Here is a 55454-nt window from a genome sequence, read left to right on the forward strand (position 1 = left end):
CCCGGCCTCGGCGAGGGTTCGGATTCTGATCAGCTCGATCACGGCGCCGGCGTCGTATCTGCGGTAGCCGGAGTGGTCCCGCTCCGGCTCCGGCAGCAGCCCCTTGGCGTGGTAGTGCCGTACCGCGCGCACCGTCACTCCGGCATAGGACGCCAGCTCGCCGATGGTCAGCATCCGACCGGTCTCCGGGAGTCGCTCACGAGGTCGCGTGGCCGGCCGGGCCTTCCACGCCACGGATGATCTGGGCGATTTCCGGGGCATGGGTGAAGACCAGCTGATGGTCGGCGTCGAGCCATGTGGTGGTGATGTGCGGGTGCTCGCGGACAAGCCGCTCGACGCCGGCACGCCAGATCCGGTTGAACCGCGGCGCGTGCCCTTCGCCGCTCTCGCCGGCCATCGAGGTTGACATGATCATTCTGATGGGCCTGTCGATCTCTTCGTACCGGTCGAGGATCTCCGACCGGATCATGTCGATCTCGAGGTTCAGGTCGACAATCTCCCGGGCGGTGAGCGACACCTGACGCGCGGTGCCCTGCTCGGACTCCTGCCGCACCGTCAGCTCCTCCCACATGGCGCGGAACTCCGGCAGGACGGCCTCGGTGATGAACGGTTTGGACACCGGGTTCGCCCCGTCGATGAGAACAAGCTCGGCGACGGTGTCGGGATGCTCGCAGGCATAGTGCACGGCCAGGTCGGCGCCCAACGAGTAGCCCACCAGCACAGGCGCCGCAGGCAGGCCAAGGTCTCCCAGCTCCGCCATCACCGCCGCGAAATCGCCGAGGAAGGCCTCGAAGGAGTACCGGTCGGCGGCCGAGGCGAGGCCATGGCCGCGCAGGTCGAATGTCACCACGTCGTGGTCGTGCCGCAGCAGCTCGGCCAGCTCCCGCAGGTCGGCCTGTGTCGAGTTCAGCCCGGGGCACAGGACCAGCGGTCGTCCCCGGCCGCCGCGAGACACCGGGATCGTGACGCCGTCGTTGCGGATCGTGAAATTCCGCGTCGTACTGTCGCCTCCCTCGGCCCGCTCTCCACCATCGTCGTGCTCACCGTACGTCTCGCGCGGTCCGGCGACCTCGGTCGCACTGGTTTCCCTGGTCATGCCACCATGCTGAGAGATTGACCCAGCGTCAGGGTCAAGCGGCGTGACGTCCGCACTTCGTGACCGCCGGCCCCTGCTCGCGCGGGGCAGGGGCCGAGGGCAACGCGCCGGTCAACGCATCCCGATCGACCGGCACTCCGACCGGCCGATCGGGCGACGACCTGCGGCAGACCACTCCCCCAGAGTCCCGCTGCTTCCCTCGGCCCCCGGCGACGGCGACCTGCCCGTACGGCTGCCGCGGGCGGCCCGCGTCAGGCGCCGACGTAGGCCGCGAGGTGCTCGCCGGTGAGGGTGGAGCGGGCGGCGACGAGGTCGGCCGGGGTGCCCTCGAAGACGATCCGGCCTCCGTCGTGCCCCGCGCCGGGGCCGAGGTCGATGATCCAGTCGGCGTGCGCCATCACCGCCTGGTGGTGCTCGATGACGATGACCGACTTGCCGGCGTCGACCAGCCGGTCCAGCAGCCCGAGCAACTGCTCGACGTCGGCGAGGTGAAGGCCGGCGGTCGGCTCGTCGAGGACGTAGACCCCGCCCTTGTCCGCCATGTGGGTGGCCAGCTTGAGCCGCTGCCGCTCGCCGCCGGACAGCGTGGTGAGCGGCTGGCCGAGGGCGAGGTAGCCTAGCCCGACGTCGGCGAGCCGGTCGAGGATGGCGCGAGCGGCGGGCGTGCGCGCCTCGCCGGAGCCGAAGAACTCCCGGGCCTCGGTCACCGGCATCGCGAGCACCTCGCTGATGTCGCGCCCGCCGAGCTTGTGCTCCAGCACCGCTGCCTGGAACCGCTTCCCCTCGCACTCCTCGCAGGTGGTGGAGACGCCGGCCATCATCGCCAGGTCGGTGTAGATGACACCGGCGCCGTTGCAGGTGGGGCAGGCGCCCTCGGAGTTGGCGCTGAACAACGCCGGCTTCACGCCGTTGGCCTTCGCGAACGCCTTGCGAATCGGGTCGAGCAGTCCGGTGTACGTCGCCGGGTTGCTCCGCCGCGAGCCGCGGATCCCGCCCTGGTCGACCGACACCACCCCAGCGCCGCCCGGAATCGACCCGTGGATGAGCGAGCTCTTGCCGGAGCCGGCGACTCCCGTGACGACGACGAGCACTCCGAGCGGGATGTCGACGTCGACGTCGCGCAGGTTGTTCGCCGTGGCGCCGCGGATCTGCAGCGTGCCGGTGGGCGTGCGCACCGTCTCCTTCAGGGCGGCCCGGTCGTCGAAGTGGCGGCCCGTGACGGTGCCGCTGGTCCGCAGGCCCTCGACGGTGCCCTCGAAGCAGACGGCGCCGCCCGCCGTACCGGCGCCGGGGCCGAGGTCGACGACGTGGTCGGCGATCGCGATCATCTCCGGCTTGTGCTCCACGACCAGCACCGTGTTGCCCTTGTCCCGCAGCCGCAGCAGCAGGGCGTTCATCCGCTGGATGTCGTGGGGATGCAGGCCCGTTGTGGGCTCGTCGAAGACGTAGGTGATGTCGGTGAGGGAGGAGCCGAGGTGGCGGATCATCTTGACGCGCTGTGCCTCGCCGCCCGACAGCGTGCCCGACGCCCGGTCGAGCGACAGGTAGCCCAGCCCGATCTCCACGAACGAGTCGAGGAGCTGCTGCAACGTGGTGAGCAGCGGCGCGACCGACGGCTCGTCGAGGCCGCGGACCCAGCGGGCCAGGTCGCTGATCTGCATCGCGCAGGCGTCGGCGATGCTGACCCCCTTGATCGTGGACGACCGGGCGGCCTCGCTGAGCCGGGTGCCGTCGCACTCCGGGCAGGTCATGAACTTCACCGCCCGCTCCACGAACGCCCGCACGTGCGGCTGCAACGCGTCCTTGTCCTTGGACAGCATCGACTTCTGGATCCGCGGGATCAGTCCCTCGTAGGTGAGGTTGATGTTGTCGACCTTGATCTTGGTCGGCTCCTTGTAGAGCAGGTCCTGGAGCTCCTTCTTGGTGAACTCCCGGATCGGCTTGTCCGGATCGAAGAAGCCGGAGCCGCTGAAGATGCGGCCGTACCAGCCGTCGACGCTGTAGCCGGGGATCGTGAGCGCGCCCTCGTTGAGCGACTTGGAATCGTCGTACAGCTGGGACAGGTCGATGTCGGACGTCCGGCCCATGCCCTCGCAGCGCGGGCACATGCCGCCGGTGATCTTGAAATCGCGCCGCTCCTTCACGGTCTTGCCGCCGCGCTCGAGTGTGACCGCGCCCGCTCCGCTGATCGAGGCGACGTTGAAGGAGAACGCCTGGGGCGAGCCGATGTGCGGCTGCCCGAGCCGGCTGAACAGGATGCGCAACATCGCGTTGGCGTCGGTGACGGTGCCCACGGTCGAGCGGGGGTTGGGGCCCATCCGCTCCTGGTCGACGACGATCGCGGTCGTCAGCCCGTCGAGCACGTCGACCTCGGGCCGGGACAGCGTCGGCATGAAACCCTGCACGAAGGCGGAGTAGGTCTCGTTGATCAGCCGCTGCGACTCGGCGGCGATCGTGGCGAACACCAGCGAGCTCTTGCCCGAGCCGGAGACGCCGGTGAACACCGTGAGCCGGCGCTTCGGGATCTCGATGCTGACGTCCTTGAGATTGTTCTCCCGGGCACCGTACACACGGATCAGGTCGTGGGTGTCGGCGGCGTGCGGCGCGGGCGGCTGCGCGTCCGTACTCGGGGCCATGCTCATCGTGTCTCCATATCCTGCGGGCAGGCGGCGTCGCCTGGCATGATCTCACCAGCTTCGGCCGGTACGTCTGGTTCTCCGCGACGGCGCGGTCCCTGGACCGGCGTGCGGCGGCGCGGGTTCAGCGCAGCTCGTTGATGCGGAGCAGGTTGCCGGCGGGATCGCGGAAGGCGCAGTCGCGGACCCCGTACGGCTGCTCGATCGGCTCCTGCACGACCTCGGCGCCGCGGGCCTGCAGCCGATCGAAGACGCCGTCGAGGTCCCTGGTGGTAAGAACGATCATCGCGTAGGTGCCCTTGGCCATCATCTCGGCGATGGTGCGGCGCTCCTCGTCGGTGGTGCCGGGGTCGGCGGCCGGCGGGTGCAGGACGATCGACGTGCCGGGCTGGCCGGGAGGGCCGACCGTGATCCAGCGCATCCCGCCGTATCCGACGTCGCCCCGGACCTCGAAGCCGAGAGTGTCCCGGTAGAAGGCCAGGGCCGCGTCCGGGTCATCGTGCGGGAGGAAGACCGAGTGGATGGTGACGTCCATGGCGGTCACGCTAGCTGCGGCTCGGCGAGCCGCGCTTCTCGATTCCTGACCGGCCTGGTCACCTGTTTCGTCACGCATGAAGGGATGCCGGCCGTCGCGCTCCCGGCCTGTCGCCGATAGGTGCTGGGCGGCACACCGACCAGCTCGGTGAAGCGGGTGCTGAAGGTGCCCAGCGACGAGCAGCCGACCGCGAAGCAGACCTCGGTGACGCTCAGGTCGCCGCGGCGCAGCAGCGCCATCGCGCGCTCGATCCGCCGCGTCATCAGGTACCCGTACGGCGACTCCCCGTAGGCGAGCCGGAACTGCCGGCTGAGGTGCCCGGCCGACATGTTCACGCCGCGGGCGAGCGCCTCGACGTTCAGCGGCCGGTCGTACTCCCGGTCGATCCGGTCACGGACGCGGCGCAGCAGCGCGAGGTCGCGCAGATGCTGTGCCGTGGCGGTTCTGCTGGTCACCTGCATACCGTACGTGCCGCCACCGACATTTCGCGTCCGCTTCAGCGGACGACGATCACCCGGTTGTCCGCCCGGACGGCCCGGACACCGGCCGGCTGAGGCGATGAACTGTCCTCGTGATGGCTCCGGACCCGTTCATCTGCTTTTCCGTCACCGCTTCGCTGCCCCTTACCCGTTGACACGCGGCCTCACGGGAATGGAGAGTGCACGGCCGCGTGGCATGGGCGGCCGGGAGTCATGCCGACTGCGGGGGCTGGAAGGCTGGTGCGGAAAGGCACCGTGGGCATGAGGTCGGAAATCGACTACGGGGCGGTGTTCAGGGCCGGTCAGGCCCCGTCTGCGGTGCTGACCCCCGACTTCGTCATGATCGACGTGAATGACGTCTTCCTGAAGGTGAGCGGGCGCGGCCGCGAGGAGTTGCTGGGCCGCGACCTCTTCGACGTCTTCCCGCCCAATCCCGCCGCGCCGGAGGACTCCGAGCAGCAGGGAGCGCGGATGCTGCGAACCTCCCTGGAACAGGTGCTGACCACCCGCCGGCGCGATTTCGTGCCGCTCCAGAGGTACGACATCGCGATGGCGGACCGGCCCGGGATGTTCGAGGAGCGGTACTGGAGCACGGTCATCACTCCCATTCCCGGCCCGCACGGCGAGGTCCGGTGGATCGTCCTCAGCACCGAGGAGGTCACCGACTTCGTCCTCGCGTTGCGGCGCTCCGGCGTCGGCGGCGAGCACGAGGGAAGGACGGACTGCCTGGCCCTGCAGTTGCAGACCCTCAACGACCAGCTCAGGCAGGCGCACCGGGAGCAGCGCGAGACGACCTCGGCTCTGCGCGAGGCCATCGAACGGCAGCGGCGACTGGTCTACGACGCCTCCCACGATCTTCGCAATCCACTCACGGGCCTGCTGACGGAACTGGAGGTCGCGCTGTCCGACCCCGGCTGCGACCTGCAGCGGATGTTGCGCAAACTGCTGCGCGACGCGGAACGGCTCAACGACATCGTGGCGGACCTGCTCGATCTTGCCCGGTTGGACACCGAGACCCATGAGAACCACCGCCTGATCGACCTCGCCGAGTTCGTCACGGACGAACTCGACCGCCGCACCCCGGGCACCTGCGTCCTCACCCGCCTCGACCCGCAGGTGCGCGTGCGCGCGTCGGAGATCCGCCTGGCCCGTCTGCTGAGCAACCTGATGACCAACGCCGAGCGGTACACGAACACCACGATCGAAGTCGTCGTCGTCGCCGACCCGCCCGACGCCGTCCTGGAGGTCGTCGACGACGGCCCCGGCATCCCGCCGGAGGACCGCGAACGCGTCTTCGAGCGCCGTTACCGGCGGGAGGAGGCCCGCCTGCGGGATCCGGGCGGGTCCGGGCTCGGCCTGTCCATCGCCCGGGAGATCGCCCAGGAGCACGGCGGCCGGCTGTACGTCGCCGAACACCACGGCGGGGCCCGTCTCGTCCTGCGCCTGCCCCTCGCCACCGAGCGACGCCCCTGAAGGAAGGTGTGCGCGATCAGCTCGGTGCGTGATGATGGCCGGACGCTTCGGCCGTACCGCGTCCGGGCGCGCCCCCGTCTCCGCCGGCCGCTCGTCCGGTGAGGGACTCGAGTTCGGCGACGGCTCGGTCGGTGGCCGTCTCGGCGGCGATCTCGGCCGCCAGTCGTCGCGCCTCCCGCCGGAAAGAGGGCTCGCTTAGGACGCGGTCGACCGCCCGGGCGATCGTGCGGGGTGAGGCGTTCTTGCTCACGGTGATCCCGGCCCCGGCGAGTTCGACATGCCGTGCCACCTCGCCCTGGTCCCGTCCGAGCGGCAAGCAGACCAGGGGGACTCCGGCGGCCAGGGACTTGACGGCCGTACCGTGGCCGGCGTGCGTGACCGTCACCGCGGCGTGGCGCAGCGCGATGGTGTGCGGGGCGGCCGCGGCGACCAGGACGTTGCCGGGCGCCCGGACCGTCGCGGGGTCCACGGCAGGGCCGGTGGTCAGCAGCCCGCGCACCGGCAGCGTGCCGAGGGCTTCGGCGATGCGCTCGAGTTGCGTGCGCTGGTTCATGAACGACGAGCTCAGACTGGCCAGAACCAGCGGCGCGTCACCGTCCGGCAGCTCGCACTCCCCGGCCCAGGCCGGGTCGTCGAGCCGTGGGCCGACGTGCCGCAGGCGGGCGGGAAATCGCCTGCCGGGATAGTCGAGCGCACGCGGGGACAGCACGAGCACAAGGTCGGCACGGTCGAACGCGTCGATCACCGAGTCCACCGGCGGCAGGCCGTGCGCGGTGCGGGCGGCGTTCAACGCCGGCAATCCCTTCCCCCACGGTTTGAGGACCAGCTGTGTCAGCACCCGATCACGCAGGCGCCCCAGCGCGCCCGCAGCGGGAGCGAGGCCCGGACCGGGCGGCGGCGCACCCGGAGTGGGAAGCGGGTAAAGGGTCGTCACCAGCGAGGCCACGGGGATCCCGGCGGCCTCGCCGCCGATGAGCGCGCCGAGCAGCATGTGCTCGGCGACCAGCACGTCGGCCGGGCGGGCGCGCAACTCGGCCAGCGTGTCCCGCGCGTAGTCGGCCGCGGGACCGCAGACGATGCGATCTCTCAGCCGCGCGAACGCGCCGAGCGGCGTGCGGGCCTCGAAGTCCCTGATGACGTCCTTGGCCGGATCGGTGACGTCGCCCTGGGGCGCCGTGGTCCAGGCGATCGGCTCCAGGCCGGCGGCGTCGATCTCCTCGTGCAGTGACCTGTCGGCCAGCACGCGAACGCTGTGGCCGCGTTCGCGCAGCGCGCGGGCGACCGACAGGACGGGCGGCACGGCTCCGCCGCCGGCCCAGGTGGCGAACAGGAAGTTCTCAGGCATCGTGGCTCTTCCGGGGGTCTATGGAGGTCAGCAGGTCGCGCATGGCTCGTTCGGCGTCCTCGCGCGACAGGCCGAGGTCGCGCCGCCACAGCTTCCACAGGTAGACGTCCGTGGCGGCGTAGTGCAGGTTCAGCGCGTGCTCACGGGCGGGGCCCTGAGCCGGGAGGCGGTCGGCGAAGACCTGTTCCAGCCACGCCCGATGCCGGACGCGGGCGTCCGCGGCCGCCCGCGCGATCGCCGGGACACGGTCCATCTGCGCGGTCCAGAGCACGTTGGCGTCGCCGTGCCGCTCGTAGTCCTCGAAGAGGACGGCCACGATCGCCGCCACATCACCGGCCGGCACCTCACGGGTGAGCGCCGCCTGCGACGCCACCCTCTCGGCGACGGCGTCGGCCAGCCCGTCCTTGCCGCCGAAGTGGTTGACGATCGTCTGCACCGAGACACCCGCCTCGTCGGCGACGTGCTGCAGCGTGACGTCGTCGTACCAGCGCCGCCTCCACAGCGCGGCCGCCGCCTCCACCACGCGCGTACGTGTGACCTCCGCGGCCGCGGCCCGGGCACCCATGCGGTACGGACGCCTGGTCTCGCTTTCCATGGAGTAGTTCTTATATTCAATTGACGGCCGGATCAAGTGAAATCTGCTCGCACTCCGCCCGGCCGAGGACCCCCGGATGCGTGAGGACCTGATCCCTGAAACCGAGGCCCGGTGCGACAGCCGTGGTGCTCACGCGACGTGCCGGGTCCGCAGGAGCCTGCCCGGCACTGGCTCTCAGCTGGTGGCGCCCCAGGTGAGAGAGATGCCGGTGGCCGCGCGTTCGGTGCGGATCTCCATCATGCTGCCGAGGATGGTGGCATGGTCGGACACCACGGGCGTGGCGTCGAGGGTGTAGGTGATGCGGCTGCTGACGAGCACCGGGCTGCCCTGCGGCTCGTGGAGGTGGCGGGCGGCGGCGGGGTCGAGCAGACCGGGCCGGACCACCTCGGACGCCCGGGCGACCGTCACTCCCGCGTCGGCGAGGGCCGTGTAGAGGGAGACGGCGGTGAAATCGCGGTCGCGGATCTGGTCGGCCACCGGCCGGCGGACCCAGGACACCTGGTGTACGGCGGGGCGTCCCGCGAACTCGCGGACCCGCTCCAGCCGCAGGGCGGTGTCGCCGGGACGCAGCCGCAGCTCCGCGACGATCCGGGCGGGGGCCCGGCGCACCGCCCGCCCGGCCACCGCGGTGCGCACCTCGTGGCCCTGTTTACGCAGGTCGTCTACCAGGCTGCGGAGCGAGTCGAGCTGGTACGCCAGATGGGGCGGGGCGACGAACGTGCCCCGCCCGGGCTGCTGCACGATCAGCCTCTCGTCGCTGAGCTGCCGCAACGCCTGGCGCAGCGTCATGAGGGTCACCCCGTAGGAGGCGCTCAGCTCCCGTTGCGGCGGCAGGGCCTCACCGGGGGCGTAGTGTCCCGACCGGATCTTCGCGGCGAGGTCGGCGGCGATGGCGCGGTATCTCGCCTCGTGCCCGGCGTCGGGGGTCATCGTGGTCGGTCACACTCCTGGTCGAGGGCCTGCCGCAGGGGCGCGAGGAAGGCCCGCAGGTCGTCCGGCCCGGCCCCGTCGAGCACCCGCCGCATGACCGCGGCGCCCACCACGACGCCGTCGGCGTGCCGGCGGGCTTCGCGTGCCTGGTCCGGGGTGGAAATGCCAAATCCTAGCAAGACCGGCCGGTCCGAGACGCGCCTGATCCGCTCGGCGAGCTCCGCCGCCGAAGCGGCGAGGGCGGCCCGCTCACCGGTCGTGCCCATCACCGACACCGCGTAGACGAATCCGCGACTGCGGCACGCGATCTCCCCCAGCCGCGGCTGCGGCGTCGCCGGCGACGCCAGCAGGACCAGCTCGATCCCGGCGGCGGCGGCCACGTCCGTCAGCTCGTCCGCCTCGTGCACCGGCAGGTCGGGCACGATCAGGCCGTCCACGCCGGCCCGGCGCAACGCGGCGCAGAACGCCTCGGGACCGTCGTGCAGCACGAGGTTGTAGTAGGTGCTGGCGACGAGTGGCACGCCCAGGTCCAGCACGCCGGACAGGTCGGCGAGGATCCGGCGGGTGCTCGCCCCCCGGGCCAGTGCCGTGTCGCTCGCCTGCTGGATGGTGACGCCGTCCAGCGTGGGGTCGGAGAAGGGCAGGCCGACCTCGATCGCGTCCGCCCCGGCGGCGGCGAACGCCCGCAGGTAGTCCGTCCAGCCGGGCGTGATGCCCCCGGTGACGTACGGCATGAGCAGGCCGCGGCCGGTGTCCCGGCGGGCACGCAGGTGGCGTTCGACCGCGCCGGCGGCCAGGGTGGGGTCCGTCACAGCAGCTCCTTCAAAGTCGAGACGTCCTTGTCTCCCCGGCCGGACAGCGTCATCAGCACCGTCGATCCCGCGGGCAGCTCGCCGTCGCCCGCCGCGCGGATCACCCAGGCCAGGGCGTGCGCCGATTCGAGCGCCGGGAGGATGCCTTCGGTGCGCGCCAGCCGTACCGCCGCACCGGCCGCCTCCTCGTCGGTCACCGTGACGTAGCGGGCCCGGCCCAGGTCGCGCAGGTGGGCGTGCTCCGGGCCGACTCCCGGGTAGTCGAGGCCGGCGGCGATGGAGTGCGCCTGGACGATCTGCCCGTCGTCGTCCTGCAGGAACAGCGAGCGGCAGCCGTGCATGACGCCGAGCCGGCCACGGGCCGCCCCGGCGCCGCCCTCCGCCTCGACCCCGACCAGGCGCGCCCGGGTGTCGGCGAATCCGGCGAACGTGCCGGCCGCGTTGGAGCCGCCGCCGACGCACGCGACCACGTAGTCCGGCACGCCGGTCCGCAGCTCGGCAGCGCACTGCCCGCGGGCCTCGTCGCCGATGATCCGCTGGAACTCCCTGACCATCCACGGGTACGGATCAGGCCCGACGACCGAGCCGATGCAGTAGTGGGAGTCGCCGGTCACGCCCACCCAGTGCCGCATGGCCTCGCTGGTCGCGTCCTTGAGAGTACGGCTGCCCGTGGTGACCGGGACCACCTCGGCGCCCAGCATGCGCATCCGGAAGACGTTCAGGGCCTGCCGCTCGATGTCGCGCTCGCCCATGAACACCGTGGCCTCCAGCCCGAGCAGCGCGGCGGCGGTCGCGGTGGCCACCCCGTGCTGACCCGCTCCCGTCTCGGCGATCAGTCTCCGCCGTCCCATCCGGGTGGCCAGCAGAGCCTGGCCCAGCACGTTGTTGATCTTGTGGGATCCGGTGTGGGTGAGATCCTCGCGCTTGAGGTACAGCCGTACGCCCAGCGCCTCCGACAGCCGGTGCGCCGGTGTGAGCGGGGTCGGCCGCCCGGCGTGCACGGCGAGCAGCCGCGCCAGGGCGCCGCGGAACCCCGGATCCGCCCAGGCCTCCCGGAACGCCTCGTCCACCTCGCGGCACGCCTCCACCAGAGACTCCGGGGCGTACCGTCCGCCGTACTCGCCGAATCGGCCCCGCGCTCGGGGCTCGCCCATCGTCCCGTCCGGCGGGGCCGGCTCGCGCAACGGCAGCACGTCTCGCATGCCACTCTCCCATCGTTCTATAACTCTTGAGTGAGTTCTATAACAATGAGTCTGGCACGGACGATGGGGACGCGCCACCTCCGTTCACCCAGTCCTCGTTGCGCTGGTTCGGTTGGTCGCCGCGCCGCGAGTGCGTCCGGCAGCGCGGGCCGCCACGGTTGCCGGGAGAGTTCGGCGCCGACCCCGGGGCGTGCGCCGAACAGGCCCTGCGCGACGCCACGCAGAGCTTCGCGGTCAGCAAGGGCCGCCCGTAGTTTCCAGCCCAAAAACAACGCTAAGCAGTTGATCTAGGGTGTGGACGGCGTCAGCCACGCCGGGGTGGAGCGGTGTCGAGGAGTTCGGTGACCTAGGCGAGGGCGACGGCGCCGGGTTTGACGTAGCGCATGGCGGTGCGTGGGTTGCGCCACCGACCCTTGGCCATGATCAGTTGTAGGCCGGCGTTGGCGTCGCCGAGGTGGGTGGCCGCGCTGTGGCGTAGCTGGTGCAGGTCCCAGCCGGGCGAGGTGTCGGTGCGGGTGTAGTGGTCGAGCAGGGCGCGGGCCCGGTCGTAGCCGAGACGGGCGCGGCCGGTGTGCGGGCAGATGTCTTTGGCCGGAGGCCGGCGGGCGGGGCCGGGGCGGCGTTCGGACAGGAAGACCGGGCCGGCGGTGCGGCTGCGCAGGAGCCGGGGCAGCAGGTGCGCGGTACCGGATGCCCAGTAGACGTACTCGATGTCCCCGCCCTTGGAGACCACGCGGGCGCGGCGGGCGTCGAGTTCCAGGTCGGCGATGTCGAGGGCGAGGATCTCGGCGGCGCGGGCGGTGGTCTGCGCTGGTTCCAGGTCGACGCCGCGGACTGGCCCCACAGCGCGGTGAGCGTATCGGCGAGCTCGTCGCCGGTGACGTCGCCGAGGTACCGGTCGGCGCCGACGTGGTCGGCGAGACGGTCCAGTGCGCTGCCGTCAAGATCGCTGCGGGTGGCGCCGCTGGTCGTGATCGCCGCGCGATCGTCCATGCACCGGATAATAGGCCGTTATCCGGTGAAGATGGGATCACCGCGGCCAGGCCGCCACCGCCGGTCCGACGCCCGGCCGTCATCTCGACGCGGTAACCCTTCGTGATGAACGGGCGTTGCCAGGCGGCCAAGATTCGCCCGCTCATAGCCGATGTGCGGAAGTTGGCATAAGGAAGTGGTCGATGGCCCTGCCTGAGCTGTCTGGCCGTGAGGGGGTCGGCCGCGGGGGTCGGCTGGCTTGCCCGCCCACGCCCTGGCCGCTGCCCGATTCGTGGCAACGGGCTCGCCGCCTCATCCGTGCGGTGGCGCGGCTTGGCTGGGGCCGTCAATCCGGGTGCCGGCGGGGGCCAGGCTTTGCCGGTGTCAGCTGGTGAGGCCGGCATCGTGGGCGAGTAGGGCGATCTGGGTACGGTTGTTGAGATTGAGTTTGGTGAGTATGCGGGAGATGTGGGCTTTCACGGTAGCCACGCTCATGAACAGTTCGTTGGCGATCTCGGCGTTGGACTTGCCGTGCCCGACGGCGATAGCGACCTCGCGTTCGCGTTCGCTGAGCTGATCCAGCGCGGTGGTGGCGTGCTGTTGCCTGGCGGCGGCGCCGGTGTCGCTGAGGTGGGCGATGAGCTGTCGGGTCACGGTCGGCGACAGGATGGGTTCGCCGGCTGCGACCCGCGTGATCGCGCGCAGGATCTCGGCGGGTGGGGTGTGTTTGAGCAGGAAGCCGCTGGCCCCGGCGCGTAGCGCGCGGAGGACGTGCTCGTCGGCGTCGAAGGTGGTCAGGATGATGACCTCGGGTGGGTTGGGTCGGGCGCGCAGCTGTTCGGTGGCGGCGAGGCCGTCGAGGGTGGGCATGCGGATGTCCATCAGGACCACGTCCGGGGCGTAGGCGTCGACGGCGTCGGCTACTTCGCTTCCGTCGCCGGCCTCGCCCACCACGGTCAGGTCGGGTGAGCCGCCGATGACCATCGCCAGGCCGGCCCGCACGAGCGGGTCGTCGACGACGACGAGGACCCGCACCGCTGCGTTCACGTTGGGCTCCTTCTCTCTGCCCAGCCGGGCCACGGACCGACGCTGGCCGCGATCAGAGGGTAGGCCACGGTAGCCAGGCCCAGAGCCGGAACTCACCGGCCGGGGTGGGTCCGTGTTCGAGGCGTCCGCCGGCGAGGGCGGCCCGTTCGGTGAGCCCGATGAGGCCGATGCCGGCGCCGGGAATTGCGGTACCACCGCCGGTGCCCATCGGGCACGGGTTGCGGATCTCGACGATTACGCCGTCGCCCGGGGTTGCCCGGACGGTGACGGCCACCTCGGCGTCGGGGGCGTACTTGCGGGCGTTGGTCAGCCCTTCCTGCACGATCCGGTACGCGCTGCGCCCCACACCAGCCGGCACGGCGGCAAGCGCATCGGTCTGGCAGTCGAGCCGCACCGTCATCCCGGCGCGCCGCGACTGGTCGACGAGGTCGGGGAGGTCGGCCAGGGTGGGCTGCGGCCGTTCCGGCGTCTCGTCGGACCGGTCGACACCGGCGCGGAGGACGCCGATCACCTCCCGAAGGTCCTCCAGCGCCTGGTAGGCACTGTCGCGGACCACCCCGGCGGCGCGGGCGACCTCGTCGGGCGCGGCGTCGGGGCGTAGCTCCAGCGCCCCGGCGTGCAGGCTCAGCAGGGACAGGCGGTGGGCGAGCACGTCGTGCATCTCCCGGGCGATCCGGTTGCGTTCGCCCTGGCGGGCCTCGGCGACCCGCAGCTCCTGTTCGGCCTCGACCCGCCGGGCCCGTTCGCGCAGCGACTGGCGCCGGGCCCGCACGAACATGCCCCAGGCGAGCACCGCGAGCGCGAAGACGACGCCCAGCACGATCTGCGACCAGGGTCCGACCGGGACGTCCGGGCGGATCAGCAGCGTGAGGAACGGCACGAGCGCGTACCCGGCCGCGATCCCGGCGACCACTGCGAAGCGCCGGTGGACCGCGACGGTGAACAGCGCGACGAGCGCCGCGCCCGCGGCGGACGTCGCGTAGACGCTGACCAGACCGACGGCCACGGCGAGGCCGACCGGCCAGCGCCGGCGCAGCCACACCGCCAGACTGCACAGGCTGCCGAGGACGAGGTCGACGGTGAGCGGGACCGGCGCGATGTGCTGCGCGCGGCTGTCGGCCAGGGTCTGCACCACGACGCCGACGGCCAGCAGGAAACAGGTGGCGTCGACGACCCGGCCGCGGACCGTGCGCCCGGCCGGGCGTACTGGATCGTGGTCAGCATCGCTGATCACGCCCGCCGGTAGCGGGCTCCGATCCTGCGGGTCCGCCGGGGCCATCATGATCAAAGCGTACGGCCGGGTCGGGCCCCACGGCATCCGACCAAAGTCGAACCCGAGGTGTAGACCTTCGGCCCGCCGCCATCGACCTCGGCTCGTAGCGGCGCATGCGGCCGCTCTAGCAATCTGTTCCATATAACCGGAACGGACGGCCCAACAAAACCTCCGAAACGGCATTCCGACCATTCCTGCGCCAACGAATGGCGCGGAAAGGAAGTGAGAAACGATGAGCGACATCCGAACGAACACCCCGAGCATGCTCGACAACCCGCCGATCCCCGTGCAGGCCAAGCTCGCGGCAGCATGGACCAGCTTCATGTTCCTCTACATCTACGTCGACTACTTCCACCTCTACAAGCCTGGCGCCATCGACGAAATCCGGGGTGGCGTCGTCTTTGAGTTCGACATCAGCGGGACGTTGTTGACCATTTTCACCGCGTCCGTGGCGATCCCGGCCCTGATGGTGATGCTCTCCATGACGCTGCCCGCCCGGGTGAACCGCGCCACGAACCTCGTCGTTGCATTGCTCTACATCCCCTTCTCGGTGTTCAACGCGGTAGGGGAGTCCTGGGACTGGGCCTCCTTCTACGGCCTCTCCATCGGAATCGAGGTGCTGCTCCTGGCCTTCATCCTGCGGTACGCGTGGAAATTCCGTCCGGAAATCGCACGCCCCGAATCCTCCCGCGAATCGGTGTCGGCGCGCTGAACCGATCCGCCTGCCTCGGCGCCCACCGAGGAGGGAGACCCCTCAAATGAGTAAAGGAGAACCCCGATGTACGTCGCGCAAACGAGACGCGCGCTACGGAGCGTTACCAGTGGCCGTCGCGAAGGAGCCGCTACCGGCCGGCGGTGATGGCCTCCGACGGCAGCCGGAGCGGTCGGTAGCCGTCGGCGTCGAGTTGGGCGAGTTCGCCGTCGATGTCGACGGAGTGGGTGCCGTAGAAGTGCACATTCTCGTGGTGGGTGGGCCAAATGTGGGCGAGGACCTCGTCGTCGATGTCGTGGCCGTCGCGACGCAGCGCGGCCACGCCGAGGCCGTGGTACTCGGTCGACCAGCACACGATCGCGTTCGTCGCCACGGTGAGACACCACATCTGCTCGGTCTGCTGCTCGTGGTGGCGATGGCGGATGGCGCCCTCGCCGGCGTAGGCGAGGCTGCGGCGCAGGGCGTGCAGGTTCTCGCCCTTGTTGAGCTGGCGGGCGATCCTGCGCCGGTAGGTCTCGTCGGCGAGGTACCGGGCGGCGTAGACGGTGCGCCGCAGCGCCCAGTACTCCTTGATCGCGCTGGTGAAGGCGTTCGGCTGGCGTTTCGACGAGCACAGCTTGCCCACGACCAGGGCGGCAGTGGCGTGCCCGCCCTGCACGGACGCGGCCACCCGCAGCAGGTCGTCCCATCTCTCGGTGATCAGGTCGGTGTTGAGCCGGCGGGTCAGCAGCGCACCCGCCCGCGGGTAGCGGGCAAGGAACTCCTGCCGGGGTCCGGTCCGGTACAAGGTGATCTTCCCGAGGTCGCGGATGCGGGGCGAAAGCTGCTTGCCGACCAGGTCGAACAGGGCGAAGTTGGCCAGGGTCGCGCCGTGGGTGTCGGTGGCGTGCTCGTCGATGGGCAGGTCGGTGGCGTTGCCGAGGATGCCGTCGAGCACGTAGTGCGACTCCGGCGCGGTCGCCACGATGACCTTCGTGTCGAAGGTGGAGTGCTGGTCGGAGACGTGGGTGTAGGTGGAGATGCCCTGCCCGCGGGCGAAGTACCGCGACAGGTGCCGGGCCGTGATCGACTTACCCTTGACCGGGAACCGTTGACCGTCCGAACTGGACAGTGTGCCTGGCCCGAACGCCTGCGTGAGCGGCAGCCGGTGGTGGTAGTTGACGATCGCCGCGTTTGCCGCCTCCAGGGTCTCCGGGCGGAAGTACCACTCGGCGGTCCAGGCCAGCACGTCGTAGGGCACGCCGAACGACTCGGCCATCGCGCCCAGGCCCATGTTGGTGGCCTCGGCGATGACCACGTACAGCAGGTTGCGTTTGAGCTCGGCCACCGGGTCACCTTCCCGCCGGCGTGCACCAGGTGGTCGGTGAACCCGGTCCGGGCGTCGATCTCGACCAACACCGACGCCAGGGGCACCCGGGGTAGCATCACGGCCAGCTCGTCGCGCAACGTCTCGGCCTCGCCCGGTACGTCCTCTGCGGTCAGCGGCGGGATGACCAGCTCGCCGGCGTCGGTGAGCCGAACCTCGCCGGTGGTGCCCTTCACGAGCAGCCCCTCCAGGTCGCCGAGGGCGGTGCGCAGCTCGTCGTCGGCCAGGGCCAGGGCCTCACCCGCGACGGCCGGCTTGCCGACCAGACGGCAGAACTCGACCCGCTGCGCCGCCCACGCCCCGGCCGTGAGCAGGAACGACGCCGGGTCGGCGTAGCGGCGCGAGCCGGGCACGAACACGTCACCGGAACGCAGCCCGTCGCGCAGCGCGACCAGCACGCACAGCTCCCAGTAGTGCCGGTACGCGATGATGTCGCCGGCCTCGGCCGCCGCGACCAGATAGCCGGCCCACTTCGTCGGCACGAACCCCACCGGCGCGCCGGCCGGCACCTTGCGCGTACCGGTCGCGTAAAGCTCGGCCAGCATCGACACCGCCCGCAGCAGCTCGTCGGTACCCAGCCCGCCCGAAAACCGCACCGCCGCCAGCACCGCAGGCGCGAACTGACGCAGGTACGACATCGACGCGTCCATCAACGCCAAATGCCCGTGGTCGCGGGGCCTCGTCCGCCAGCCGTCGCCTGATGCGCTCGAACGCCTCCAGCGCGTCCCCGCGCCGCCCCGCCGCGGACAGCGCCCGCACCAGCAAACCGCTCGGTGCGCGCCGCCCACGCCGCCCGCATCCGCTCCATCCCGATCCGGCTGCGCAGCAGCGGCCCGACCTGCTCGTCGCCGACGACCGGGTCGAGCACGACCGACAGGATCTCATCGAGCAACTGCTGACGGTTCTCCCCACCCCGGGCCCGCTCGGCCAGGGCCTCGGTCAGCTTCTGCTTGGCCGCCGACTCCCGCCCGGACACGGCCTGGTCGAACAGCAGCAGCACCTCGTCGAGCACGTCGACGGCGGACTGGGCCAGCAACGTGAGCAGGATCGGGTACCGGCGCTCCGGCTCGCGCCGCGCCAGCGCCTGCGGGGTCAGCCGCCGGCCCACGCCCGCGAGGAACCGGCGCCGCTCGCCCGGCAGCATCGACAGGCCCAGGGTGTGCGCGTCCAGCCGCCGCAGATACGTCAGCTTCTCCAGCTCGGCCTTGACCGCCGCCGGCGTCGACGACGTCGCCCCAATCCCCAACCACGCCAGGGCGCTACGCCCGAGCAGCGCATCGGGCACCAGCAGCAGGTCCAGCTCGGCCCGGTGCCGGTCGGTGAGCAGGTGCGCCACCCGCATCCACGTCTCCTCCCGCGCCCGCGCCCGCGCGGCCGCCACCCGCTTGAGAATCAGCACTACCCCGGGCCGGGCCACCCGCGACGAGGCCAGGTACTCGCAGGCCAGCCGGAACAGCAGCTTCGGCGAGTCGTGCTCCATCGCCAGGGCGAACAGGAACTCGTCGAGTCCCTTCCACTCCATGGCGTCAATCGCCCGCCAGCCGAGGTACGCCGCGACCCCCTGCAAGTGGTCGGTGCGGGTCTGCTCGCGCTCGCCATAGCCGCGCAGCTCACCCATGGGCACGCCGAGCCGCTGCGACAGCCGGCCCACCGCGGCCGCCGGCGCGGCCGTCACCTCGTCGGGCACAAACCCCAGCCACGGCAGCGTGCACAGCTGCACCGCCGCGCCGAGCACGTTGCGCCCGGTCCGGAACTTGCGCAGGAACGCCACGTCAGCGTCGGACACCGTGAAGTGCCTGATCAACTCAACTCGATTGATCTCAGGGAAGCCCCGAAGCTGCGCCAACTTGTCCTCTGAGAACACGTCCCGAGTCGCCACGAACCCACCACCCCAGCCCCAGGTCACAGCGCCGGGCCGGCTCCTCACCGAACCCGACCCAGCGCCACACGGATTGTCGCGGCGCTGGGCGAGGACTGCATTTCGGCGGAGAGCAGGACTCTAGATCAACTGCTTAGCGTCGTTTTTGGTCCGGAAACTACATGCGGCCCAGCAAGGCGCCGACCTGGCCGTACAGCCCACCGGAGGCCGGCTCTCGCATGGCGAGGGCCGGACCTCACCGGTGATCAGATCGAAGCCTCGCCGGTCAGCGAGGGCACGGCGCAGGGGCGGAGGACCATGAGCGAGTCCTCCAAGGCCGCGACCATGGCGAAGGGGAACCGGTCGAGTTCGAGACAGAGCGCGACGTCATCGGGATGGGCTCCCTCACGCACGCCCTGCGCCAACTCGGCGGCGGCGCGTGACTCGCCGGCGCGGCTGAGGAACTCGGACGCATCCGCCCCGGCCCCCGCGGCTATCTGGGCGATGTACTGAGCGCAGGCCAGATCTTCGTCGGCGCGCCCGTCCTCCCCGGTGATCACGAACGTGACACTGCCGCACCCGCGCGTCCGCAGGAGCCGAGCCGTCGCCTCCGCCACCACGAAGCCGGCGCACAGTACGAGCGGCGCATCCTTCACAGCGAGGGCGCCCACCGTCCCTGCCGTGGTCTTCTGCACAACCGTCCGTCCGCCAAGGTCAACAGACCGCAGCAGGCCCGGCGAGTTGACGATGTCGAACCCGGCCGCCGGCGGACCGTCTTTGAGCGCCACCCAATCCGGGTGGCGAGCCTTGAGCGCCAGGGCCTCGTCCAGCGACCCAGCAAGAACGATCCTTTCCGCTCCGCGGGCGAAGGCCCAGGCAGCCACTGTGAAGGCACGCATGACGTCGACCACGACCGCCGCGGACGGGGCTTCCACCAGCTCAGCGATGCCACGGAAACGAACGTCCATCCCGTCATGATCCCGCATGCCCTGCCGCGCCCGTTCCAGCGTCAGCTCCGCCTGGACGCGCTCCCGCTCTCCCGCCGCGTATGTGCGAGACGACCACTGTTCAGGCGAGATCAGCCGGCGGGCTTGCCGAACCAGCGGGAGAGGTGGTCGTCCAGGTCCTGCTGATCGTCGCCGATCCAGGCGATGTGGCCGTCGGGGCGTAGCAGGACGCACGGAACATCCAGTGCCGCAGTGGGATCCGCGAGGTAGTCCACCCGGTCCGACCAGCGGTCGGCGGTCAGGCGTTCGGTGCGGTCCAGCAGCAGGCCGCGGCCGCGATGCAGCAGAGCGTAGAGGTGCCCCTGTTTCACGTCGATGTCGCGCAGGCGGCGGCCGAGCAGGTCGGGGCCTTCGCCGAAGTCGTAGCGGATGCCGGTCGCGGTGATCTTTTCGATCAGGTAGCGGTTCACCTCGTCGAAGTCCATCAGTTCGGTGAGCAGCCTGCGTACGGCCCGCGGGCCCGGTTCGGCGGACAGCAGTTCCATCTGGGCGCGGGTGTTGTCCAGCACGTCCTCGGCGACCGGATGACGTTCGGCCTGGTAGGTGTCCAGCAGTGTTTCCGGGGCCCAGCCGCGGATCTGTCCGGCCAGTTTCCAGCCGAGGTTGAACGCGTCCTGAACGCCCAGGTTGAGGCCCTGTCCGCCGATGGGCGGATGGATGTGCGCCGCATCGCCGGCCAGCAGCACCCGCCCGGCCTGATAACGTTCGGCCAGCCGGGTGGCATCCCCGAAGCGGGACAACCAGCGCGGGGAGTGCACGCCGAAATCGGTTCCGGCGATCGCCCGCAACTGTTGTTTGAAATCTTCGAGGGTCGGCGGTTCCGCGCGGTCGCCGACTCCCGCGGCGGGGACCACGACGCTGTAGACCCCTGCGCCGAAGGGCCGGAGCCAGAACCGCTGATGGGTCTCGCGGGTCTCGGTCACCTTGGCGGCGATCTCCTCCTGCGACACGCCCACTTCCATCTCGCCCATCAGCGTCTCGGTCTGTGAGGGCACGCCGGGAAAGCCGACGCCGAGCAGTTTGCGGACCGTACTGCGCCCGCCGTCACAGCCGACGAGATAGCGCGAACGCAGCTGTTCCCCGTCGGCCAGCTCGACGGTCACCCCCTCGTCGTCCTGCTCGAAACCGGCGACCGCGCAACCGCGCCGGACCTGCGCACCCAGTTCGAGCGCATGCTCTTCGAGCAGGCGCTCGATGACCGGCTGCGGGATGCCCAGCAGATAGGCGTACGGGGAATCCAGGCCCTTGGGGGCGGGTTTGGGGATGGCGGCGAAGAAACCGGCCGCCGGACGCTGTCGTCCATGCCGGAGAACGCGCTCCAGCAGTCCGCGCATCGCCATCAGCTCGAGACTGCGGATGTGCAGACCGACTATGCGGACGAACGACTTCGGCTCGGTGTCCTTCTCCAGGACGAGCACCCGCACGTCGTGCAGCCGCAGTTCGGCGGCCAGCATCGCACCGGTCGGCCCGCACCCGGCGATGATCACGTCGAACATGAGGGGCGCGCGATCGGCGCCGGAGGCCGGCGACCGGGGTCCGGGGACGTCCCCCACGGTGGAGTCGCGCTCAACCATGTCGTTCGACGACGGCTCGGCGGTGAACTGAGAGTCCATAGGTGTTGCCTTTCGGGAGTGCCTTGTTGGCGAGGCGCTCCTGGCGACACCTACGTCAATCGCCCGGCCGTGACGGGAAGGGGGAGCACCCACATCGATACAGCGTTCATGGGTCTCACCTCCTCGGGCGGTGTCACGGGCACCTGCAAACTACAAGCCCGGGCATCATCCCGTCGAGTCCTTTCCCAGCCACGTGATCGCTCCCGCCCGGGCGGTGGAGTTGACGATGCGCCGTCACGTCGCCGGCGGCGGCTCGGCGGCCTCCCGGCGCAGCCGCAGCTCGGCCGCGACCGCGCGTTCGCGCAGCTGGGCCGCCTCGGCCCGGGCCACGTCGAGCTGGGCACGCAGGTCGGCCAGTCGCGCCCGTTCCAGCGTCAGCTCCGCCTGGACGCGCTCCCGCTCCCCCGCCGCGGCCCTGGCGTCCTGCCCGGCCCGGGCCGCCTCCGCGTCCGCCGCACCGGCGCGTGCCTCGGACTGCGCCGCCTCCGCGCGCAGCCGGGCGGCCTCCGCGACGGCCTGCTCGCGGGCCGCCTCGGCCGCCTGGGCCCGGGCCAGCCCCCGGTCACGCTCGTCGTTGGCCTGCGCCACGGCCCGGTCGCGTTCGGCCTCCGCCCGCGCGACCGCGCGGTCGCGTTCGGCCTCGGCCGCCTGGGCCCGGGCAAGCGCGGCGGCGCTGGCCTGCTCGGCCTCCCGATGCGCGCGGCGCGCCAGCTCGGCCTCCGCCCGCGCCGCCCGCACGTCGGCCTGCGCCGCGTCGCGTTCCTGAACGGCCTGCTCGGCCTGCTCCCGCGCCGCCCGCACGTCGGCCGCGGCCCGGTCCACCCGCTCGGCCAGTTCGCGTACGGCCTGCTCGCGGGCGGCTTCGGCGATCTCGGCCCGGCGGGTGGCCTGGTCGGCCTCCTGCCTGGCCCGGCGTTCCGTGCTCGCCGCCTCCCGCAGCGCGGCCAGGGCCTGCTCGCGTGCGGTCTCCGCGTCGGCGAAGGCCGTGTCGCGCTCGGTGTAGGCCTCCTGCGTCCGGCGGCGTGCCTCCTCCGCCTCCCGGCGGGCCTCCTCGGCGGCCTCGCGGGCCAGCCGTACCTGCTCCAGGGCCTGCTCGCGCTCGGCGCGGGCGATGGCGACGCTCGTGTGCGCCTCGGCCTGGATCGCGCTCAGTTTCGCCTCGACTCCCGCCGGGCTCAGCTCTTCGGCGAGCACCCGCGCCAGCGGCTCGATCGCCGCCGCCAGGCCCTTCTCCATGCGTTCGTACAGGTCCTCCACCCGCGCCAGCGCGCCCTCCAGGCCCGGCGTGGCGCGGCGCAGCTCCCGCTCCCTCTTGGCCGCCGCCTGGCAGTCGCCGTCCGGGCAGTACTCCCGCGGCCTGCCCCGCCGTACCGGCTGCTCGATGGGCGCGCCGCAGTGCTTGCACGCGGTGATGGTCACGGAGCTCGTCACGGCCGCCCAGCCTAGCGACTTTCTGATTTTCTGGAAATAGAAAATAGAAACTGCTCATCCGTTGCGTCACGCCGTCAGGCGGATCACTTGGGAGATGGGTAATTCTCGCAAGCTATCGAAACCGGTCCGCGCCGGGCGCCCGACAGGCCGCCACCGGTCCCGGCCTCGTGAGAGTCCACCCGGATCTGTGCGAGCGTCGCCGCCTTCCGAAGACGCGACGATAAGCTCTGCGTCGCGGCGAGAGATTTCTCCAGGGCCGTGTCGATCCGCGGGCCGCTCGTTCGACGTGTGGGTGCGAGGGCCGAGAGGCGGCCCCGCCGGACGAGGAGAACGCGATGCCGAAGTACCTGCTGATCATGCGGGGCACCGACGAGTCGAACGCGGCCATGATGGCCGACATCGACGAGATGATGGCCACGACCCGCCAGTTCATCGAGGAGATGGTCAAGGCAGGCGTTCTCCTCGCGGCGGAAGGGCTGGACGATCCGGGCCAGGGCGTCGTGGTCGACTTCAGCGGCGAGGCCCCGGTGGTCACGGACGGGCCGTACGGCGAGACCAAGGAACTGTTCGGGGGCTTCTTCCTGCTGGACGTCGCCTCGAAACAGGAGGCGGTCGAGTGGGCCAAGCGGGTCCCGGCGGCCCCCGGGTCCAAGATCGAGGTCCGGCGGGTGCCCGGGAGCGACGAGGTCCCGCAGGTCGACAAGTGATCCCTATGGACTGGGCCGGGCGCGAGAGCAACGGTCGGATGTGATGGGTACGGCCGATGTCGAGGCCGTCTGGCGGATCGAGTCGGCGCGGATCGTCGCCGCGCTGACCCGGTTCACCGGCGATTTCGGGCTGGCCGAGGACGCGGCCCAGGAGGCGGTGGCCGAGGCGCTGGTGTCGTGGCCGCTCGACTCTCCGGTGAACCCGGCCGGCTGGCTGATGGCCACGGCCCGACGGCGGGCGATCGACGCGATCCGCCGCCGGACCGCCCTCCAGGATCGATACGCCCTGCTGGCGGCCGAATCGCCGGTTGAATCGGCGGTTGACGAGGAGATCGATCCCGACAGGATCGATGACGACGTGCTGGCGCTGATGTTCGTCAGCTGCCACCCGGTGCTCTCCCCCGAAGCCCGGGTGGCGCTGACCCTGCGCGTGGTCGGCGGCCTGTCCAGCGAGGAGATCGCCCGCGCGTTCCTCGTATCCGTGCCGACCGTGCAGGCCCGCATCACCCGGGGCAAGAAAACGATCGCGGCGGCCGGGGTGCCGTTCGAGCTGCCACCGGCCGCCGAGCGCCGGGAGCGGCTGAGCGGCGTGCTCAGCGTCCTCTACGTGATCTTCACCGAGGGGTCGACGGCCACGTCGGGCGACCGGCTGCTGCGCCCCGACCTCGCGTACGAGGCGATCCGGCTGACCCGCACGCTGGCCGCGCTGCAGCCGGACGAGCCGGAGGTGCACGGCCTGCTGGCGTTGTGCGAGCTGACCGCCGCGCGCTTCCCGGCCCGGACCGGCCCGGACGGTTCGCCGGTCCTGCTCGACGAGCAGGACCGGCGGCGGTGGGACTTCTCGGCGATTCACCGCGGGCTGGCCGCGCTGGCCAAGGCGTCGACTCGCGGCCTCGGCCCCTACGGCCTGCAGGCCGCGATCGCCGCCACCCACGCGTCGGCGCCCTCGGTAGAGGCGACCGATTGGGACCGGATCGTGGTGCTCTACGAGGCACTCGGCCGGATCGCACCCTCGCCGGTGGTCGAGCTCAACCGGGCCGTCGCCGTTGCCATGGCGTCGGGCCCGGCGCAGGCCCTGGCCATCGTGGACGAGCTGATCGCCTCGGACCGGCTCCCCGGTTCGCATCTGGTCCCGTCCGTACGCGGTGAGCTGCTGGCCCGACTCGGACGGCGGCCGGAAGCGCGCGCCGAGCTGGAGCTGGCGGCCCGGCTGTGCGCCAACCAGCGCGAACGCTCAGTGCTGCTGCGCAAGGCGGCCACGCTGAGCTGACTTCTCCGGCTCGGCCATAGGGTTGGCGGCATGCCGCTGCGACTTGTTCAGGTGAATTTCAAGGCTCGGGATGACGCGGCGCTCGGCCGGTTCTGGGCGGAGGCGCTCGGCTGGGGTGTCTCCAGCGAGGGACCCGGCGTGACCAACGTCGAACCCGTGGGCTTCGCCTGGCCGGACCCCACCGCCGTCTGCGTCGACGTCGTCACCGTTCCGGACCCCGAGACGGTGAGGTATCGCGTGCACCTCGATCTCGCCACCACCTCCGCGGCCCATCAGACGGAGTTGGTGGCGCGTCTGAAGGAGCTTGGTGCGACGCCGGCCGACGTGGGCCAGGGCGAGGTCCCGTGGACGGTTCTGGCCGACCCGGAGGGCAACGTGTTCTGCGTGCTGGAGCCCCGGGAGGTCTACCGGGACACCGGGCCGATCGCCGCGGTCGTGGTTCACTGCGCCGACCCGCGGGCCATGGCCCGGTTCTGGGGCGAGGCGGTGGACTGGACCGTGCACGAGGTGACCGACGATCACGCGAGGCTGCGCTCCGCCAAGGGCGTCGGGCCCTATCTCGAGTTCCTCCGCGCAACGCCCGGCGTGGCGACCGCGTGGACCCGCGTCCATCTCGACGTGCTGCCCCACCCCGGAGACGATCAGGCGGCGGAGGTGGCCCGGCTACGGGCCCTCGGCGCGACGCTCGCCGACGTCGGCCAGGGCGACGTCCCGTGGATCGTCCTCGCCGACCCGGAGGGCAACGAGTTCTGCGTCCTCGGCCCGAGCTGACGCGAGGCCTCGTCAGGATCGAACGGATGCGGGCCCCGGCAGGCCGCGCGTACCGACGGTGCCGGTCACTGAGTCACCTTCTGGAGGAACTCGCCCACGTTGACCGCGGTCCTGCTGATCTTCTCTTCGAGCGTGAGCGACTCGGGCATCCGCCCGCCGGGCCCGACGTCCTTCTTGCCGCGCAAATACAGGGAGCAGGCCAGGTCGGTGCAGACGTAGACGCCCACGGAGTTGCCGTTGCCGCCGGCGCGGCGGGCCGTCATCAGCGACACGCCGTCGCCGCTATGGGTGGTCAGGCAGAGCGAGCACATGCTGCGCCGCACGTGTCCGGCATTGGAAGTGGCCCGCCGCAGCGCCACCCCGACCAGCCGGTCCCCCTGCTCGGCGACCAGATAGGCACGGCCCGGGGACGCGGGGTCCTGCCAGCCCAGGAAGTCCAGGTCGTCCCAGGGCCGCGCATCCAGGTCCCTCGGTACGGCGAGGCGTTTGGCTTCGCCCTTGGTGCAGTTGACGAACGAGGCGCGGATCTCGCGCTCGGCGATTGGCTTCATAGGATTCAAGCTATCCACTGCCACTTCTAAGGGCAATCGATTAAGCTTTTACCTAGGAGTCCTAGGAAGAGAAGGATGGCGGATGGCACGAGCCGGGGTGACGGCCGAGCGGCTGACCGAGGCGGCGGCGGAACTGGCCGACGAGGTGGGGCTGGAGAACCTGACGGTCTCGGAGCTGGCGCGCAGGTTCGGCGTGAAGGACGCCAGTCTGTACTCGCACATCAGGAACGCCCACGAGCTGCGGGTCCGGGTGGCCGGGCTGGCCCTGGCCGAGCTCGCCGACCTGGCCGCGGCGGCGCTGGCCGGACGGGCGGGCAAGGACGCGCTGGTCGCCTTCGCCGGCACCTACCGCGACTACGCGAGGGAGCATCCGGGCAGGTACACGGCGATGCAGGTGGATCTCGACCCGGATACCGAGGCGGCGGGCGCGGCCCGGCGGCACTCCGACATGACGCGGGCGATCCTGCGCGGCTACTCGCTGGCGGAGCCCGACCAGACCGACGCGGTCCGGCTGCTGGGCAGCGTCTTCCACGGGTTCGTGAGTCTCGAGATGGCAGGCGGCTTCCGCCATCATCCGCGCGCCGCGGACGAGTCCTGGAGCCGGATGCTCGACACGATCGATGTCGCCCTGCGCAACTGGCCGGCCGAGCGCGCGGAGCCGGACGCGAGCCATGGCTGAGGTGCGGGCCTGTCAGGCCATCGCGAGAAGGCCGACGGCGACGGCGGCGGCTCCCAGGCCGATCAGCTGGTTGCGGTGGATGCGTTCGGCGAGCACGCCGCGGGCGAGCAGGACCGTGCCGGCCGGGTAGAGGGCGGTGATCACGGCGACGACGGTGAGGTCCCCGCTGCGTGCGGCGAGCAGGAACAACAGGTTCGCCACGGAGTCCAGCACGCCCGCGCCCGTAGGCGACGGGCGCGCCGCGCCCGCACCGTGTCCAGCGCTGACCAGCACCACCGCCACCGGCGCGAGTGGCAGGCCCACCACCGCGGCGGCGGCCAGGTGCTCGCCCTGCAGCAGCCCCACGCCGACGGGCAGCGCGGCGGACACCAGCGCGGTCACGGGCGGCAGCACGTTCATCGGGCCGATCGCCAGCGTGCGGTAGAGCAGGGCGAACGCCGCGGCCGAGGCGATCCCAGACGCGGCGCCCCAGCCCAGAGCCCCGCTGCTGAACGAGGCGCCGAGCAACGGCCACAGCAGCAGCTCGACCGCGAGACCGGCCGGGGCCGCGACCATCACGGTACGCAGCACATGAGCCTTACGGGCACCCAGACCGCCGAGGAAGTCGGCGCATCCATAAGCGAGAGAGCTGCCGAGGGCCAGCAGCAGAGCGATCACGGCACGTCCTTTACCACCGAAGACCGCGTCCGTGTCGTCTCGGCCGACGCCGTCGTGGCCGCCCGCGGCCGGCCGCCGGAATGCTTTCCCGCCCGTCCTTCGTCGCCGAACCTGAAAATCCGTCGGAAATGACATCGCGCGATGGGCGCAGGCGGCGGCCGCCGAATTTCGACCGGCCCCTATCGCCCGAACTCGCCGGTCCGATCCTCCTTCGACGCGACTCGGCGCTGACGCCGTTTCCCTTCGTCCTCCTTGTTCTCCCCGATGCGGCATCGTCCGCGATATGCCGATATATGCCGCCAAACGAGGCAAATCGGAAAGGTTGTTGACAGTACGAGGGGGGCGCGCCATTTTGTCTAAGGAGCGATCCAGCAATTTACCTAAAGGTCGCTCTTTTTGCTTATAGAAAGGGCCGGAGCGGTTGGGGGACGTTCACGCCTTTCGCCATCGTCAACCACTGGAGGAACTCGCATATGAGGCGTTCTCATGCGCGTGGCCACGCGTCGGGTCCGTCGCACAGGGCGTTCGCCGCTCTCGGCGCGCTGGTCCTGTCGGCGGCGGCCCTGACCGCCCAGCCGGGTCCGGCCGCGGCCGACCCCGGTGATCCGGGCGTGCCCGCGTCACCGAAGACCGTCTTCGCCGAGGACTTCGAGCACGGTCAGGGCGCCACACCCATCCTGGTCAGCGACTACACCGGAGCCGCCCCCGTCAACCAGACCTACACCGCCGACCCGGCCTGGCTGACCCACTGCAACGGCTGGATCGCCTCACAGCAGAACCCCGCCGTCGCACCGGCGAACTCCGGCTGCGGCAACGTCTGGGCGACGGTGAAGCAGATGGCCGGCGCACTCGGCCAGTGGGCGGACGGGGACCCGGCGGCCAACCACGCCGTCACGGCCTACACCGAGGGCGCCGATCCCGGATCGGGCAGGACCCAGCTGGAGTCGAACTTCTCCATCGACATCGGCCCCAAGCGGTTCCTGGCCTTCTCCGTCGACGTCGCCGAGACCAACTGCTTCGCCGACCACGCCAATCTGGGCTTCTACCTGCTGGACGCCGTGACGGCCGTGCCCGCCTTCACCACCCCGATCGAGCCGTGCGCCCACCCGGGGACGACGATCGGTTCGGTGGCCGTCGGCACCTACACCAGCGACGGGCCCATCCTCTTCGACGGGGGCGCGCTGCGGCTCAGGCTCGTCAACTTCCAGGCCAGCGGCATCGGCAACGACGCGGCGTTCGACAACGTACGCATCCTGGACGTCACACCCCGGCTCGACGTCTCCTACAGCCCCGATTCCGCCCGCGTGGGCGAGACCGCGGCGCTGAAGTTCACGATCACCAACACCAGCGAACTGGCCGTGAAGAAAGGCTGGTCGTTCAAGGGCAGCCTGCCGAGCGGGCTCACCGTCGCCGGGGCGCCGTCCACCGACTGCGCGGACGCGACCGTGACCGCGCCGCAGGGAGGCGGGCAGATCACGGTGACCGGGACCTTGCCCGCCGGAGCCGCCTACTGCACCGCGACCGTCACCGTCTCGGCCGCCCACACCGGCACCTACCGCACATGCGCCGCGGACGTCACCGACCGCACCGGGATCGACCCTCCCGGCTGCGCGGAGGTCACCTTCACCCGGCCCGTCCTGGTCTTCGACGCGCACGCGCACGGCGGCCGGGTCTCGGCCCCGCTGGTGACGGTCGCGCCGCTGGTTCCCTCCGACGTCACCTGCACCGACGCCCCGGGCTCCGACGACGGCACGCTCCTGCAGGCCACGCTTCCCGGGCTCGGCTCACTGGGCGCGATCACCACGAAGGCCGCAGGCACGGTCGGCGACGACGGCCTGCGCACCGCGTCCGCCTCCGCCAAGACCGCGGGGGTGAACCTCCTCGGCGGTCTCGTCACCGCCGACGAGATCACCGCCAAGGCCAAAGCCCGGGACGGCGAGACCGGGCAGGTCGACGTCGACGGCTCGGTGCACATCACCAACCTCAAGGTCGGCGGCGTGTCGATCATCGACCCGAAACCCAACCTGACGATCAACATCCCGCTCGTGGCGAAAGTCGTGATCAACGAGCAGGTGACCACCGCCGATGGCGCCGGCGTGGTGGTCAACGCCATCCACGTGCGGACGCTGGCGGGGGTGGACATCGTGGTCAGCCACGCCCGGGCCGCCCTGACCGTCCCCGGCAAGCCGTGCCCGTCCGCCTGACCATCCTGACCGGCCCCGCCGCCCACGGCGGCCGCCTCGACGCGAGGAGACAGCCTTGACCGACAGGAGATTCCGGGCGCGCGCGCTCGCCCTTGCCGCCGTAGCCACCCTCGGCGTGGTGGCGCCGGCCGCCGCGAGCCCGGCCCAGGCCCGGCCGCTCGCGCTTGTGCAGTGCCAGGGGACCGAGTCCGACGCCTACGAACCGGGGGTGGTCTTCCAGCCCCGGAACTTCGAGATCACCACCACCGGCCGGTTCACCTCGTGCCTGGGCGGAGGCGATGTGACGAGCGGATCGTACGACGAGCGCTTCACCATCCTCGCCGGCTGCAACGACCTCCTCGACGGTTTCCAGAGCGCGCGGACCCTCACCTGGAACACCGGGGAGGCCAGCGTCATCGAGGGCACCGGCAGCAGCACCGCCGTGGCCGGGCAGGTCGTCACCACGTTCACCGGCACCGTCACCTCGGGTCCGTTCACCGGCCGGTCCGCGGTGCAGGTCATCGCCCTCCCCCAGCCGAACCTGCTGATGTGCCTCACCACCGGCTTCACCGGAGCGACGGGGGTGACGACGCTGACCATCACCTGAGCTCCCGTACGGGCGCGGTGACGAGTACGCCCCGTCCCGGCATCCGCCGGGGCGGGGGGTTCCCTGCACGGGAAGAGGCCGACCGGCGGCTTCCCCGCGGACCGTACGGCACCGGCCCGGGGGAAAAGCCGGTGCGCGCTGCCGGCGCCGGCTGACACACTCCCCGGCATGGCCACACCGGAACCGAAGACGGACCTCCAACGCTATCTGCAGACCGCCCGCGACGCCCTGTTGTGGAAGCTCGACGGGCTCTCCGAATATCAGATCCGCCGCCCGCTGACCCCGACCGGCACCAACCTGCTGGGGCTCGTCAAACACCTCGCCGGGGTGGAGGTGGGCTACTTCGGCGACACGTTCGGGCGGCCGTTCGGCGAACCGCTGGAATGGACGGAGGACGACGCCGAAGACAACGCGGACATGTGGGCGACCGCGGACGAGTCGCGCGACCACATCGTCGGGCTGTACCGCCGGGTATGGCAGCACTCCGACACCACCATCGCCACGCTGGCGCTCGACGCGACCGGTCATGTGCCGTGGTGGCCGGACGAACGGAGCACGGCGACGCTGCACCAGATCCTGGTGCACGTGATCGCGGAGACCAACCGGCACGCCGGTCACGCCGACATCGTCAGGGAACTCATCGACGGAACGGCCGGCCTGCGGGACGGGAACCTCAACCTGCCCCACGGCGATCAGGCATGGTGGGAGAGCTACCGCAACCGTCTGGAGCACACGGCGCGGGAAGCCGGCGAGGGCTGATCACGGGCGGAGGGGAACCTGCCGCAGGCACGGTCGCGGCGCACCGTCCTCGCGGCCGCTGCCGGGTCAGGGCGCGGCGGCGAGGACGGTCACCGGGTCGCCGACCTGGATCTCGCCGTAGTCGCGGGGGATGAAGCGGACACCGAACCAGGTCTTGCCGTCCCAGCGGCGGTGGCGGGCCAGGGTGCGAAGGGGTTCCCTGCCCTTTTCGAGGGTGATGGGGTCGTAGGTCGGCACGGCGCAGCGGTCGCACAGTTCGGACATGCGGAAGCGGAGTGCGCCGATACGGATCTCGCGCCAGCTGTCCTCGACGTAGGGGGCGAAGCCGTCCACGACGAGGTTGGGGCGGAAGCGGGCCATGTCGAGGGGGGCGGGGACCTCCTCCTGACGTTCGCGTGCCCCCTCGGCGATCCACTCGTCGAGCCGGCGCAGGGAGGAACGGGAGGTGAGCAGGAAGGGAGCGTCCCCGGCCAGGCTGACGACATCGCCGGGAAGTCCGCCGTGGGATGCCGGGACGGCGCAGCGGCGGGGGTCGTCGAGCCAGACGAGGCGGGCGGGCTTCCCCAGCAAGCGGGTGAACCAGGCATGGGCCTGCGGATGGGCGAGGACCGCCGTGTCCAGTTCCACGAAGTGGACGGGGACGTGCTCACCCGTGGCCGGGGGCACCTTCAGCTGCGGCAGACCGGGGGCCTCAAGCAGGAGGCCGTCCTCGGCGGTGCGAGTGGCGACGACGGAGAGCAGCCGCGGATTCTCCCCGACCCAGTGCAGGTTGCCCGATTCGTCCACCACGGCCCACCGGCGATCCCCCGCCAGCCCCCACGGCTCCACGACCGCCGAATCAACAATCCACCCAGAAACCGACTTCACCGGATATCTACGGATCTCGGCCAGCTCCACGCCGTCAGCGTACGTCCGGGAATCACTCCTCGAAAGCGGTGAAATCCGGTCGCTCCGCCGTATCCTCGCCGTACGGGCACCCGCGCCCGAACGGCCCGCGCACTCGCGGCTGGACCTGACCGGCGCGGCGCTGCTGGCGGGCACGCTCGCGATCGGCGTGCACACGCTGGCCGGTGTGCCCGTCCACGGCTGTACCGCCGCGCCGACGCTGCTCGGGCTGCTCGCCGTCGCGGGCCTGACCGCCGTGTTCGTCGCGCACGAGCGCCGCGCGGCGCATCCGATCGTGCCCGCCGCGGTCGCCCGGTCGATGCCGGTGACCGCGTCGATGCTGCTCCTGCTGGCCGTCACCGGCGGCGTGTTCGGCGCGCTGTTCGCCGCCACCTTCGTGCTGCAGGAACGGCTCGGGCTCGGCCCGCTCGCGACGGGCCTGCGGCTGCTTCCGGTCACGGTGGTCATGGTCTTTGGAGCACCCACGGCGGCCGCCGCCCTGCGCCCCTCGGCCTGATGCCTGCCGCGCTTCTGCCCGCCGGGCCTGCCCCGCGCCGCTCCCCCGAACCGGCCGGAGCGTCCGGAGCGTCCGGAGCGGCCGGAGCGGCCGGAGACGCGCCCGCTGCCTGAGGCGGCGGCCGACAACGACGTGCGCCGGGTGGGATGACCCGCGGTGGGGTGAACGAGGGCGGGAGCCCGCGGCAGTGCGGCCTGCCTGCCACGGGCTCCCGATCACCGCGTCGCGCGGTGATCCCCGCTCAGGAGGGGGAGGAGAAACCGGTTCGGCCTGGACCAAGCATCGGCACGCCGGCACAAGCCGGGTATTGGCGCCGGTCGAAGACGACGCACCGCCGTGGCGAGGTCCCGGGGGCGGACGGCCGCGCTTCTTCGGCGCTGAGCTCTTCACCCAGCGCCCTGCTGAGGAGTGCGGCGGCCCGGCCGTGGGGCCGTCCACCGGACCAGGAACGACTCCGCCCCGGCGACCCGTACGCGTTGCAGGTGCACGGGCGTGAGGCCGTGACGGATGCCGAGCGGCACCTCGCCGACGCCGGGCAGCAGGACCACGGCGGTCCCGCCGGGCGCGAGCACCCGGCGCACCTCCGCCCACCAGCGTCCGGCGGACGCGGCGAGCAGACCGCCCGGGGCCACCTGACCGCCCCAGGGCGGGTTCGCCAGCACACGGTGGGCGACGCCGTCCGGCACCGGCAGGCGCCCGGCGTCGGCCCGGGCCACGGCGACGGGCAGCCCCGCGGCGTTCTCCCTCGCTGCCGCCACCGCCCGCGAGGCCAGGTCGAACCCGCAGGCGCGGATGCCCGCCCGCTGCCGCACCGCCTCCACCAGCAGGGTGCCGGCGCCGCAGCAGGGATCGAGGACCGTGTCACCGGGCTCGATGCCGGCCATGGCCACCATGGCGGCGGCGAGCGGGGGATGCAGGGTCCCCGGGACGGACCGCCGCTTGTAGGCCCGCCGGTGCAGCGGGCGCTCGGCGATGCGCAGCAGCAGCGTGGCCCGCTCCCCGTCGAGGGTGACCCGCCAGCCGCCGTGGCCCGGCGGCGGCGCGCCACCGCGCCGCGAGTGGTAGCCGACCCCCAGCCGGGCGGCCAGGGCGCGGCCGACCGCGTCCTCCACGTCGTACCGGGTGAAGTTGCGCCTGCCCAGGAACGACGCCGAAACCTCGACACCCGTGAGCGCGCCGGGGCCGCCGTGGTCGCGGCGCAGCCGCGTCAGGGTGGCGAGGTCGGCGGCGGCTGCGAGCTCCGCCAGGGCCGCGACCCCCGTCCGCGACGGGCCGACGTCGGTGCCCCGCGCGGCCAGCAGGAACACGTCGTCCGCCGTGCGCAGGCCCAGTACGAGGCCGTGCGGCGCGGGCGGCCGCGACGCGCGGAAGTGCACCTCGCGATGCCCGATGTGAGTGATTACGCCGAGGCCGTGCCGCAGTATCTCGGCGGCGACCGTCGGCTCCAGCCCGTGGACGCACCGCGCCACCAGACTCGCCGCCGTCATGGGACGGTGGGAGCGCTGGGACGCGGAGCGGAGAAAGTGACAGCGCGTACGCGCATGGTGATCGTTGTTCTCCCGCGTCGGCCCGGGACGGCGCGTCGCCGTCCCGCCTCGTCGGCGACGGGCGGGGCCTCGCTTCGCCGACGGCGGCTAGCGGAGGGGGAAGAAGAACGTGAACGTCACGGTCGCGATCGTAGGGCCGCGGGGGCGCCGGATCAACTTCTCCGCTCCGGCCTGGGCCGCCGGCCGTGGACCTGGACTCCGGCCCGGCCCCGTGCGGGTGAACGGGCGCTCTGGTGTAGGGTGCCGGTCACGGCGGCGACGACGCGAGGAGGTGAGCCCCATTACCGCTGAACAGGTCGGGTGCTCCCCTCTCCCCGCACGTACGGTCGCGTAGAGGCAGGCGACCGCGGGAGCGCCCTCGGCACACCGGAAGGTTCTCCCTTGTCACTGTCCCTCTCCCCCGCTTTTCCCTCGGTCGTGGCCCGGTTGCGGGCCGCGGGGTGCGTGTTCGCCGAAAACGAGGCCCGTCTGCTGGTCTCCGCCGCGCGTACGCCCGCCGAGCTCGACGACATGGTGGACCGGCGCGCCCGCGGCCTGCCGCTGGAACACGTCATCGGGTGGGCCGAGTTCTGCGGCCTGCGGCTGGCCGTCGACCCGGGGGTCTTCGTGCCCCGGCCGCGCACCGAGTTCCTGGTCCGCCGGGCCGCCGCTCTCGCCCCGCCTGGCGCCGTCGTCGTCGACCTGTGCTGCGGTTCGGGCGCGATGGGCGCGGCGCTGGCCGCAGCCGCCGGGCCGGTCGAGCTGCACGCCGTGGACGTCGACCCCGCCGCCGTACGCTGCGCCCGCCGCAACCTCGCCCCGGCGGGCGGCAGAGTGTACGAGGGCGACCTCTACGCAGCCCTGCCCGCCGCGCTGCGCGGCCGGGTGGACGTCCTGGTCGCCAGCCCTCCGTACGTGCCCACCGGCGCGATCGGGCTGCTGCCGCCGGAGGCGCGCGTGCACGAGCCGCAGGTCGCGCTCGACGGCGGCGCGGACGGGCTCGACGTCGTACGGCGGGTCGTCGCCGGGGCGGCCGATTGGCTCGTGCCGGGCGGCCACCTGCTGGTGGAGACGAGCGAGAGCCAGGCGGAGGAGACCGCCGAGGCCGTCGGCCGCGCCGGGCTCGCCGCCCGCCTGACCCGCGACGAGGAACTGGACGCGACCGCCGTGATCGGAACCCGGCCGGGCGGCGCGCGCAGGTGACGGCCCGCGGGGATTACGGTCGCCGGGGTTCCGGGTGCCCTCGTCCGGGCTCTCGGGGAGCAGAGGAGCACACCCGTGACAGAAGCGACGTCTTTCCTGCTGGAACGCCTGCACGCGGCCGGTCTGACCGACGTCGTCGCGGTCGAGCCGGCCACTGGAGGTCTCGCCGCGACGGCGGGGCTCGCGCGCCGCGGTGACGGCACGCCAGTGTTCGTCAAGGCGTTCGGCGAGCCGCCGTCGGACGACGCCTTCGCCGCGGAGGCCGAGGGGCTCACCGCGCTGCGCGAGGCGGGCGGCGTCGCCACGCCCGAGATCATCCTCGCCGGCCGCGATCTGCTCGTGCTGTCCGCGCTGCGGCCCAGGCCGGGCACCGAGGTCTTCTGGGCGCGGTTGGCGCATGCGCTCGCCCACCTGCACACCACCACGCGGCACCCCCGGTTCGGGTGGCACCGGGACAACTGGCTGGGCCGTCGCCGGCAGGTCAACACCTGGGCTGACGACGGGTTCGAGTTCTTCGCCCGGCACCGTCTGCTGCGCTGGCTCGGCGAGCCTCGCGTCCGGGAGGCGCTCGACACCGCGGACCGGGCGGCGCTGGAGCGGCTGTGCGACCGGCTGCCCGAGCTGCTGCCGGTCAGGCCCGCGTGCCTGACGCACGGCGACCTGTGGGCGCTGAACGTCATGGCCACCCCCGATGGGCGGCCCGCGCTGATCGACCCGGCCGTGTCGTACACGTGGGCCGAGGTCGACCTGGCACACCTCTGGACGACCGCGCCGCCGCCCGAGGCGCACGTGTTCTTCGAGCTGTACGCCGAGCTGACCGGGCTCGACCGCGACTGGCGCCAACGCATGCCGATCATCCAGCTACGCCAGCACCTGGCCGTGATCGCCCAGTTCGACCCCGACTGGGGCGCCGCCGACCTCGTGCGGGCCACGCTCGCCCCGTTCCGGCGGAGGGGGTGAGGTCGGCGGAGGGCACGGGGAGTAGGGGCGGTTGCCGTGGGCCGAACCGGTCGATCGGCTCCCGGAGCTCTCGTCTATCGTCGGGGCCGTGCTTTCCGACGTGCGGCTGCCGCCGGCCGAGACCCAGGAGCAGTTCATGGCCGTCCGACGGGACGAGTCCCGTCTCGGCCCGGCCGTGTCGGCCCTGCTGGGGCATCTCGGGCTCGGCGGCGAACGCCCTGAGCGCTTCGCCGACGGGTCGTTGCCGGTCTACGCGGTGGGCGACCGGCACGTGCTCAAGCTCTACCCCGAGGTCTACCTGCCCGAGGAGTACGACACGGAGCTGACCGTCCTGCGGGCCGTGGAGGGACGCCTGCCGATCCCGACGCCCCGGGTCCTGGAGGCGGGAGGGCTCGACGGGTGGAGCTACATCCTGATGACGCGCCTGCCCGGGGAGAGCCTCGCCCTGGCGTGGCCGGGCATCCCTCACGACAACCGGGTGGAGCTCGCCGCCGCCGTGGGCGAGACGCTCGCCGCGCTCCACTCGGTGTCCTCCCCCGGCCTCGACGCGGTCGTGGGGCCGCACGACTGGGACGGCTTCCTCCGTACGCGGCGGGACGCGTGCGTGGCGCACCACCGCGCCGACGGGCTGGAGGAGGCCTGGCTGGCGCAGATCCCGGACTTCCTCGACAGCGTCGAGCTCACGCCGTCCGCGCCCGTGCTGCTGCACACGGAGGTAATGCGCGAGCACCTGATGGTCGTGCGCGACGGCGACGGCCGGCGGCTGTCGGGCCTGTTCGACTTCGAACCGGCGATGCGGGGCGCGCGGGAGTACGAGTTCGCGTCGGTGGGGCTGTTCCTGTCCTGTGGCGAGGGCGAGATCCTGCGCCGCCTGCTCCTCGCGTACGGCTACCGCGACCGTGACCTGAACGAGGAACTGAGCAGGCGGCTGCTGGCCTACGCCCTGCTGCACCGGTACAGCAGCCTCGCCTGGTACCTGACCCGCTTGCCCGCGCCGCCGCGGCCCACCCTCGACCGCCTGGCCACGCATTGGTGGGCCTTGTAGGGCCGCGCACGTCCCTGCGCGCTACCTTGAGGCGCCGGCGACGTAGTCGTGCAGGCGGGCGGAGCCTTCGAGCATGGCGACGGCCGTGGCGGCGAGGGCGGCCCGGCGTTCGGCGAGGGCCGCGCGCAGCGCCTCGGTGCTGCCGCTGCGGCGCAGGCCGTCCAGCACGTCGCCGATCCGCGCCAGCGGATACCGGCCCTGCCGCAACATGTGGATCATGCGGGCGTCGCGGACCTCGGCGGGGCCGTACCACCGGTAGCCGGTGCCGGGCTCGCGCTGCGGGGTCAGCAGCCCGGCGTCCTCCCAGACGCGCAGCGCCGAGGCGCGTACGCCGAGGAGCGCGGCCACCTCCCCGATCCGCAGGGGGGACCGCGGCGCCATCGCACCGCCGGGGTCCTGGCCGGCCACCGCTTCGAGCGCCTCCCCCGTCGCCCGCAGGGCGAGCCGCTGCTGGTGCAGTGCGGAGTGGCAGGCGTCGACGAGGGCGAGCGCGCCCGCCAGGTCGCCGTCGTGCACGGCCAGCATGATCGAACGGGCGGCATCCCAGCCGTACCCCTTGGCCAGCGCCCGGTAGGCGAGCAGGGCGTCGCGGTGCCGCGCGTCGAACCTGCGGTAGCCGGCGGCCGTCCGCTCGGCGGGCGGGAGGATGCCCGCGTCTGCGTAGTTGCGGATCTGCTGGGTGGAGACCCCCGCCTCCCGCGCCAGGTCGACCGGGCGCAGCGCCCTGCGGCTCATCGATCCCGCCACATGCCGGCCGGCTTCACCTCGGTTGGGACTTCACGTCGCATCGGCTCATCGTAGCCGCCTGCGAGTCTCAAGTGATCTTCGTCAGGTGACGGCCCGGCGCACGGCGTAGACGACGGCGCCGGCGGCGAGCACGGCGGCCCCGGAGACCACCGAGGACAGGGGCAGGGCGAAGGCCAGGACCAGGCAGCCGGCCAGGCCGAGGATGGGCACCACCCGCGGCGGCCGTCCCTCTTCGGGCCCGAGGGTCCAGGCGGCCGCGTTGGCGATGGCGTAGTAGACCAGCACCCCGAAGGAGGAGAACCCGATCGCGCCGCGCAGGTCCGCGGTCGCGGCCAGGACCGCCACGACCGCGCCGACGGCCAGCTCGGCGTGGTGGGGCACCCGGAACCGGGGATGGACGGCGGCCAGGACGTGCGGCAGGTGCCGGTCGCGGGCCATGGCCAGCGTGGTGCGGGACACCCCGAGGATCAGTGCGAGCAGCGAGCCGGTAGCGGCGACCGCGGCGCCCGCGCGGACGACCTGGGCCAGGCCGGGATGACCGGCCTCCCGCACGGCGGCGGCCAGGGGCGCGACCGCGTCCGCCAGTCCCGTACCGCCCAGCACGGCGAGCGCGGACACCGCGACCGCCGCGTAGACGACCAGGGTGAGCCCGAGCGCGAGCGGGATCGCGCGGGGAATGGTCCGCACGGGGTCGCGCACCTCCTCACCGAGGGTGGCGATGCGCGCATAACCGGCGAAGGCGAAGAAGAGCAGGCCCGCCGCCTGCAGCACCCCGCCGGCCGTGACGCCGGCCGGCACGTACAGCTGCCCCGGGTCCGCCGCGCCGGAGGTCAGGCCCGCGACCACCACGGTGGCCAGCACCGCGACGACCACCCCGACGATGACCCGGGTGAGCCAGGCGCTCTTGTGGATCCCGGCGTAGTTGACCGCGGTCAGCGCCACCACGGCGGCCACCGCCACCAGATGGGCCCGCTCCGGCCACACGTAGGAGCCGACGGTCAGCGCCATCGCCGCGCACGAGGCGGTCTTGCCGGTCACGAACGCCCATCCCGCCAGATAGCCCCAGAAGTCCCCCAGCCGCTCCCGTCCGTACACGTAGGTGCCACCGGAGGCGGGGTGGCGCGCGGCCAGCCGGGCCGAGGAGGTCGCGTTGCAGTAGGCGACGACCGCCGCCAGGGCCAGCCCGAGCAGCAACCCGGACCCCGCCGCGCGCGCCGCGGGCGCCAGAGCGGCGAAGATCCCCGCACCGATCATCGAGCCCAGCCCGATGATCACGGCGTCGGGCAGGCCCAGCCGGCGCTCCAGCGGCCCCTGCCCGGCGCCGGTCGGCGTGCCCCTCATGGCGACCTCCGATGTCGAGGGCTTCGCGGTCTCAGGGCCACAGGCGGTGACGCGTCCAGGCGCCGTCCGCACGCGCATAGCGCAGGCGGATGTGCCGGCGGTCGCGGTCGGCCTGCCAGAACTCGACGTCGTCGGCGCGGACGCCGTAGACGGTCCATCCCGGCGCGACCACCCCGGGATCGGCCTCGATCCGCGCGTGTGCCGCGCGGAGGGCGGCGTCGAGGTCGGACGGTTCGTCCAGGACCTGCGACTGGCGGCCGGTCAGGGCGTCGGCGCGGGCGCCGGGGGAACGCGCGAGGAAGTCGGCGGCGCCGCGCCCGGCGTCCGCCGGGGCGGCCGCGCCCCGCACCCGGATCTGACGGCCCTGCTCGGGCCAGTAGAAGCTGAGAGCGGCGTACGGCGTGGCGGCCAGCTCCCGGCCTTTGCGGCTGCCCGCGCTCGTCGCGAAATACCAGGTGCCGTCCGCGTCGAGGTCCTTGCAGATCAGCACGCGGGACGAAGGCCGCCCGGCGGCGTCGGCGGTCGCCAGCGCCATGGCGTGCGGTTCCCGCACTCCGGCCTTGACGGCCGAGGTCAGCCATTCCACGAACAACGCGACCGGCTCCGCCGGCGCGGCGTCGACGTCGAACCCCGGCAGTTCGGTGTCGAAGACCGGAAGCCCCCGCAGCAGATCACGTATCGAACCCGCCGGACCGCTCTCCCCCACGATCACCCCTCCACCTCGCGGCGCGATGAATCCACGGCTGTTCCATCAAATGTGCTTGATGTATCGTCCGGGTCATGGCGTCGTCGAGTCAAGCCACCCCGGCGTTCGTGCGCCTGGCCGCGCACCCGCTGCGCTGGCGGCTGCTGACCGAGCTCGCCGCGGGTGATCTGCGGGTCCGCGAGCTCACTGCGCTGGCCGGAGCGCCGCAGAACCTGGTCTCCTACCACCTGCGTCTGCTGCGCGACGGCGGCCTGGTCACCGCCACCCGCAGCAGCCGCGACGGCCGCGACAGCTATTACCGGCTCGACCTGGACCGATGCGCGCAGGCCCTGGCCGGCGCCGGGGCCGCCCTGCATCCGGCGCTGCGCGGCGTCCCCGAGCCGCCGACGCATCCGGCGCGGTGGCCCCGGCTCTCGGTGCTGTTCGCCTGCACGGGAAACAGCGCCCGCTCGCCGATCGCCGAAGCTCTGCTGCGTCACCACACCTCCGGTCTCGTGACCGTGACCAGCGCCGGCAGCCGGCCCCGGCCGCAGATGCACCCGCAGGCCGTACGGGTGCTGCGCGAGCGACACGGCATCGACATCGCCGACCGGCGGCCCCGCCACCTGGACACGCTGCGCGGCCGCCGGTTCGACTACGTCATCACCCTCTGCGACAAGGTCCGCGAAACCTGCCCCGAATTCGGCGACCACGCGCGGCGAATCCACTGGAGCACCCCCGACCCGGCCGCGGCGGACCGGCCGGAGCCGGACGGCCACGCCGCGTTCGACCGGACCGCGGCGGACATCGACACGCGCGTCCGCCACCTACTACCCGTCCTGGCCCACACCCCGGAGGCTCCCCGATGACCGCGACCTACCGCTACGCCGGCGTCCGCTACCTCGTCGACGACGTCCAGGCGGCCGTCGACTTCTACACCACCCATCTCGGCTTCACCCTCAACAGCAGCGCCGCACCCGCCTTCGCCGACGTGGTACGCGGGCCGCTGCGGCTGCTGCTGTCCGGACCCGCCAGCTCCGGCGCCCGCGCCACTCCCGCCGATGTCTCCGGCGCGGGCCGCAACCGCATCCACCTCATCGTCGACGACCTGGACGCCGAGATCGCCCGGCTCCGCGCCGCGGGCCTGTCGTTCCGCGGGGAAGTGGTCGCCGGCCCCGGCGGCCGGCAGATCCTGCTCCCCGACCCCGCCGGCAACCTCGTCGAACTGTTCCAGCCCCGTTCCTGACTCGGTTCACCCGGACTCGGCCGGCTGTCAGGCGTCGCCGTCGGGTGCCGCCGACAGGCGGGCGGCGCGGGCGTTGAGATAGCGCCTGCGCGGCAGGCCCGCCGCCCGCCGGGCCGCCGTGAGGTAGGCCTCCCGTGCCGCGGCCCGCTCCCCCGCCATCTCCAGCAGGTGCGCGCGCACCGCGGGCAGGCGGTGGTCGCGGGCGAGCCGCTCGTCGTCCTCCAGTCCCGCGAGCAGATCCAGCCCCGCCCGCGGGCCCCGGCTCATCGCCACCGCGACCGCGTGGTTCAGCGCCGTCACGGGATTGGCCGACATCCCGGTCAGCACCGCGTACAGCGCGGCGATCTGCGGCCAGTCGGTCACCTCCGCGCTCGGCGCCTCGTCGTGCAGGGCGGCGATCGCCGCCTGGATCTGGTACGGCCCGGGCACGCCCCGGGCCAGAGCGGCGTCGACCAGCGCCACGCCCTCGACGACGCGGGCGGCGTCCCACAGGGTCCGGTCCTGCTCGGCCATCGGGATCGGCGTGCCGTCCGGGGCGGCGCGGGCCGCACGGCGGGCGTCGGTGAGAAGCATGAGCGCGAGCAGCCCGGCCACCTCGCCGTCGTCGGGCAGCAGCCGGTGGAGGATGCGGGCCAGCCGGATCGCCTCGGCCGCCAGGTCCTCCCGGCGAGGCCCGGCCCCGCCGGCATCCCCGGCGTACCCCTCGGTGAAGACCAGGTAGAGCACGTGCAGGACGGCGCGCAGCCGCGCGTCGCGGTCGGCTTCCGCGGGCATGCCGAACGGAACGCCGCTGTCCCTGACGCGCTGCTTGGCCCGGGTGATGCGCCGGGTCATGGTCGCCTCCGGCACCAGGAACGCCCGCGCGATCTGCGCGGTGGTCAGGCCGCCGACCGCACGCAGGGTGAGGGCGATCTGCGCGGTGGTCAGGCCGCCGACCGCACGCAGGGTGAGGGCGATCTGCGAGGCGGGCGACAGCGCGGGATGGCAGCACATGAACAGCAGGGTCAGCGTGTCGTCGGCCCCGGCCGCGGACCTGTCCGCCGCGGGCGCGGGCCGCCATTCGGGCAGCGCCCGCCTGCCGGCGGCCTCCTCCCGGCCGCGCCGGGCCTGCTCGGCGCGCAGCAGATCGGTGAGCCTGCGGCCGGCGACGATGACGAGCCAGCCCATCGGGTTGTCCGGCAGGCCGTCCTCCGGCCAGCGGACGGCGGCGGCGAGCAGCGCCTCCTGCACGGCGTCCTCGGCGGTGTCGAAGTGGCCGTACCGCCGCACGACCGCGCCGAGGACCCGCGGCGCCAGGCCGCGCAGCAGGTCCTCGGTCTCGCCGCGAGGCGTCGTCACAGCTCCAGCTCGGCCTGCGACTCGGCGATCGGACGCACGTCCACGTACCACTCGTGCGCCAGGGCCGCGCCCTCGGGATACGGGGTGCGCGCCAGGCGTGCGGCGATCTCCGTCGCCCGGTCGAAGCTGTCGCACTCGACGATCGTGTAGCCCGCCAGGACCTCCTCGGTCTCGGCGTAGGGGCCGTCGGTGACGACGGGGACCCCCTCACGCAGCCGGATCCTGCGGGCGTGGACGGGGGCGGTCAGGCCCTGGGCGTCGACGAACTCGCCCGACTTCACCAGGTCGTCGTTCCACTCCGTCATGAACGCGTGCATCGCCGCGACGTCACCGGCCGACCAGGCGGGCGTGTGGCCCGGCCGTCCCGCGAGGACGTCGTAGTCCTGCTGCGAGCCGTACAGCATGATCATGTATTTCACGGTTCGCTCCTCTCCGGCGGGCGCCTGCCGCACCGCCGCGCAAAGGACGTCGGAGCCGGCCGTCCGATCCGGACACGCTCTCACGCACACGGGAAAGTTTCACGTCCGGACACGAAGGCCGCGTCCCGGAGCAGCGCGATCTCTCCCACAGCCGGACACGCGGACCCGGGCCGTTGGCGCGCGCGCCCGCGTCGTCCATGGTGTGCGGCATGGCTCACTGGGCACGCGTGTCACGGATCCTGGCCGGCGTGGTGGTCACCGTGGCATCCACGGTGACCACCACGGTGCTGCTCCCGCCGATGGTCCCGGCGTCGGCGGCGGGCGCGGAGGCGGCGGCCCTCGCCCCGCGGCAGGATCCGGGGGAGCGGCCCGGGCGGCCGCCGGGGCGGCAGCTGCGCTGGGGCGACTGCGCGGGGGCCGGCGACCCGGCCCTGCGCTGCGCGGAGGTCACCGTGCCGCTCGACCACCGCCGTCCCCGCGGCCGGACGATCACGATCGCGATCTCGCGGCTGCCCGCGACCGACCCGGCCCGCCGCCGGGGCGTGCTGCTCACCACCGGAGGCGGCCCCGGCGGACCGGGCGTGCCGCTGCCGTCGACCCTGGCGCCCCTGCTGTCGCCCGAGGTACGGGCCCGATACGACCTGATCGGCTTCGACATGCGCTTCGTCGAGCGGAGCACGCCCATCGGCTGCGGGCAGGACCTGGAGGAGACCGGCGGCTACTGGGTGCGCACCGCCACCCCCGGGAGCTTCCCCGCCGACGCCGCCGAGGCCCGCGCGTACGCCCGCGACTGCGTGCGCGCCGCCGGGTGGGCCCTGCCGTACGCCACGACGGCGAACGCGGCCCGCGACATGGACGTCATCCGGGCCGCGCTCGGCGAGGAGAAGATCTCCTACCTCGGCGGGTCGTACGCGGGGATGCTCGGGGCGACCTACAGCACCCTGTTCCCCGGCCGGGTGGACAGGTTCGTGCTGGACAGCCCGCCCTACGGCGACACGGCGTGGCGGCCGTACGAGCTGGCGCGCACCCCCGCGTTCGAGGCCGGCACGGCCGCCTTCGCCGCCTGGACGGCCGCGCGCGACGCCGACTACGGCCTCGGCGCCACCGCGCAGGAGGTCACCGGCGCCGTCACCGGGCTCATCCGCCGCGCCGCGACGAGCCCCCTCGTCGTCGCGGGACACGCCTGGACCGGCGGCGAACTGGGGTCGCTGCTCGTGGCCGGCGTCTACGACGAGCGTTCCTTCGGGCTGGTCGCGGCGGCCTTCGCCGACCTCGCCGCCGGGCGGGAGCCGTACGTGCCGTTCCCCCTCCGGCCGCTGCCGCCCGCCGGGGTGCCTGGCGTCCCCGCGGACAACCACACCGCGACCAACATGGCCTACCGGTGCGGGGACGGCCCCTGGCCGCGCGACCCCCGCGACTACCTGCGCGACCTCGCCTCCTACGGCGCGCGGTATCCGCTGTTCGGGCCGACCAACGCCAACATCACGCCGTGCGCCTTCTGGCCCCGTATCAAGGACGAGCCGGTGCGGTTGTCGGCCAACCGGGCGCCCGGGGTCCTGGTGACCGCGGCGCTGCGCGACGTGGCCGTCCCGATCGCCAACAGCCGCGCCGTCGCCGCGCACATCCCGGGCTCGCGACTGGTGACCATCGACGCCCACACCCACGCGCCGTACCCGTCGTTCGGCGACGCCTGCCTCAACGGCGCCGTCGACGCCTTCCTCACCACCGGGACGCTCCCGCGCGCCGACGTCGCCTGCTGACCGGATCGGCGGGCAGGCCGCGTTCGCCCGGCTCAGCGGGTGAGAAGGGCGCGCAGGGCCCCGGCGACGACGGCCGGGGCCTCCTCGGCCATGAAATGCCCGCAGGCGACCGTGGAGTGCACCAGGTCGGGGGCCCAGGCGCCCCACAGCGCCACGGCGTCGTACCCGAGCGCGGCCCCCCAGTCCTGCTGGAGCACGCTCACCGGCATCCGCAGCCGGGCCCCGGCCTCCCGGTCCGCCCGGTCGTGGTCGGCGTCGATCCCCGCCGACGCGCGGTAGTCCGCCACGATCGAGGGCACCGCCGTACGGCAGGCGTCCAGGTAGGCGGCGCGTACGTCGCCGGGGATCGCCCCGCGGTCGAGGGTCCACAGGTCGAGGAAGTGGCCGAAGAACGCGTCCGCGCTCGCGCCGATCATCCGCTCGGGCAGGCCGGGCGGCTGGGCCATCAGGTACAGGTGGAACCCGACCGCGGCGGCGGCGCCGTGCATCACCTCCCACATGTCCAGCGTGGGCAGCACGTCGAGGCAGGCCAGGTGGCTGATCGCCGCCGGGTGGTCGAGCCCGGCGCGGAAGGCGACCAGGGCGCCGCGGTCGTGCCCGGCCAGCGCGAACCGCTCGTGTCCCAGCGCCCGGGCCAGGGCGACGACGTCGGCGGCCATCGTGCGCTTGGAATAGGTCTCGGGACCGGCCTCGGCAGGCTTGTCGCTGGCGCCGTAGCCGCGCAGGTCGGGACAGATCACGGTGTGGCCGGCGGCCAGGTCCGCGGCGACGTGCCGCCACATCAGGTGGGTCTGGGGGAAGCCGTGCAGCAGCACGATCGGGCTCCCCGACCCGGCGACGGCGGTGTTCAGCGACACACCGTCGGCGACCGGCACGCGCAGGTAGTCGAAACCGGGAAGGACAGGCGCCATGACGCGTTCCCTTTCTGTGCGGGATCGGATGTGCCCCCAGGCTGCCGGGCGTGAATGAGCATCCGGTCAGCGCGCTACCGTGACAGGTGCCGTGACCTGGAGGGGGCCGCAGGTGGGGATCGCGTTCGGGGTGCTGGGGCCGGTGACGGCCTGGGACGGCGCCGGCGCCGCGATCGCCCTGAAGGGGCCCCGGCACCGCGCGGTGCTGGCCCGGCTGATCGTCGCCCGCGGCCGCGTCGTCCCGGTCACCCGCCTCATCGACGACCTGTGGGACGAACCGCCGGCGGGGGCGCTCGGGGCCGTACGGACGTTCGTGGCGGCGTTGCGCCGCGCCCTGGAACCCGACCGGCCGCCCCGCACCCCCGCGCGGCTGCTGGTCACCGAGGGACCGGGGTACGCGCTGCGGGCCGCGACCGACGCGGTGGACTCCTGGCGTTTCGAACACGCGGTGGCCGCCGCCGCGGCGCTGCCTCCGCACGACGGGCTCGGGCGGCTGGAGGAGGCGCTGGGGTGGTGGCGCGGCCCCGCCTACGCGGAGTTCGCCGACCAGGACTGGGCCCGCGCCGAGCGCTCCCGCCTGGCCGAGCTGCGGCTGCACGCGGTCGAACGCCGGGCCGAGGCGCTGCTGGCCCTGGGCCGGACCGCCGAGGCGGTGCCCGACCTTGACGCGCACACGGCCGGGCATCCCTGGCGCGAGGAGGCCTGGCGGCTGCTCGCGCTCGCGCTGTACCGCGGCGGGCGGCAGGGCGACGCGCTGGCCGTGCTGCGCCGGGCGCGTGCGCTACTGGTGGACGAGCTGGGAGTGGACCCCGGCCCGGGGCTGCGCCGCCTGGAGACCGACATCCTGCGCCAGGCCGGCCACCTCGACCCCACCCCGGCCGCGATCGCCGGCGCGGCCGAACGGGTGTGGGCCGAGGCGACCGCCGCGTACGACCGCACGGTCGCCACCGGAGCACGGGCCCGTCTGGAGTCGACGGCCGGGCTGCTGCGCGACCTCGCCGTGACCGGAGGCGGCGGCCTGCGGGCGGCCCGCGAGCACCGCGTGGCCGCCGTCGAGGCGGCCGAGGAACTGGGCGACGCGGAGCTGACCGCCCGGGTGATCGGCGCCTTCGACGTCCCGGCCATCTGGACCCGCTCCGACGACCCCGGGCAGGCGGCGCGGATCGTGGCGGCGGCCGGGCGCACACTGGCCGCCCTCTCCGCCGGTCACGAGGCCGCCGGTCACGAGGCGGCCCGGGCCCGTCTGCTGGCGACGATCGCGCTGGAGTCGCGCGGCGCACGCTCCGGCCCCGGGCCGCGGGCGGCGCGGCAGGCCGAGGAGATCGCCCGCCGCCTGAACGACCCCGCGCTGCTGGCGTTCGCGCTGAGCGGCGTGTTCATGCAGACCTTCCACCGCACGGGACTGGCCGCCCGCCGCGACGGAATCGGCGCCGAACTGGTGGACCTGTCCGCCCGGCACGGCCTGGTCACCTTCGAGGTGCTCGGCCACCTCGTCCGGATGCAGGCCCGGTCGGCCCTCGCGGACTTCCCGGCCGCCGACGCGCACGCCGCCGCCGCCGAGGGCCTGGCCGTACGGCACGAGCGGCCCCTGGTGCGGGTGTTCACCGGCTGGTACCGGGCGCTGCGCCTGGACGCGACCGGGCGGGCACCGGTGGAGGAGGCCGAGGCCGCCTACCGGGAGGCCGCCGCGCGGCTGGACGGCGCCGGCATGCCCGGCATGGAGCGCGGCCTGCTGCCGCTCGCGCTGCTGTGCCTGCGCCTGCGGCACGCGCAGCCCGCACCGGACGACGTACACGCCGATTGGGGGCCGTACGCGCCGTGGGCCCGGCCTCTAGTGTTGCTGGCACGCGGCCACCGGACGGAGGCCGCGGCGGCGCTGCGCGCACTTCCCGAGCCGCCGGGAGACCTGCTGACGGAGGCCCTGTGGTGCCTGGCCGCCCGGGCGGCCCTCACCCTCGGCGACCGCACGACCATGGAACGCGCGTACGCCGCGCTGCTGCCCGCGGCGGGTGAACTGGCCGGGGCGGGCAGCGGCGTGCTGACGCTCGGCCCGGTGGCGGGACACCTGAACGACCTCGCCGCCGCGCTCGGCTACGAGACGAACAGGGGCGCTTGCCTCAGCGGCGGCGGGGGCGCGGCCTGCGGGCGGGCGCCCGGCCCGCCGCCGCGGGCGGACGGGCCGCGGGGCCCGACCAGTGCGACGGCCGGGTGAGGCCCGGGGGCAGCTTGGTGGCCTCGTCCCCCTTGGCCGCGTTCACCTGGGCCTGGGTGAGGAAGACGCTTTGGGTGAGGTCGGCTCCGCCGAGATCGGCGCCGCGCAGGTCCGCCCCGATGAGGTCCGCCCAGCGCAGGTCGGCCCCCCGCAGGTCCGCCCCGATGAGGTAGGCGCCCCTCAGGTTGGCGCCGCGCAGGTCGGCCTTTCTCAGCCGAGCGCCGATGAGATCGGCTCCCCTGCGGTCGGGAGCGCGGCCCCCGGCCGGCGCCCGCACCAGCTCGCTCGTCCGCAGCAGCAGCATGTTGACCTTCTCGCGGTGGGCGGCGACGTCCACGCCTAGCAGGTCGTCGGGGGTGCCCGTCGTCAGCCGCTCGGTCTCCTCGAACGCGCCGCGCAACTCGGCGTGGATCGGGCGGGCCGCCGGCAGGGCCAGCGCCTCGTCCAGGTACCACAACAGCTCGTGCAGGTGCCGCATGACCGGGAAGACCTCGAACATCCGGGCCGCGGTCCGCGGTTCGTCCCGCCAGCTGCGCCCGAAGGTGACCTGCGAGACCTTCTGCCCGGCGCCGAAGCAGTCGTAGACGGTGCAGCCGGGGAAGCCGCTGTCGCGCAGCCGGGCGTGGATGCCGCAGCGGAAGTCGTCCCGCAGGTTGGGGCACGGTCGTCCGGCGTCCTTGGTGATCGCGAAGTCGGCCGAGGCGGCGAAGGGCAGCGCGACGCAGCACAGCCCGAAGCAGTTCGCGCAGTCGGCCCGCAGGCCGATCCGCCTGCCGCCGGGGCCCGCCGGGGCGTCCGCGCCGGTGCCTGCGGGGTCGTGCGTGTCGGGCAACGTGCCTGATCTCCTCGTGTTCCGCGGGCGATCGGCCGCTCGCCGGCCCGGCGCCCAGCTAGAAACGTATCCCACCCGCCGAGCGCCGTACGCCGGGCCGCCCGCGCGGACCAGGTCCGCGGGCTCGAAGACGATCGGAGGCGAAATGGACGATTTCGTCCAGTTTATGGTGGTATGTCGGGTAATATCGGGCTGATCTCCAGCGGGGCCGGGTGCGCGAAGGCGGGGTTGTCGCATGGCCGATCGAGGGTCGAGGAAGGATTCCCCACGGCTCACCGCGCGCGGCGCGGCCACTCGCGACCGCATCGTCGCCACCACCGCCGACCTCATGTTCAGGCAGGGGGTCGCGGCGACGACCCTCGATCAGGTGGTGGACGCCTGCGGCATCAGCAAGTCACAGCTCTATCACTACTTCCCGGACAAGGAAGCCCTGATCGCCGAGGTGATCGCGATGCGGAAGCATCGCATGGTCTCTACCCAGAAGCCGCAGCTCGACCAGGTGCGCTCGATGCGAGATCTCGAACGATGGCGCGACTGGCTGGTGACCAGCCGCCGGGAGCGCGGCGAGCCCTACAGGTGTCCCATCGGCTCACTGGCCAACGAGGTCGCCGGCCGGTACGACGACGCCCGCCGCTCCCTGGCGGGCATCTTCGACACCTGGCAGGGACTGCTCGCCGACGGCCTCGCCCGGATGCGGGAAAGCGGCGAGCTCGACCCCGGCACCGATCCCCGGGAACTCGCCGTCGCGGTCATCGCCGCCCTTCAGGGCGGCTACCTGCTCGCCGAGACCATGCAGGACGAACGGCCCCTCATGGTCGCCCTCGACATGGCGTTGGACCACGTGAAAGCCCACGTCAGGGCCCCTGTCGCCAATTTGACACAATCGGACAACTGACCGCAAAGTGGACGAAATCGTCCAATCTGCGCTTCGTGGTACCGACCGTCCACGGGTGTGGCAGGAGAATGGTGAGGCCGATGCCGTTCCTGCGCTCGATCCAGAAGCGCTACACGACAGCCGTGGCGGTGTTGTCCCTGCTCTTCACGGTCCTGGGCGGCGTGAGCCTGGACCTGGCGATCCGCTACAGGGTCGAAGACAGGGTGTTCTTCGACGCCGAGCAGGTCGCCGCCCTGTGGAGCGCGCAGGTGCGCAACGGCACGCTGCCGCGCACCGCCCCCGTCGCGGGCACAGTCGACCTGGTCCAGCTGGTGGACGCGCGGGGCAGGGTCGTGGACGCCAGCCCGGCGGCGACCGGACGGCCGCCTTTGAGTGGTTTCAGGCCCGGGCCGGACGACCGGCTCCAGCGGCGCGTCGAGTGCGGGCCGGGCGAGCGGTGCGTCCTGCTCATGGCCAACCGGGTGTCGCCGGCCCCCGACGCCCCCGTCGTCTACGCGGGCACGGCCGAGCCGCCCCTCCTGGCGACACACCACCTCGAATACCTCATCGCGGGGGCCGCGCTCCTCATCGTCCTGCTCGGCAGCCGGCTGACGTGGTGGATCACGGGCCGGACGCTGCGCCCGATGGAGCAGCAGTTCCGGCTCGCCTCCGTCACCTCCCACGAGCTCAGGACGCCGATCGCCGGGCTGCGGGTGCAACTGGAGGAAGCACTGCTCTACCCCGACCACGTCGACCCCCGCGACACCATCCGGGGGGCGCTGTCGGCCACCGGCCGCCTGGAGGCGATCGTGCAGGATGTGCTGGCCATGGCCGGGCTGCGTGGCGCTCGGCCCGCGCCGCCCGAGCCGATCGACCTCGGCGCGCTGGTGACCGAGGAGGTGAAGGCACACCCCGGCCGTACGCCCGTGGAGGTCCGCACGACCGGGGACGTGTGGGTGCACGGCTCACGGGTGCAGCTGGTCCGGTTGGTGAACAATCTGCTGAGCAACGCGCGCAGGCACGCGGTGACCGGCGTCACGGTCGAGGTCGGGTCCGCCGGCGGCCAGGCGGTCGTGACGGTGAGCGACGACGGGAACGGCATCGCGCCCGACGACCGCGAGCGGGTCTTCGACCGGTTCACCCGGCTGGACGAGGGGCGGCGCAGGGACGCCGGCGGCACCGGGCTGGGTCTTGCGATCTCCCGCGACATCGCCCGGGCGCATCGGGGAACCCTGCGGGTCGAGGACTCTCCCCGCGGCGCGCGGTTCGTCCTCCGGGTGCCGCTCATGCACCGGAACGCGATGGGCGGCCTCCCGCCCACACCGGAGCCCTCGAGAAAAATCTTGAAAAAAATCCGGGAGAGGTGTCGATACGGGGTCGTCCCGTTCGAGGAGTGAGTGAAGGGCCGGTGAGGGACCGGCCCCCGCCCGAAGGGACAACCGCCCATGACCACCGCCACCGCTCACGCCGGCACCCCGTCCCGCGCCTGCGACCGCGAGAGCGCCGTCACCCGCAGCCTGCTGGGGTACGGCGTGATCGCCGGCCCGCTCTACGTCGGGGTGTCGCTCACCGAGGCCCTCACGCGGGACAGCTTCGACCTGACCCGGCACGCCTGGAGCCTGCTCGCCAACGGCGACCTCGGCTGGATCCACATCACGAACCTCGTCCTGGCCGGGGCGATGACCGTCGCCTTCGCCGCGGGCCTGCGCCGGGCCGCCGGACGCGGCTGGGCCCCCCGCCTGCTGGCCGTCTACGGCCTGAGCCTGCTGGCGGCCGGGGCCTTCCGGGCCGACCCGGCCCAGGGCTTCCCCCGGGGCGTGCCCGGCGGCGAGGTCAGCTGGCACGGCATCGCGCACCTGGCCTCCGGCGGCGTCGGGTTCACCTGCCTGGTCGCGGCCTGCTTCGTCCTCGCCCACCGCTTCGCCCGCAGCGGGCGGGCGGCCTGGGCGTGGGGGTCGCGGGCGACCGGCGCGCTGTTCGCGGCCGGCTTCCTGGCCATGGTCTCCGCCGCGGGCGCGGCCTGGTCCAACCTCGCCTTCACCGGCGCCGTGGTGCTCGGCTGGGCCTGGATCGGCGCCCTGGCCGTGCACGTCTACCGGAACGCCTGACCCGTCCCACGATCACCTGATAGATCATTGCTTGGAGGGAGAGACCGATGCGATACATGGTTCTGCTCAGGGCCGCCCAGCCCGCCACCCCGCCGCCCGCCGACCTCATGGAGGCCATCGCCAAGCTCGGCCAGGAGGCGACCGTCGCCGGGGCCCTGCTCGACACCGCCGGCCTGGCCCCCAGCGCGTCCGGGGCGGCCGTACGGCTCGCCGAGGGCGGGCTCAGCGTGACCGACGGCCCGTTCGCCGAGTCGAAGGAACTGATCAGCTACGCCCTGTACGACGTGCGGTCGAAGGAGGAGGCGGTCGAGTGGACCTCACGCTTCATGCGCCTGCACCGCGACCTGTGGGAAGGCTGGGAGGGCGAGGCCGAGGTGGTCAAGGTGCTCGGCCCCGAGGACTTCGCCCCGCCGGCCTGAGCACCCCGTGACCGGCACCGAGCCGCGGCTCGCGGCGCACCGCGCGATCGAGGCGGTCTGGCGGATCGAGTCGGCCAGGCTCGTCGCGGGGCTGGCCCGCCTCGTCGACGACGTCGGCCTGGCCGAGGAACTCGCCCAGGACGCGCTGCTCATCGCGCTGGAGCAGTGGCCGGAGGCGGGCGTGCCGGACAACCCGGGCGCCTGGCTGATGGCCACCGCCAAGCACCGCGCGATCGACCACCTGCGGCGGCGCGGCCGCTACGAGCGCAAGCTCCAGGAGATCGGCCGCGACATCGGCAGCAGGCCGGAGCCGGACCCGGACGCCGACATGGACGACCACATCCGCGACGACATGCTGCGGCTCATCTTCACCGCCTGCCATCCCGCCCTGACCACCGAGGCCCGCGTCGCGCTGACGCTGCGCCTGCTCGGCGGCCTGACCACCGGGGAGATCGCCCGGGCCTTCCTCGCCACCGAGCCGGCGGTGGCCCAGCGGATCGTCCGCGCCAAGCGCACCCTGGCCGCGAAAGAAGTCAGGTTCGAGATGCCGGCCCCGGACGAGCTGGCCGGACGGCTGGCGTCCGTGCTGGAAGTCGTCTACCTGATCTTCAACGAGGGCTATTCGGCCACGGCGGGCAACGACTGGACCCGTCCCGACCTCTGTCACGAGGCGCTGCGCCTGGGCCGTCTCCTGACGGGCCTGCTCCCCCGCGAACCGGAGGTGCACGGCCTGGCCGCGCTGATGGAGCTGCAGGCCTCCCGCCTGCGCGCCCGCACCGGACCCGGCGGCGCCCCGGTCCTGCTCGCCGACCAGGACCGGCGGCTGTGGGACCGGCTGCTCATCCGCCGCGGGCTGGAGGCGCTGGAGCGGGCCGAGTCGCTCGGCGGCGTCTTCGGCCCCTACGCCCTGCAGGCGGCCATCGCCGCCTGTCACGCCCGCGCGGCCCACGCCGGCGACACCGACTGGGAGCGCGTCGCCGCCCTCTACCGGGTGCTCGCCCACGTCTCCCCCTCCCCCGTCGTGGAGCTGAACCGCGCCGTCGCGGTCGCGATGGCCGGCGACCCCGCGCGCGGGCTCGAGATCGCCGACGCCGTCGCGGCCGACAGGGCCCTGCGCGGCTACCCCCAGCTGCCCGCCGTACGCGGGGACCTGCTGGCCCGGCTGGGCCGTACGGAGGAGTCGCGGCGGGAGTTCGAACGGGCGGCGTCGCTGACGGGCAACGAGCGGGAGCGGGCCCTGTTCCTCGGCCGCGCCGCGGGCGGCCGATAACCCCCGCCGGGCGGCGAGCACGCCGTACGGCCCGACGAGTCGAGGAGAAACCGGTCATGTCGGTGACGCGGGAAGTGCGCGCCTACTACGAGCAGGACAGGGAGCACGGCAGGCTCCGCGCGGGGCGAGGCCGGCTGGAGCTGTGGCGGACACAGGACGTGTTGCGCCGGGCACTGCCGTCGCCGCCCGCCCGGGTGCTCGACGTCGGCGGCGGCACCGGCGTGCACGCCGAATGGCTGGTCGCGGACGGCTACGAGGTCGAGTTGCTCGACCCGATCCCGCTCCACGTCGAGCGGGCCGGGGCCCTGACCGGGGTGACGGCCCGGCTGGGCGACGCACGCGACCTGCCCGCACCGGACGCGAGCATGGACGCGGTCCTGCTGCTGGGCCCGCTCTACCACCTGGCCGACCGCGCCGACCGGGTCACGGCCCTGACCGAGGCGCGCCGCGTGGTGCGCCCCGGAGGACTGGTGGCCGCCGCCACCATCAACCGCTACGCCGCCGTACACGACACGATCTACCTCGGGCACTACACGCAGGAGCCGGAGCGGCGCGCGGCGCACGAGGCCGTGACGGACGGCGTCATGCTGTCCCCCGGGCACGGTTTCTCCGCCTACTTCCACGAGCCCGACGAGGTTGCCGGGGAGTTCGCCGACGCCGGACTGCCCGAGGCCGAGCGGTACGGCCTGGAGGGCGCCTTCTGGCTGTACGGCGACGTCGACGACTGGCTCGACGACCCCGGACGCCGCGCGCTCATGCTCGACGCCCAGCGCGCCCTGGAACGCGTGCCGTCCCTCCTCGGCGTCAGCGGCCACCTGCTCACCCTCGCGCGCCGCCCCGCGTAGACCCCCTACAGCGCAGGCTCCTGCTTGGCCTTCGGGCGGGCACGCAGGTGGGCGCGCTCACCCTGCTGCCCGAACAGGCTGAGGAACTCCACCGCCTGCGCGTCGGCGGCCCCGAACCAGTGCGGCAGCCGGGTGTCGAACTCGGCCGCCTCACCCGGGGAGAGCACCAGATCCTGCTCGCCGAGGACCATCCGCAGCCGCCCGTTGAGCACATAAAGCCACTCGTAGCCCTCGTGGGTCTTCGGCTCCGGCTTCCTCCTGCCGCTGCCCGCCGGAATCACCAGCTTGTACGCCTGGATCCCCCCGGCCCTGCGGCTCAGGGGCAGCATGGTCATGCCGTTGCGTACGACCGGGCGCAGATGCACGCGGGGATCCCCGGTCGGCGGGGCGTCGACGAGCTCGTCCAGCGTGACACCGTGCGCCCGGGCCAGGGGCAGCAGCAGTTCGAGGGTCGGCCGGCGCGCGCCCGACTCCAGGCGCGACAGCGTGCTCACCGAGATGCCGGTCGCCGCCGACAGGTCGGCCAGGGTCGTCTCGCGCTGCCGGCGCAGCGCGCGCAGCCGCGGCCCGACCGCGACGAGCGCGTGTTCGAGGTCGTCGTCCACCCCGACAGCTTGCCATACCTCCAGCGACGCCAACGAAGAGCCGGAAATGAGACGTCAGCCCATCATTGGTAGGTTCCTGGGCAGACACTGACCTATTGAACGGAGGAGCAGCGCCGTGGATGTCGAGCAGACGGTGTTGCCGGGGATCGGGTTGCGGCACGAGTTCACCACCCGCTCGGGACGGCGAATAGGAGTCGTCTCCCACCGCACCGGGCGACGCGACCTGGTGATCTACGACCCCGACGATCCCGACAGGGCCTGTGAGACGGTGAAACTCAACGACGAGGAGGCCGACGCGCTCGTCGAACTGCTCGGCGCCCCCCGCATCGTCCAGCGGCTCAACGCACTGCACCGCGAGGTCGAGGGGCTGGTCAGCGTCCAGCTGCCGATCTCGCCGGGCACCCCCTACGCCGGCCGCCCCATGGGTGAGGCCCAGGTGCGCACCCGCACCGGAGCCTCCATCGTGGCCGTGGTCCGCGCCGGACGCGTCTTCGCCAGCCCCGCTCCCGACTTCGTCCTCGCCACGGACGACGTCGTGGTCGTGGTGGGCAGCGAGGACAGCACCGCCGCCGTCGCCGACATCTTCGCCAGCGGCTGAGGGCAGCGCGTGCACAATACCGCGATACTGTTCCTGGAATTCGGCGCCGTCGTCCTCGGACTCGGCATCCTCGGGGCACTGGCGCTGCGCGTCGGCATCTCCCCGATCCCCCTCTACCTCATCGCGGGCCTGGCCTTCGGTACCGGTGGCATCCTCCCGCTGGCAACCAGCGAGGAGTTCATCGCCACCGGCGCCGAATTAGGTGTCATCCTGCTGCTGCTCACCCTCGGCCTGGAATACAACGCCGACGAACTGGTGACCAGCCTCAAGGGCAACGCCCGCGCCGGCCTGGTAGACCTCGTGCTCAACGCCGCCCCAGGCGCGATCCTGGCGCTGCTGCTCGGCTGGGGCCCGGTCGCCGCGGTCGCCATGGCCGGCGTCACCTACGCCACCTCCTCCGGCATCACCGCCAAGGTCCTGTCCGACCTGGGCTGGATCGGTAACCGTGAGACCCCCGTGGTGCTGTCGCTGCTGGTCTTCGAGGACCTCACGATGGCGGTCTACCTGCCGGTCCTGACCGCCATGCTGGCGGGCCTGAGCGC

The 55454-nt window shown here is 72.8% G+C and carries 57 protein-coding genes (2 of these 57 cut by a window edge); 26 read left to right on the forward strand and 31 right to left on the reverse strand.

The window, feature by feature from the left end; translation table 11 throughout:
• From HHX41_RS35340 to HHX41_RS35360, 5 genes are all read right to left on the reverse strand, one after another.
• On the reverse strand, positions 1-174 hold the beginning of the coding sequence (locus HHX41_RS35340; RefSeq protein ID WP_182909431.1) for a MerR family transcriptional regulator. 630 nt of this gene lie to the left of the window's left edge; only the first 174 of its 804 coding nucleotides appear in the window; the start codon lies at positions 172-174; its stop codon lies beyond the left edge, outside the window.
• Positions 175-196: 22 nt separating this feature from the next.
• Positions 197-1096, reverse strand: a complete 900-nt coding sequence (locus HHX41_RS35345; RefSeq protein ID WP_182909432.1) for an alpha/beta fold hydrolase — start codon at positions 1094-1096, stop codon at positions 197-199.
• 251 nt (positions 1097-1347) lie between these two features.
• The gene (locus HHX41_RS35350) at positions 1348-3738 is read right to left on the reverse strand and encodes an excinuclease ABC subunit UvrA (protein ID WP_182909433.1); all 2391 of its coding nucleotides are present in this window, start codon (positions 3736-3738) and stop codon (positions 1348-1350) included.
• A gap of 118 nt (positions 3739-3856) precedes the next feature.
• Entirely contained in the window at positions 3857-4267 is a 411-nt protein-coding gene (locus tag HHX41_RS35355) for a VOC family protein (RefSeq protein WP_182909434.1), read from the reverse strand.
• 5 nt (positions 4268-4272) lie between these two features.
• On the reverse strand, positions 4273-4728 hold the full coding sequence (locus HHX41_RS35360; RefSeq protein WP_220504709.1) for a helix-turn-helix transcriptional regulator: 456 nt from the start codon (positions 4726-4728) through the stop codon (positions 4273-4275).
• Positions 4729-5007: 279 nt separating this feature from the next.
• Between HHX41_RS35360 and HHX41_RS35365 the strand changes: the two genes are divergently transcribed.
• Positions 5008-6219: a PAS domain-containing sensor histidine kinase gene (locus HHX41_RS35365; protein WP_182909436.1), complete on the forward strand. Its 1212-nt coding sequence runs from the start codon at positions 5008-5010 to the stop codon at positions 6217-6219.
• Positions 6220-6235: 16 nt separating this feature from the next.
• Here HHX41_RS35365 and HHX41_RS35370 read toward each other — a convergent pair whose 3' ends face one another.
• The 5 genes from HHX41_RS35370 to trpB all read right to left on the reverse strand — a co-directional run bounded on the left by HHX41_RS35370 (position 6236) and on the right by trpB (position 11103).
• Positions 6236-7564, reverse strand: a complete 1329-nt coding sequence (locus tag HHX41_RS35370; protein WP_182909437.1) for a glycosyltransferase — start codon at positions 7562-7564, stop codon at positions 6236-6238.
• Positions 7557-8159, reverse strand: a complete 603-nt coding sequence (locus tag HHX41_RS35375) for a TetR/AcrR family transcriptional regulator (protein ID WP_182909438.1) — start codon at positions 8157-8159, stop codon at positions 7557-7559. The genes HHX41_RS35370 and HHX41_RS35375 overlap by 8 nt, the downstream gene beginning before the upstream one ends.
• Positions 8160-8333: 174 nt before the next feature.
• On the reverse strand, positions 8334-9089 hold the full coding sequence (locus tag HHX41_RS35380) for a GntR family transcriptional regulator (protein ID WP_169982724.1): 756 nt from the start codon (positions 9087-9089) through the stop codon (positions 8334-8336).
• Entirely contained in the window at positions 9086-9901 is an 816-nt protein-coding gene (gene trpA, locus HHX41_RS35385) for a tryptophan synthase subunit alpha (protein ID WP_182909439.1), read from the reverse strand. Before trpA ends, HHX41_RS35380 begins: the two co-directional genes overlap by 4 nt.
• Positions 9898-11103 carry a tryptophan synthase subunit beta gene (gene trpB / locus HHX41_RS35390; RefSeq protein ID WP_259401555.1) on the reverse strand — a complete coding sequence of 402 codons (1206 nt, stop codon included), beginning with the start codon at positions 11101-11103 and terminating at the stop codon, positions 9898-9900. The genes trpA and trpB overlap by 4 nt, the downstream gene beginning before the upstream one ends.
• A gap of 98 nt (positions 11104-11201) precedes the next feature.
• Here trpB and HHX41_RS35395 point away from each other — a divergent pair, with 98 nt between their 5' ends.
• On the forward strand, positions 11202-11357 hold the full coding sequence (locus HHX41_RS35395) for a hypothetical protein (protein WP_182909440.1): 156 nt from the start codon (positions 11202-11204) through the stop codon (positions 11355-11357).
• Positions 11358-11449: 92 nt separating this feature from the next.
• Here the strand turns inward: HHX41_RS35395 and HHX41_RS41355 are convergent, their stop codons facing one another.
• The 3 genes from HHX41_RS41355 to HHX41_RS35410 all read right to left on the reverse strand — a co-directional run bounded on the left by HHX41_RS41355 (position 11450) and on the right by HHX41_RS35410 (position 14404).
• Positions 11450-11947 (reverse strand): site-specific integrase, encoded by a 498-nt coding sequence (locus tag HHX41_RS41355; RefSeq protein WP_310742319.1) that lies wholly within the window; start codon positions 11945-11947, stop codon positions 11450-11452.
• A gap of 512 nt (positions 11948-12459) precedes the next feature.
• Positions 12460-13059 (reverse strand): response regulator transcription factor, encoded by a 600-nt coding sequence (locus HHX41_RS35405; RefSeq protein WP_220504721.1) that lies wholly within the window; start codon positions 13057-13059, stop codon positions 12460-12462.
• Between the two features lie 115 nt (positions 13060-13174).
• Positions 13175-14404, reverse strand: coding sequence for a sensor histidine kinase (locus HHX41_RS35410; protein WP_182909442.1), 1230 nt, complete (start codon positions 14402-14404; stop codon positions 13175-13177).
• Between the two features lie 223 nt (positions 14405-14627).
• On the opposite strand from HHX41_RS35410, the gene HHX41_RS35415 reads away from it, so the two are divergent.
• Positions 14628-15107 (forward strand): DUF6326 family protein, encoded by a 480-nt coding sequence (locus tag HHX41_RS35415; protein ID WP_182909443.1) that lies wholly within the window; start codon positions 14628-14630, stop codon positions 15105-15107.
• 130 nt (positions 15108-15237) lie between these two features.
• On the opposite strand, the gene HHX41_RS39960 is transcribed toward HHX41_RS35415, so the two are convergent.
• The 6 genes from HHX41_RS39960 to HHX41_RS35435 all read right to left on the reverse strand — a co-directional run bounded on the left by HHX41_RS39960 (position 15238) and on the right by HHX41_RS35435 (position 22382).
• Complete coding sequence (locus tag HHX41_RS39960; RefSeq protein ID WP_220504710.1) at positions 15238-16434, reverse strand: Tn3 family transposase; 1197 nt, start codon at positions 16432-16434, stop codon at positions 15238-15240.
• Positions 16435-16833: 399 nt separating this feature from the next.
• A complete protein-coding gene (locus HHX41_RS42500) occupies positions 16834-17232 on the reverse strand; it encodes a BTAD domain-containing putative transcriptional regulator (RefSeq protein WP_220504711.1) in 399 nt (132 codons plus the stop codon).
• On the reverse strand, positions 17123-18400 hold the full coding sequence (locus tag HHX41_RS39970; protein ID WP_310742320.1) for a DUF4158 domain-containing protein: 1278 nt from the start codon (positions 18398-18400) through the stop codon (positions 17123-17125). The genes HHX41_RS42500 and HHX41_RS39970 overlap by 110 nt, the downstream gene beginning before the upstream one ends.
• Before the next feature lie 197 nt (positions 18401-18597).
• Positions 18598-19299: a 2-phosphosulfolactate phosphatase gene (locus HHX41_RS35425; protein WP_182909444.1), complete on the reverse strand. Its 702-nt coding sequence runs from the start codon at positions 19297-19299 to the stop codon at positions 18598-18600.
• A 110-nt stretch (positions 19300-19409) separates the two neighbouring features.
• On the reverse strand, positions 19410-20834 hold the full coding sequence (gene rox / locus HHX41_RS35430) for a rifampin monooxygenase (protein WP_220504713.1): 1425 nt from the start codon (positions 20832-20834) through the stop codon (positions 19410-19412).
• A gap of 351 nt (positions 20835-21185) precedes the next feature.
• Complete coding sequence (locus HHX41_RS35435; RefSeq protein ID WP_182909445.1) at positions 21186-22382, reverse strand: hypothetical protein; 1197 nt, start codon at positions 22380-22382, stop codon at positions 21186-21188.
• A 335-nt stretch (positions 22383-22717) separates the two neighbouring features.
• Here HHX41_RS35435 and HHX41_RS35440 point away from each other — a divergent pair, with 335 nt between their 5' ends.
• Genes HHX41_RS35440 through HHX41_RS35450 form a run of 3 tightly spaced genes read left to right on the forward strand, consistent with a single transcriptional unit; the run spans position 22718 to position 25130 of the window.
• A complete protein-coding gene (locus HHX41_RS35440; RefSeq protein WP_182909446.1) occupies positions 22718-23089 on the forward strand; it encodes a YciI family protein in 372 nt (123 codons plus the stop codon).
• Between the two features lie 43 nt (positions 23090-23132).
• On the forward strand, positions 23133-24359 hold the full coding sequence (locus HHX41_RS35445; RefSeq protein ID WP_182909447.1) for an RNA polymerase sigma factor: 1227 nt from the start codon (positions 23133-23135) through the stop codon (positions 24357-24359).
• A 30-nt stretch (positions 24360-24389) separates the two neighbouring features.
• Entirely contained in the window at positions 24390-25130 is a 741-nt protein-coding gene (locus HHX41_RS35450; protein WP_182909448.1) for a VOC family protein, read from the forward strand.
• Between the two features lie 65 nt (positions 25131-25195).
• Here HHX41_RS35450 and HHX41_RS35455 read toward each other — a convergent pair whose 3' ends face one another.
• Positions 25196-25681, reverse strand: coding sequence for an FBP domain-containing protein (locus HHX41_RS35455; protein WP_182909449.1), 486 nt, complete (start codon positions 25679-25681; stop codon positions 25196-25198).
• Positions 25682-25763: 82 nt separating this feature from the next.
• Between HHX41_RS35455 and HHX41_RS35460 the strand changes: the two genes are divergently transcribed.
• Positions 25764-26360 carry a TetR/AcrR family transcriptional regulator gene (locus tag HHX41_RS35460; protein WP_182909450.1) on the forward strand — a complete coding sequence of 199 codons (597 nt, stop codon included), beginning with the start codon at positions 25764-25766 and terminating at the stop codon, positions 26358-26360.
• A 12-nt stretch (positions 26361-26372) separates the two neighbouring features.
• On the opposite strand, the gene HHX41_RS35465 is transcribed toward HHX41_RS35460, so the two are convergent.
• Complete coding sequence (locus tag HHX41_RS35465; protein ID WP_182909451.1) at positions 26373-27017, reverse strand: EamA family transporter; 645 nt, start codon at positions 27015-27017, stop codon at positions 26373-26375.
• Between the two features lie 473 nt (positions 27018-27490).
• Between HHX41_RS35465 and HHX41_RS35470 the strand changes: the two genes are divergently transcribed.
• The 3 genes from HHX41_RS35470 to HHX41_RS35480 all read left to right on the forward strand — a co-directional run bounded on the left by HHX41_RS35470 (position 27491) and on the right by HHX41_RS35480 (position 30566).
• Entirely contained in the window at positions 27491-29221 is a 1731-nt protein-coding gene (locus tag HHX41_RS35470) for a choice-of-anchor P family protein (RefSeq protein WP_182909452.1), read from the forward strand.
• Between the two features lie 55 nt (positions 29222-29276).
• Positions 29277-29807, forward strand: a complete 531-nt coding sequence (locus HHX41_RS35475) for a hypothetical protein (protein ID WP_182909453.1) — start codon at positions 29277-29279, stop codon at positions 29805-29807.
• Between the two features lie 168 nt (positions 29808-29975).
• Positions 29976-30566, forward strand: coding sequence for a DinB family protein (locus HHX41_RS35480; protein ID WP_169982741.1), 591 nt, complete (start codon positions 29976-29978; stop codon positions 30564-30566).
• Positions 30567-30632: 66 nt separating this feature from the next.
• On the opposite strand, the gene HHX41_RS42105 is transcribed toward HHX41_RS35480, so the two are convergent.
• Complete coding sequence (locus HHX41_RS42105) at positions 30633-31433, reverse strand: MOSC domain-containing protein (RefSeq protein WP_310742323.1); 801 nt, start codon at positions 31431-31433, stop codon at positions 30633-30635.
• Here HHX41_RS42105 and HHX41_RS42110 point away from each other — a divergent pair.
• Positions 31336-31968, forward strand: coding sequence for a hypothetical protein (locus HHX41_RS42110; protein WP_310742326.1), 633 nt, complete (start codon positions 31336-31338; stop codon positions 31966-31968). The two genes, HHX41_RS42105 and HHX41_RS42110, sit on opposite strands and share 98 nt — an antisense overlap.
• 386 nt (positions 31969-32354) lie before the next feature.
• On the opposite strand, the gene HHX41_RS35495 is transcribed toward HHX41_RS42110, so the two are convergent.
• Complete coding sequence (locus HHX41_RS35495; protein ID WP_182909455.1) at positions 32355-33455, reverse strand: methyltransferase domain-containing protein; 1101 nt, start codon at positions 33453-33455, stop codon at positions 32355-32357.
• A gap of 441 nt (positions 33456-33896) precedes the next feature.
• On the opposite strand from HHX41_RS35495, the gene HHX41_RS35500 reads away from it, so the two are divergent.
• The 3 genes from HHX41_RS35500 (at position 33897) to HHX41_RS35510 (ending at position 36702) form a co-directional block, all read left to right on the forward strand.
• The gene (locus HHX41_RS35500) at positions 33897-34697 is read left to right on the forward strand and encodes a putative protein N(5)-glutamine methyltransferase (protein WP_211592067.1); all 801 of its coding nucleotides are present in this window, start codon (positions 33897-33899) and stop codon (positions 34695-34697) included.
• Positions 34698-34772: 75 nt separating this feature from the next.
• A complete protein-coding gene (locus tag HHX41_RS35505) occupies positions 34773-35657 on the forward strand; it encodes a fructosamine kinase family protein (RefSeq protein ID WP_182909456.1) in 885 nt (294 codons plus the stop codon).
• A gap of 88 nt (positions 35658-35745) precedes the next feature.
• Complete coding sequence (locus HHX41_RS35510; protein WP_220504715.1) at positions 35746-36702, forward strand: phosphotransferase; 957 nt, start codon at positions 35746-35748, stop codon at positions 36700-36702.
• A gap of 21 nt (positions 36703-36723) precedes the next feature.
• On the opposite strand, the gene HHX41_RS35515 is transcribed toward HHX41_RS35510, so the two are convergent.
• From HHX41_RS35515 to HHX41_RS35525, 3 genes are all read right to left on the reverse strand, one after another.
• A complete protein-coding gene (locus tag HHX41_RS35515; protein ID WP_182909457.1) occupies positions 36724-37437 on the reverse strand; it encodes a MerR family transcriptional regulator in 714 nt (237 codons plus the stop codon).
• Positions 37438-37530: 93 nt separating this feature from the next.
• A complete protein-coding gene (locus HHX41_RS35520) occupies positions 37531-38790 on the reverse strand; it encodes an APC family permease (RefSeq protein ID WP_182909458.1) in 1260 nt (419 codons plus the stop codon).
• A 31-nt stretch (positions 38791-38821) separates the two neighbouring features.
• On the reverse strand, positions 38822-39496 hold the full coding sequence (locus HHX41_RS35525; protein ID WP_310742324.1) for a pyridoxal 5'-phosphate synthase: 675 nt from the start codon (positions 39494-39496) through the stop codon (positions 38822-38824).
• 74 nt (positions 39497-39570) lie between these two features.
• Here HHX41_RS35525 and HHX41_RS35530 point away from each other — a divergent pair, with 74 nt between their 5' ends.
• Positions 39571-40344 carry a metalloregulator ArsR/SmtB family transcription factor gene (locus HHX41_RS35530; RefSeq protein ID WP_182909460.1) on the forward strand — a complete coding sequence of 258 codons (774 nt, stop codon included), beginning with the start codon at positions 39571-39573 and terminating at the stop codon, positions 40342-40344.
• Positions 40341-40721, forward strand: a complete 381-nt coding sequence (locus HHX41_RS35535) for a VOC family protein (protein WP_182909461.1) — start codon at positions 40341-40343, stop codon at positions 40719-40721. Before HHX41_RS35530 ends, HHX41_RS35535 begins: the two co-directional genes overlap by 4 nt.
• A gap of 27 nt (positions 40722-40748) precedes the next feature.
• On the opposite strand, the gene HHX41_RS35540 is transcribed toward HHX41_RS35535, so the two are convergent.
• A complete protein-coding gene (locus HHX41_RS35540; RefSeq protein ID WP_182909462.1) occupies positions 40749-42059 on the reverse strand; it encodes an RNA polymerase sigma factor in 1311 nt (436 codons plus the stop codon).
• A complete protein-coding gene (locus tag HHX41_RS35545; RefSeq protein WP_220504726.1) occupies positions 42056-42469 on the reverse strand; it encodes a YciI family protein in 414 nt (137 codons plus the stop codon). The genes HHX41_RS35540 and HHX41_RS35545 overlap by 4 nt, the downstream gene beginning before the upstream one ends.
• 218 nt (positions 42470-42687) lie before the next feature.
• Between HHX41_RS35545 and HHX41_RS35550 the strand changes: the two genes are divergently transcribed.
• Positions 42688-44238: an alpha/beta fold hydrolase gene (locus HHX41_RS35550; RefSeq protein ID WP_182909464.1), complete on the forward strand. Its 1551-nt coding sequence runs from the start codon at positions 42688-42690 to the stop codon at positions 44236-44238.
• A gap of 32 nt (positions 44239-44270) precedes the next feature.
• On the opposite strand, the gene HHX41_RS35555 is transcribed toward HHX41_RS35550, so the two are convergent.
• Positions 44271-45149, reverse strand: a complete 879-nt coding sequence (locus tag HHX41_RS35555; protein WP_182909465.1) for an alpha/beta fold hydrolase — start codon at positions 45147-45149, stop codon at positions 44271-44273.
• Positions 45150-45240: 91 nt separating this feature from the next.
• Here HHX41_RS35555 and HHX41_RS35560 point away from each other — a divergent pair, with 91 nt between their 5' ends.
• Positions 45241-47361, forward strand: coding sequence for a BTAD domain-containing putative transcriptional regulator (locus HHX41_RS35560; RefSeq protein WP_396795680.1), 2121 nt, complete (start codon positions 45241-45243; stop codon positions 47359-47361).
• Here HHX41_RS35560 and HHX41_RS35565 read toward each other — a convergent pair.
• Positions 47267-48193 (reverse strand): pentapeptide repeat-containing protein, encoded by a 927-nt coding sequence (locus HHX41_RS35565; protein WP_259401557.1) that lies wholly within the window; start codon positions 48191-48193, stop codon positions 47267-47269. The genes HHX41_RS35560 and HHX41_RS35565 overlap by 95 nt on opposite strands.
• A 235-nt stretch (positions 48194-48428) precedes the next feature.
• Between HHX41_RS35565 and HHX41_RS35570 the strand changes: the two genes are divergently transcribed.
• The 6 genes from HHX41_RS35570 to HHX41_RS35595 all read left to right on the forward strand — a co-directional run bounded on the left by HHX41_RS35570 (position 48429) and on the right by HHX41_RS35595 (position 53709).
• Entirely contained in the window at positions 48429-49088 is a 660-nt protein-coding gene (locus HHX41_RS35570) for a TetR/AcrR family transcriptional regulator (RefSeq protein ID WP_169982760.1), read from the forward strand.
• 80 nt (positions 49089-49168) lie between these two features.
• On the forward strand, positions 49169-50464 hold the full coding sequence (locus tag HHX41_RS35575) for a HAMP domain-containing sensor histidine kinase (protein ID WP_182909467.1): 1296 nt from the start codon (positions 49169-49171) through the stop codon (positions 50462-50464).
• A 48-nt stretch (positions 50465-50512) separates the two neighbouring features.
• Positions 50513-51175: a DUF998 domain-containing protein gene (locus HHX41_RS35580; protein ID WP_182909468.1), complete on the forward strand. Its 663-nt coding sequence runs from the start codon at positions 50513-50515 to the stop codon at positions 51173-51175.
• Between the two features lie 47 nt (positions 51176-51222).
• Entirely contained in the window at positions 51223-51594 is a 372-nt protein-coding gene (locus HHX41_RS35585) for a YciI family protein (protein ID WP_169982763.1), read from the forward strand.
• A gap of 7 nt (positions 51595-51601) precedes the next feature.
• The gene (locus tag HHX41_RS35590; RefSeq protein WP_310742321.1) at positions 51602-52864 is read left to right on the forward strand and encodes an RNA polymerase sigma factor; all 1263 of its coding nucleotides are present in this window, start codon (positions 51602-51604) and stop codon (positions 52862-52864) included.
• 56 nt (positions 52865-52920) lie between these two features.
• Positions 52921-53709 carry a bifunctional 2-polyprenyl-6-hydroxyphenol methylase/3-demethylubiquinol 3-O-methyltransferase UbiG gene (locus HHX41_RS35595; RefSeq protein WP_182909469.1) on the forward strand — a complete coding sequence of 263 codons (789 nt, stop codon included), beginning with the start codon at positions 52921-52923 and terminating at the stop codon, positions 53707-53709.
• Positions 53710-53714: 5 nt separating this feature from the next.
• On the opposite strand, the gene HHX41_RS35600 is transcribed toward HHX41_RS35595, so the two are convergent.
• Positions 53715-54314, reverse strand: a complete 600-nt coding sequence (locus HHX41_RS35600) for a helix-turn-helix domain-containing protein (protein WP_169982765.1) — start codon at positions 54312-54314, stop codon at positions 53715-53717.
• 115 nt (positions 54315-54429) lie between these two features.
• Between HHX41_RS35600 and HHX41_RS35605 the strand changes: the two genes are divergently transcribed.
• Together HHX41_RS35605 and HHX41_RS35610 are read left to right on the forward strand one after the other, a co-directional pair.
• On the forward strand, positions 54430-54912 hold the full coding sequence (locus tag HHX41_RS35605) for a cation:proton antiporter regulatory subunit (protein ID WP_169982766.1): 483 nt from the start codon (positions 54430-54432) through the stop codon (positions 54910-54912).
• Positions 54913-54921: 9 nt separating this feature from the next.
• Positions 54922-55454: the start of a cation:proton antiporter gene (locus HHX41_RS35610; protein WP_169982767.1), read on the forward strand. The gene runs 628 nt beyond the window's last position; the window shows 533 of its 1161 coding nt (coding positions 1-533); its start codon is at positions 54922-54924; its stop codon lies beyond the right edge, outside the window.

This window comes from Microbispora sp. H13382 (assembly GCF_014161445.1).
Lineage (GTDB): Bacteria > Actinomycetota > Actinomycetes > Streptosporangiales > Streptosporangiaceae > Microbispora.

Excerpts from the sequence above, each read along its gene's own strand:
- HHX41_RS35520 (WP_182909458.1), bottom strand. The coding sequence starts at position 38,790 with ATGAGGGGCACGCCGACCGGCGCCGGGCAGGGGCCGCTGGAGCGCCGG.
- HHX41_RS35585 (WP_169982763.1), top strand. The coding sequence starts at position 51,223 with ATGCGATACATGGTTCTGCTCAGGGCCGCCCAGCCCGCCACCCCGCCG.
- HHX41_RS35580 (WP_182909468.1), top strand. The coding sequence starts at position 50,513 with ATGACCACCGCCACCGCTCACGCCGGCACCCCGTCCCGCGCCTGCGAC.
- HHX41_RS35535 (WP_182909461.1), top strand. The coding sequence starts at position 40,341 with ATGACCGCGACCTACCGCTACGCCGGCGTCCGCTACCTCGTCGACGAC.
- HHX41_RS35405 (WP_220504721.1), bottom strand. The coding sequence starts at position 13,059 with ATGGTCATCGGCGGCTCACCCGACCTGACCGTGGTGGGCGAGGCCGGC.
- HHX41_RS35350 (WP_182909433.1), bottom strand. The coding sequence starts at position 3,738 with ATGAGCATGGCCCCGAGTACGGACGCGCAGCCGCCCGCGCCGCACGCC.
- HHX41_RS35345 (WP_182909432.1), bottom strand. The coding sequence starts at position 1,096 with ATGACCAGGGAAACCAGTGCGACCGAGGTCGCCGGACCGCGCGAGACG.
- HHX41_RS35460 (WP_182909450.1), top strand. The coding sequence starts at position 25,764 with ATGGCACGAGCCGGGGTGACGGCCGAGCGGCTGACCGAGGCGGCGGCG.
- HHX41_RS35470 (WP_182909452.1), top strand. The coding sequence starts at position 27,491 with ATGAGGCGTTCTCATGCGCGTGGCCACGCGTCGGGTCCGTCGCACAGG.
- HHX41_RS35450 (WP_182909448.1), top strand. The coding sequence starts at position 24,390 with ATGCCGCTGCGACTTGTTCAGGTGAATTTCAAGGCTCGGGATGACGCG.
- trpB (WP_259401555.1), bottom strand. The coding sequence starts at position 11,103 with ATGCGAGACGTGCTGCCGTTGCGCGAGCCGGCCCCGCCGGACGGGACG.
- HHX41_RS35480 (WP_169982741.1), top strand. The coding sequence starts at position 29,976 with ATGGCCACACCGGAACCGAAGACGGACCTCCAACGCTATCTGCAGACC.
- HHX41_RS35355 (WP_182909434.1), bottom strand. The coding sequence starts at position 4,267 with ATGGACGTCACCATCCACTCGGTCTTCCTCCCGCACGATGACCCGGAC.
- HHX41_RS35415 (WP_182909443.1), top strand. The coding sequence starts at position 14,628 with ATGAGCGACATCCGAACGAACACCCCGAGCATGCTCGACAACCCGCCG.
- HHX41_RS35575 (WP_182909467.1), top strand. The coding sequence starts at position 49,169 with ATGCCGTTCCTGCGCTCGATCCAGAAGCGCTACACGACAGCCGTGGCG.
- HHX41_RS35550 (WP_182909464.1), top strand. The coding sequence starts at position 42,688 with ATGGCTCACTGGGCACGCGTGTCACGGATCCTGGCCGGCGTGGTGGTC.
- HHX41_RS35445 (WP_182909447.1), top strand. The coding sequence starts at position 23,133 with ATGGGTACGGCCGATGTCGAGGCCGTCTGGCGGATCGAGTCGGCGCGG.
- HHX41_RS35425 (WP_182909444.1), bottom strand. The coding sequence starts at position 19,299 with ATGGACGTTCGTTTCCGTGGCATCGCTGAGCTGGTGGAAGCCCCGTCC.
- HHX41_RS35555 (WP_182909465.1), bottom strand. The coding sequence starts at position 45,149 with ATGGCGCCTGTCCTTCCCGGTTTCGACTACCTGCGCGTGCCGGTCGCC.
- HHX41_RS35410 (WP_182909442.1), bottom strand. The coding sequence starts at position 14,404 with ATGATGGCCCCGGCGGACCCGCAGGATCGGAGCCCGCTACCGGCGGGC.
- rox (WP_220504713.1), bottom strand. The coding sequence starts at position 20,834 with ATGTTCGACGTGATCATCGCCGGGTGCGGGCCGACCGGTGCGATGCTG.
- HHX41_RS35515 (WP_182909457.1), bottom strand. The coding sequence starts at position 37,437 with ATGAGCCGCAGGGCGCTGCGCCCGGTCGACCTGGCGCGGGAGGCGGGG.
- HHX41_RS35360 (WP_220504709.1), bottom strand. The coding sequence starts at position 4,728 with ATGCAGGTGACCAGCAGAACCGCCACGGCACAGCATCTGCGCGACCTC.
- HHX41_RS35570 (WP_169982760.1), top strand. The coding sequence starts at position 48,429 with ATGGCCGATCGAGGGTCGAGGAAGGATTCCCCACGGCTCACCGCGCGC.
- HHX41_RS35370 (WP_182909437.1), bottom strand. The coding sequence starts at position 7,564 with ATGCCTGAGAACTTCCTGTTCGCCACCTGGGCCGGCGGCGGAGCCGTG.
- HHX41_RS35530 (WP_182909460.1), top strand. The coding sequence starts at position 39,571 with ATGGCGTCGTCGAGTCAAGCCACCCCGGCGTTCGTGCGCCTGGCCGCG.
- HHX41_RS35440 (WP_182909446.1), top strand. The coding sequence starts at position 22,718 with ATGCCGAAGTACCTGCTGATCATGCGGGGCACCGACGAGTCGAACGCG.
- HHX41_RS35495 (WP_182909455.1), bottom strand. The coding sequence starts at position 33,455 with ATGACGGCGGCGAGTCTGGTGGCGCGGTGCGTCCACGGGCTGGAGCCG.
- HHX41_RS35375 (WP_182909438.1), bottom strand. The coding sequence starts at position 8,159 with ATGGAAAGCGAGACCAGGCGTCCGTACCGCATGGGTGCCCGGGCCGCG.
- HHX41_RS35545 (WP_220504726.1), bottom strand. The coding sequence starts at position 42,469 with ATGATCATGCTGTACGGCTCGCAGCAGGACTACGACGTCCTCGCGGGA.
- HHX41_RS35380 (WP_169982724.1), bottom strand. The coding sequence starts at position 9,089 with ATGACCCCCGACGCCGGGCACGAGGCGAGATACCGCGCCATCGCCGCC.
- HHX41_RS35365 (WP_182909436.1), top strand. The coding sequence starts at position 5,008 with ATGAGGTCGGAAATCGACTACGGGGCGGTGTTCAGGGCCGGTCAGGCC.
- HHX41_RS35595 (WP_182909469.1), top strand. The coding sequence starts at position 52,921 with ATGTCGGTGACGCGGGAAGTGCGCGCCTACTACGAGCAGGACAGGGAG.
- HHX41_RS35455 (WP_182909449.1), bottom strand. The coding sequence starts at position 25,681 with ATGAAGCCAATCGCCGAGCGCGAGATCCGCGCCTCGTTCGTCAACTGC.